This window comes from Pseudoalteromonas sp. P1-11, from assembly GCF_001399995.1.
Taxonomy (GTDB): domain Bacteria; phylum Pseudomonadota; class Gammaproteobacteria; order Enterobacterales; family Alteromonadaceae; genus Pseudoalteromonas; species Pseudoalteromonas atlantica.
The window spans coordinates 1-57,671 of the sequence record NZ_LJSP01000007.1; the positions used below are offsets into that span (position 1 = coordinate 1).

At 40.8% G+C, this 57,671-nt stretch carries 51 protein-coding genes and 3 tRNA genes (1 of these 54 running past the window's edge); 34 read left to right on the forward strand and 20 right to left on the reverse strand.

Translation table 11 applies throughout. The features are described 5' to 3' along the window. Positions 1–184 precede the first annotated feature (184 nt). The 3 genes from AN390_RS13120 to AN390_RS13130 form a co-directional block, all read right to left on the reverse strand. Positions 185–260: transfer RNA gene (locus AN390_RS13120), tRNA-Thr, on the reverse strand. An 11-nt stretch (positions 261–271) separates the two neighbouring features. Then, a tRNA-Gly gene (locus AN390_RS13125) sits at positions 272–346 on the reverse strand. Positions 347–391: 45 nt separating this feature from the next. Continuing rightward, positions 392–476 (reverse strand) — tRNA-Tyr (locus tag AN390_RS13130). A 112-nt stretch (positions 477–588) separates the two neighbouring features. On the opposite strand from AN390_RS13130, the gene AN390_RS13135 reads away from it, so the two are divergent. Both AN390_RS13135 and AN390_RS13140 read left to right on the forward strand, forming a co-directional pair. Beyond that, the gene (locus AN390_RS13135) at positions 589–1,116 is read left to right on the forward strand and encodes a VC2046/SO_2500 family protein (RefSeq protein ID WP_055254978.1); all 528 of its coding nucleotides are present in this window, start codon (positions 589–591) and stop codon (positions 1,114–1,116) included. A 190-nt stretch (positions 1,117–1,306) separates the two neighbouring features. Continuing rightward, a complete protein-coding gene (locus AN390_RS13140; protein ID WP_004589192.1) occupies positions 1,307–1,609 on the forward strand; it encodes a DUF6172 family protein in 303 nt (100 codons plus the stop codon). Between the two features lie 130 nt (positions 1,610–1,739). On the opposite strand, the gene AN390_RS13145 is transcribed toward AN390_RS13140, so the two are convergent. The 3 genes from AN390_RS13145 to AN390_RS13155 form a co-directional block, all read right to left on the reverse strand. Further along, entirely contained in the window at positions 1,740–2,219 is a 480-nt protein-coding gene (locus AN390_RS13145; protein ID WP_055254980.1) for a YchJ family protein, read from the reverse strand. 42 nt (positions 2,220–2,261) lie between these two features. Then, the gene (locus AN390_RS13150; protein WP_024032354.1) at positions 2,262–2,696 is read right to left on the reverse strand and encodes a SulA-like leucine-rich domain-containing protein; all 435 of its coding nucleotides are present in this window, start codon (positions 2,694–2,696) and stop codon (positions 2,262–2,264) included. 283 nt (positions 2,697–2,979) lie between these two features. After that, positions 2,980–3,435 (reverse strand): tetratricopeptide repeat protein, encoded by a 456-nt coding sequence (locus AN390_RS13155; protein WP_055254982.1) that lies wholly within the window; start codon positions 3,433–3,435, stop codon positions 2,980–2,982. A 117-nt stretch (positions 3,436–3,552) separates the two neighbouring features. Here AN390_RS13155 and AN390_RS13160 point away from each other — a divergent pair, with 117 nt between their 5' ends. Further along, the gene (locus AN390_RS13160) at positions 3,553–4,845 is read left to right on the forward strand and encodes an NCS2 family permease (protein WP_004589400.1); all 1,293 of its coding nucleotides are present in this window, start codon (positions 3,553–3,555) and stop codon (positions 4,843–4,845) included. Positions 4,846–5,098: 253 nt separating this feature from the next. Here the strand turns inward: AN390_RS13160 and AN390_RS13165 are convergent, their stop codons facing one another. After that, positions 5,099–5,857, reverse strand: coding sequence for a hypothetical protein (locus AN390_RS13165; protein ID WP_024032356.1), 759 nt, complete (start codon positions 5,855–5,857; stop codon positions 5,099–5,101). A 293-nt stretch (positions 5,858–6,150) separates the two neighbouring features. Between AN390_RS13165 and cysB the strand changes: the two genes are divergently transcribed. Next, the gene (cysB, locus tag AN390_RS13170) at positions 6,151–7,128 is read left to right on the forward strand and encodes an HTH-type transcriptional regulator CysB (protein WP_004589402.1); all 978 of its coding nucleotides are present in this window, start codon (positions 6,151–6,153) and stop codon (positions 7,126–7,128) included. Between the two features lie 71 nt (positions 7,129–7,199). Here cysB and AN390_RS13175 read toward each other — a convergent pair whose 3' ends face one another. The 3 genes from AN390_RS13175 to pabB all read right to left on the reverse strand — a co-directional run bounded on the left by AN390_RS13175 (position 7,200) and on the right by pabB (position 10,607). Then, complete coding sequence (locus AN390_RS13175) at positions 7,200–8,576, reverse strand: L-serine ammonia-lyase (RefSeq protein ID WP_004589403.1); 1,377 nt, start codon at positions 8,574–8,576, stop codon at positions 7,200–7,202. A gap of 102 nt (positions 8,577–8,678) precedes the next feature. Beyond that, complete coding sequence (locus AN390_RS13180) at positions 8,679–9,254, reverse strand: CoA pyrophosphatase (protein WP_055254984.1); 576 nt, start codon at positions 9,252–9,254, stop codon at positions 8,679–8,681. Between the two features lie 6 nt (positions 9,255–9,260). Continuing rightward, positions 9,261–10,607, reverse strand: coding sequence for an aminodeoxychorismate synthase component I (gene pabB / locus AN390_RS13185; protein ID WP_055254986.1), 1,347 nt, complete (start codon positions 10,605–10,607; stop codon positions 9,261–9,263). Positions 10,608–10,776: 169 nt separating this feature from the next. Here pabB and AN390_RS13190 point away from each other — a divergent pair, with 169 nt between their 5' ends. From AN390_RS13190 to AN390_RS13215, 6 genes are all read left to right on the forward strand, one after another. Further along, positions 10,777–12,303, forward strand: a complete 1,527-nt coding sequence (locus AN390_RS13190; RefSeq protein WP_004589406.1) for a fumarate hydratase — start codon at positions 10,777–10,779, stop codon at positions 12,301–12,303. 451 nt (positions 12,304–12,754) lie between these two features. Continuing rightward, the gene (locus AN390_RS13195) at positions 12,755–13,795 is read left to right on the forward strand and encodes a Glu/Leu/Phe/Val dehydrogenase (protein WP_024033350.1); all 1,041 of its coding nucleotides are present in this window, start codon (positions 12,755–12,757) and stop codon (positions 13,793–13,795) included. A 154-nt stretch (positions 13,796–13,949) separates the two neighbouring features. Continuing rightward, entirely contained in the window at positions 13,950–14,588 is a 639-nt protein-coding gene (locus AN390_RS13200; protein ID WP_095206778.1) for a chloramphenicol acetyltransferase, read from the forward strand. 355 nt (positions 14,589–14,943) lie between these two features. Next, entirely contained in the window at positions 14,944–17,832 is a 2,889-nt protein-coding gene (locus AN390_RS13205; RefSeq protein WP_330218732.1) for a ligand-binding sensor domain-containing diguanylate cyclase, read from the forward strand. Positions 17,833–17,890: 58 nt separating this feature from the next. Then, positions 17,891–18,715, forward strand: a complete 825-nt coding sequence (locus AN390_RS13210) for a M90 family metallopeptidase (protein WP_055254990.1) — start codon at positions 17,891–17,893, stop codon at positions 18,713–18,715. A 97-nt stretch (positions 18,716–18,812) separates the two neighbouring features. Then, on the forward strand, positions 18,813–21,989 hold the full coding sequence (locus AN390_RS13215) for an amidohydrolase family protein (RefSeq protein WP_055254993.1): 3,177 nt from the start codon (positions 18,813–18,815) through the stop codon (positions 21,987–21,989). A 140-nt stretch (positions 21,990–22,129) separates the two neighbouring features. Here AN390_RS13215 and AN390_RS13220 read toward each other — a convergent pair whose 3' ends face one another. Beyond that, positions 22,130–22,498, reverse strand: a complete 369-nt coding sequence (locus AN390_RS13220) for a hypothetical protein (RefSeq protein WP_004588144.1) — start codon at positions 22,496–22,498, stop codon at positions 22,130–22,132. 150 nt (positions 22,499–22,648) lie between these two features. Here AN390_RS13220 and AN390_RS13225 point away from each other — a divergent pair, with 150 nt between their 5' ends. Then, the gene (locus AN390_RS13225; RefSeq protein WP_055254995.1) at positions 22,649–23,401 is read left to right on the forward strand and encodes a Nif3-like dinuclear metal center hexameric protein; all 753 of its coding nucleotides are present in this window, start codon (positions 22,649–22,651) and stop codon (positions 23,399–23,401) included. Between the two features lie 11 nt (positions 23,402–23,412). Here AN390_RS13225 and AN390_RS13230 read toward each other — a convergent pair whose 3' ends face one another. From AN390_RS13230 to AN390_RS13240, 3 genes are all read right to left on the reverse strand, one after another. Further along, entirely contained in the window at positions 23,413–24,177 is a 765-nt protein-coding gene (locus AN390_RS13230; protein ID WP_236695100.1) for a YdcF family protein, read from the reverse strand. A gap of 51 nt (positions 24,178–24,228) precedes the next feature. Then, on the reverse strand, positions 24,229–25,116 hold the full coding sequence (locus AN390_RS13235) for a LysR substrate-binding domain-containing protein (protein WP_004588141.1): 888 nt from the start codon (positions 25,114–25,116) through the stop codon (positions 24,229–24,231). 455 nt (positions 25,117–25,571) lie between these two features. Further along, the gene (locus AN390_RS13240; protein WP_054983093.1) at positions 25,572–27,941 is read right to left on the reverse strand and encodes a GGDEF domain-containing protein; all 2,370 of its coding nucleotides are present in this window, start codon (positions 27,939–27,941) and stop codon (positions 25,572–25,574) included. A 214-nt stretch (positions 27,942–28,155) separates the two neighbouring features. Here AN390_RS13240 and pyrC point away from each other — a divergent pair, with 214 nt between their 5' ends. From pyrC to AN390_RS13285, 9 genes are all read left to right on the forward strand, one after another. Further along, a complete protein-coding gene (gene pyrC, locus AN390_RS13245; RefSeq protein ID WP_055254999.1) occupies positions 28,156–29,205 on the forward strand; it encodes a dihydroorotase in 1,050 nt (349 codons plus the stop codon). A gap of 464 nt (positions 29,206–29,669) precedes the next feature. Next, the gene (locus tag AN390_RS13250) at positions 29,670–29,873 is read left to right on the forward strand and encodes a cold-shock protein (protein ID WP_004588138.1); all 204 of its coding nucleotides are present in this window, start codon (positions 29,670–29,672) and stop codon (positions 29,871–29,873) included. An 889-nt stretch (positions 29,874–30,762) separates the two neighbouring features. Then, positions 30,763–31,533 carry a DUF3450 domain-containing protein gene (locus AN390_RS13255; RefSeq protein WP_004588137.1) on the forward strand — a complete coding sequence of 257 codons (771 nt, stop codon included), beginning with the start codon at positions 30,763–30,765 and terminating at the stop codon, positions 31,531–31,533. A gap of 7 nt (positions 31,534–31,540) precedes the next feature. Continuing rightward, the gene (locus tag AN390_RS13260; protein ID WP_004588136.1) at positions 31,541–32,905 is read left to right on the forward strand and encodes a MotA/TolQ/ExbB proton channel family protein; all 1,365 of its coding nucleotides are present in this window, start codon (positions 31,541–31,543) and stop codon (positions 32,903–32,905) included. Beyond that, positions 32,905–33,429 carry a MotA/TolQ/ExbB proton channel family protein gene (locus tag AN390_RS13265; protein WP_004588135.1) on the forward strand — a complete coding sequence of 175 codons (525 nt, stop codon included), beginning with the start codon at positions 32,905–32,907 and terminating at the stop codon, positions 33,427–33,429. Before AN390_RS13260 ends, AN390_RS13265 begins: the two co-directional genes overlap by 1 nt. Before the next feature lie 14 nt (positions 33,430–33,443). Next, on the forward strand, positions 33,444–33,848 hold the full coding sequence (locus tag AN390_RS13270; protein WP_004588134.1) for a biopolymer transporter ExbD: 405 nt from the start codon (positions 33,444–33,446) through the stop codon (positions 33,846–33,848). After that, a complete protein-coding gene (locus AN390_RS13275) occupies positions 33,848–34,462 on the forward strand; it encodes an energy transducer TonB (RefSeq protein ID WP_004588133.1) in 615 nt (204 codons plus the stop codon). The genes AN390_RS13270 and AN390_RS13275 overlap by 1 nt, the downstream gene beginning before the upstream one ends. Positions 34,463–34,473: 11 nt before the next feature. After that, positions 34,474–35,733, forward strand: a complete 1,260-nt coding sequence (locus tag AN390_RS13280) for a hypothetical protein (protein ID WP_004588132.1) — start codon at positions 34,474–34,476, stop codon at positions 35,731–35,733. A 63-nt stretch (positions 35,734–35,796) separates the two neighbouring features. After that, entirely contained in the window at positions 35,797–36,840 is a 1,044-nt protein-coding gene (locus AN390_RS13285) for a hypothetical protein (RefSeq protein ID WP_055255001.1), read from the forward strand. 4 nt (positions 36,841–36,844) lie between these two features. On the opposite strand, the gene AN390_RS13290 is transcribed toward AN390_RS13285, so the two are convergent. Both AN390_RS13290 and AN390_RS13295 read right to left on the reverse strand, forming a co-directional pair. Next, entirely contained in the window at positions 36,845–37,177 is a 333-nt protein-coding gene (locus AN390_RS13290; protein ID WP_004588130.1) for a TraR/DksA C4-type zinc finger protein, read from the reverse strand. A gap of 57 nt (positions 37,178–37,234) precedes the next feature. Further along, positions 37,235–38,215 carry a tRNA-dihydrouridine synthase gene (locus AN390_RS13295; protein ID WP_055255003.1) on the reverse strand — a complete coding sequence of 327 codons (981 nt, stop codon included), beginning with the start codon at positions 38,213–38,215 and terminating at the stop codon, positions 37,235–37,237. 227 nt (positions 38,216–38,442) lie between these two features. On the opposite strand from AN390_RS13295, the gene AN390_RS13300 reads away from it, so the two are divergent. From AN390_RS13300 to adk, 12 genes are all read left to right on the forward strand, one after another. Further along, positions 38,443–38,709, forward strand: a complete 267-nt coding sequence (locus AN390_RS13300; protein WP_408003175.1) for a hypothetical protein — start codon at positions 38,443–38,445, stop codon at positions 38,707–38,709. 2 nt (positions 38,710–38,711) lie between these two features. Then, on the forward strand, positions 38,712–38,855 hold the full coding sequence (locus AN390_RS19995; RefSeq protein WP_408003176.1) for a hypothetical protein: 144 nt from the start codon (positions 38,712–38,714) through the stop codon (positions 38,853–38,855). Positions 38,856–38,955: 100 nt separating this feature from the next. Further along, a complete protein-coding gene (locus AN390_RS13305; protein ID WP_095206655.1) occupies positions 38,956–39,783 on the forward strand; it encodes a DUF692 domain-containing protein in 828 nt (275 codons plus the stop codon). Between the two features lie 10 nt (positions 39,784–39,793). Beyond that, complete coding sequence (locus AN390_RS13310) at positions 39,794–40,546, forward strand: DUF2063 domain-containing protein (RefSeq protein ID WP_055255005.1); 753 nt, start codon at positions 39,794–39,796, stop codon at positions 40,544–40,546. A gap of 72 nt (positions 40,547–40,618) precedes the next feature. Then, positions 40,619–40,741, forward strand: a complete 123-nt coding sequence (locus AN390_RS19950) for a hypothetical protein (RefSeq protein ID WP_004588125.1) — start codon at positions 40,619–40,621, stop codon at positions 40,739–40,741. A gap of 172 nt (positions 40,742–40,913) precedes the next feature. Next, positions 40,914–41,459, forward strand: a complete 546-nt coding sequence (gene apt, locus AN390_RS13315; RefSeq protein ID WP_004588124.1) for an adenine phosphoribosyltransferase — start codon at positions 40,914–40,916, stop codon at positions 41,457–41,459. A 3-nt stretch (positions 41,460–41,462) separates the two neighbouring features. Continuing rightward, complete coding sequence (dnaX, locus tag AN390_RS13320; protein ID WP_055255007.1) at positions 41,463–43,931, forward strand: DNA polymerase III subunit gamma/tau; 2,469 nt, start codon at positions 41,463–41,465, stop codon at positions 43,929–43,931. A gap of 59 nt (positions 43,932–43,990) precedes the next feature. Beyond that, positions 43,991–44,317: a YbaB/EbfC family nucleoid-associated protein gene (locus AN390_RS13325; RefSeq protein ID WP_004588122.1), complete on the forward strand. Its 327-nt coding sequence runs from the start codon at positions 43,991–43,993 to the stop codon at positions 44,315–44,317. Between the two features lie 6 nt (positions 44,318–44,323). Further along, complete coding sequence (gene recR / locus AN390_RS13330; protein ID WP_004588121.1) at positions 44,324–44,932, forward strand: recombination mediator RecR; 609 nt, start codon at positions 44,324–44,326, stop codon at positions 44,930–44,932. 266 nt (positions 44,933–45,198) lie between these two features. After that, entirely contained in the window at positions 45,199–47,103 is a 1,905-nt protein-coding gene (locus tag AN390_RS13335) for an MFS transporter (protein ID WP_055255009.1), read from the forward strand. Between the two features lie 145 nt (positions 47,104–47,248). Beyond that, on the forward strand, positions 47,249–49,162 hold the full coding sequence (gene htpG / locus AN390_RS13340) for a molecular chaperone HtpG (RefSeq protein ID WP_004588119.1): 1,914 nt from the start codon (positions 47,249–47,251) through the stop codon (positions 49,160–49,162). 182 nt (positions 49,163–49,344) lie between these two features. Then, on the forward strand, positions 49,345–49,989 hold the full coding sequence (adk, locus tag AN390_RS13345; protein ID WP_004588118.1) for an adenylate kinase: 645 nt from the start codon (positions 49,345–49,347) through the stop codon (positions 49,987–49,989). A gap of 113 nt (positions 49,990–50,102) precedes the next feature. On the opposite strand, the gene tpx is transcribed toward adk, so the two are convergent. Further along, positions 50,103–50,690, reverse strand: coding sequence for a thiol peroxidase (tpx, locus tag AN390_RS13350; RefSeq protein WP_004588117.1), 588 nt, complete (start codon positions 50,688–50,690; stop codon positions 50,103–50,105). Between the two features lie 216 nt (positions 50,691–50,906). Between tpx and AN390_RS13355 the strand changes: the two genes are divergently transcribed. Further along, positions 50,907–51,911: a response regulator gene (locus AN390_RS13355; RefSeq protein WP_004588116.1), complete on the forward strand. Its 1,005-nt coding sequence runs from the start codon at positions 50,907–50,909 to the stop codon at positions 51,909–51,911. Positions 51,912–51,914: 3 nt separating this feature from the next. Then, on the forward strand, positions 51,915–52,889 hold the full coding sequence (locus tag AN390_RS13360; RefSeq protein ID WP_055255011.1) for a diguanylate cyclase: 975 nt from the start codon (positions 51,915–51,917) through the stop codon (positions 52,887–52,889). Positions 52,890–53,000: 111 nt separating this feature from the next. Here the strand turns inward: AN390_RS13360 and AN390_RS13365 are convergent, their stop codons facing one another. The 3 genes in view from AN390_RS13365 to AN390_RS13375 are tightly spaced (at most 26 nt apart) and all read right to left on the reverse strand, a layout consistent with a single transcriptional unit that may run on beyond the window. Beyond that, positions 53,001–54,515 carry a SpoVR family protein gene (locus tag AN390_RS13365; RefSeq protein WP_004588114.1) on the reverse strand — a complete coding sequence of 505 codons (1,515 nt, stop codon included), beginning with the start codon at positions 54,513–54,515 and terminating at the stop codon, positions 53,001–53,003. Positions 54,516–54,532: 17 nt separating this feature from the next. Beyond that, on the reverse strand, positions 54,533–55,816 hold the full coding sequence (locus tag AN390_RS13370) for a YeaH/YhbH family protein (protein ID WP_055255013.1): 1,284 nt from the start codon (positions 55,814–55,816) through the stop codon (positions 54,533–54,535). 26 nt (positions 55,817–55,842) lie between these two features. After that, a protein-coding gene (locus tag AN390_RS13375; RefSeq protein ID WP_055255015.1) for a PrkA family serine protein kinase crosses the window boundary here: on the reverse strand, positions 55,843–57,671 show its 3' portion. 94 nt of this gene lie beyond the right edge of the window; the window shows 1,829 of its 1,923 coding nt (coding positions 95–1,923); its start codon lies beyond the right edge, outside the window; its stop codon occupies positions 55,843–55,845.

The window sequence follows — 57,671 nt, forward strand, 5'->3', positions numbered from 1 at the left end:
TACCAACGTTTACGTGCGGTTTTACGCGTTCAAACTTTTCTTTTGCCATGACGGAACCTATCAGTTTTGTGTATCTAGATTACATATGAAAATAATCCACCAGAGGTAGATTAATTTAATTTTTTCAAATTTCAAATAGTTTTTTCTGACAGATAAAGGAAGTATTCAAGGAGATTCATATGACTGGTGCTGATAGGCAGATTTGAACTGCCGACCTCACCCTTACCAAGGGTGCGCTCTACCAACTGAGCTATATCAGCAACACCATAATTGGAGCGGGCAGCGGGAATCGAACCCGCATCATCAGCTTGGAAGGCTGAGGTAATAGCCATTATACGATGCCCGCTTTAGGAACCTGTTCTTAAACTACCTCTAACCGTCAAGAATAAAGTGGTGGAGGGAGCTGGATTCGAACCAGCGAAGGCTGAGCCGTCAGATTTACAGTCTGATCCCTTTGGCCGCTCGGGAACCCCTCCAATGCAACGGCGCTGATAATAGCAAACTGCGTATTTAAGTAAAGAAAAAAGCTAAAGAAATTTGAAATAAAGCCGATAAATATCTACCAGTTATCATAATCGGCTAAAGACTATGCAAATCGATGGTTTGTTAATCACAGAGAGTCAACTAAAGACTAGGCTAAATAAAAGTGTGCATGAAAATCGCAGAGGCGAATTTTCACTTTTATTAGCGATGCTATCGCACGATGCGCTGGATTTTAGTCAATTTCACTTGCCAAAAAGTGAAACGCATAGTGCTTATGTAGGCGAAGAACAGTTAAGGGAGCGCTTTGGTGCTGGACCAAAGCAATTATTAGCTCCCGAAAAATTTGATATGACCATAGGGCAAGAGCACGCGTCGGTGATTGTTCAACAAGGCGAGCAAGCGGGCATGAAAGCAATAAAATTAAGCCACTGCTTAAACCCTGAGCCACTAGCGATTAGAGATGACAAGTTACATATTCCTTTAACAGTAATCGATAATTGTGAACTATCAGTACGCAGGCGCTTAAATGACACGCACACCGCGCTTGCAAGTCCACAAATGGACGCCGCAGCATTTTATGACGATTTAACTAATGAGGCTATACATAAGCCATTGCTTGTTGCTAACGCATAAAAATAATTTAACACTTGTGCGTTTTAAAAGCCTAAAACACCTTATATTTAATAACCGGTTATGCAATAAAATAGAACAATTCTTTTTTTGTTTAAAAAAAGCATCCACAAATTAAATGCAATTGCTATAATGGCTGCAAATGGTATGACTTGAGTGCCATTATCATTAAATCAAGGTAATTAGGAACGTAATGAAGAAAACATTCACGCTAAATCATGAGAAAATCAAATACCCTCGTATGGTTGATGCTGCAAAGCATGAAGTGAAAAAATATTTGAAAAGAGAGCGCAATAAAACGCTACCTGTTGAAGCTGATTACTGGGCGTTTGACTGTAAGTTTGGCACAAGTGCCGATGATGCCGAAGTTGTTCACGTAGCTGAAATTAACAACAAGATCAGCGAAATCGAAAAGCAGGCGCTTACTTCGTTCTATGTTGAGATTTTAGCTAGACCTGCGCAGCGTGAATCGTTCGATCTAGATGATGATGAATAAACCAATAGCAATATTGTAGAAAATGGACCTAGATGGTCCATTTTTTGTTTATGGCAGTTATTAACATGTTTAGTGGTATAGAGTAGCGCTTAAATAAAAAGCTATTTTTATGCTAAGTGTTTAGCTTATTTTATACACTGTGACACTTTTTATATTTTTTACCGCTTGCACATGGGCAGGGGTCGTTTCTGGCAACTTTTATATCGGCGACCGGATTAATAATACCCTCTAAATAACGCCATTCACCGTCCTCTTTTATAAAGTCTGATTTCTCATCCAACTCACAATATAAGTTTTGGTAAAAATAATACGCGTTAAAGGCAACATAACCTCGCTCATCACTTTGCTGCGTATCGCGCACAACTAATTTTACAAAGCGGCAGCTATTGGCAAAGTCAGCAATTTCATTTACTGGGTTTTGTGTTTGTTTTTCTTTGGCGTAAGTTTTAAATACATAAGATGCATTTTTTAATGCATAAGCACTAAAGCGCGAACGCATTAGTTGCTCAGGTGTTGCTGGGGTTTTTATATCAAGATGATAAGGCTGGCAACAGTCACCATAATTAAGCTGACTGTTGCATAAGCAAGCGCTAGTACTGGTTACACTCATAAAATACTAATTAACATAAATTAAAAATGTATTTTACCAAGCTTATTGAGTAAGTGATATTGCTGTAGTGCTGGTTTTTTTAGTAAAGCAAAATAGCTTAGCGCTTCTTTTGTTTAAATTAAGCGATAAATTAACAAGCTGCTGCTCACTTACTATATCGGTCCACGTAATAATGGCTGCAAAGTTACCATTATGAAGTGCTGAATTAAGCACATACTCTAAATTTACTAAATGCTTTTGTCTTATTACAAGCAGTTTGCTGGTATCTATAGAGCAGCTATCTAGCAAGGCTTTACTAGGCACATGGTCGGGCGCAATCAGTAAGGTCCATGCGTTAGAGCTATTGTATTGGTGCAACACTTTTAGCATCTCAAACGTAGCAGAAATTTCATCTTCTACTTTTATTAAGTTTACCGACTCACTTTCATCATGTTGTTGGTAGCTTTTAACGGTTCTTACGGTAATTGGCTGTAGCATAGGTCTCACTCACTGGGTTTATATACAGTACATGTATACAGTAGTTTATACAGTTGTTGTGTGCAAGCGTTTTTTGTTATTTTTTATACAGTTAATGGTTTTAAAAAATAAAGAATAAAAATAACACTTTAAAAACAGTGGGTTATAATTTAAGCCGTGTAAGTGAAAGCTGAGGGTGTTTGCAGTACTGTATAAAGTGTAGCAGCGTTATACAGTACTTAAGGGATGGCTATACAGTTATTTTAGTGTGTTTTACAGTGCTTAGCTGTTAGCTATACAGTAGTTAGTCATTTTTTGGGATTAAGTGGGCAAACTGAATTTGGTGGATTTGCTCATACAAACTGGCTGCATAGCACTGAGCGTCTTTAAGACGTTTGGTGTCGATATATTTTCTTAAATCATCTAAAGCAGCGGTTGCCGGTTCATAGCCTTGGCTGCTGGCTAAACTCAGCCATGCTGCTGCGTGAAATACGCTTTTTGGTACGCCTTGGCCTTTGACAAAAAATAACCCTAAATAAAACTGGGCGCGATGATTTCCGGCCATTGCGGCAAGGCGCATCCACTTAGCTGCCAACGGTGCCTGGTTATGCTTTAAATAATACAGTGCTTTGTTAAGTGTTGTTTGCTCACTTACATCACTATTGTTTTCAGCGCTGTGGTTTGTAGGCTGTGTTACAAAATCTAAAATATTGTTTAATTGCTGCTCTAAGTCTTGTCCGCTAGGCTGAGTCTTATTCATATATTTTCTTTTTTATAGTTTCTACGTCAACAGTTTAGTATATCGCAAGGTAAAATGTCCTGTTTATACTTAATTTTATGGTAAAATCACGTCACTTTTTACTATCACAAGTCTATTATGCTCGAAGCTCTATTTAAACTCCGCGAAAATAACTCCAATGTGCGACGCGAAAGCATTGCTGGAATCACTACTTTCATTACTATGGTTTACATTGTATTTGTAAACCCTGCAATGCTTGCGGAAGCAGGCATGGATCAAGGTGCTGCGTTTGTTGCTACCTGTATTGCGGCTGCTATTGGCTGTTTTATTATGGGATTGTGGGCTAATTACCCTTTAGCACTTGCGCCGGGCATGGGTTTAAACGCATTTTTTACTTACGGTGTTGTACTGGGCATGGGTTATAGCTGGCAAGCTGCATTAGGTGCGGTATTTATGTCTGGTTGTATATTTTTAATATTAAGTTTGTTTAAGGTCAGAGAGTGGATAATTAATGCTATCCCTCTGGTTTTAAAGCAGGCTATTGCCACTGGTATTGGTGCGTTTTTAGCGTTAATTGCGCTTAAAAATGCAGGCATTATTGTTTCAAGCCCAGCTACATTAGTACAGCTTGGCGATATTACTTCGGCAGGTCCTTTATTAGCTATTTTAAGCTTTTTTGTCATTGCTGCTTTGCTTTATCGTGATATAAAAAGCGGCGTACTTATTAGCATTTTGCTAGTAACGGGCATTGCGTTAAGCCTCGACTTAGTTGAGTACCACGGCGTAATGTCAATGCCACCGTCTATTTTACCTACCTTCATGCAACTTGATTTTGCAGCAGCCTTTGAGCTTTCTATGCTGAGTGTAATCTTTGCGTTTTTGTTTGTTGATTTATTTGATACATCAGGCACGTTAGTTGCTGTAACTCAAAAAGCAGGCTTAGCCGATGAAAAAGGCAATATGCCACGTTTAGGGCGTGCTTTAAGTGCCGATAGTACAGCTACTATTGCGGGTGCAATGTTAGGTACTTCTACCACTACTTCTTATATTGAGTCTGTGGCCGGTGTATCGGTTGGTGGGCGTACTGGCTTAACAGCTGTTGTTGTGGGTATATGCTTTTTACTAATGATGTTTTTTGCGCCGCTTGCGCAAATGGTGCCGGCTTATGCAACAGCGGGTGCTATTTTATACGTTGCGGTATTAATGCTGCAAAACCTTAAGTTTGTAAACTGGGATGACATGAGCGATGCAATTCCGGTAAGTGTGGTACTACTTATGACGCCGCTTACATTCTCTATTGCGCACGGTATTGCTCTTGGTTTTATATCGTACACTGCGGTTAAAGTACTGTGTGGTAAACGCGATCAGGTTAGTATTAGCGTGTGGATTTTAACAGCGTTATTTATTATCAAGTTTGCATTTTTATCGTAATAGCTAATACCCATTCTTTTAGCTAAGAGGCTTAGTTTGAGGGTGGGTAAACATTTATTATTTAGTGGCTATCGCTTATGCCACTGCATTGTTATACCTTGCGTATCTATGTTGTGGTAAATGAGCGTTTATAACGTAGTTAGCGCTAGGTAGTGCCTCAAAATACGTTAGTATTTACCCATTGGTAAAAACAGCTTAACAGATACAAAAAAGCCCATACATTATGTATGGGCTTTCTTTTGGGTATTTAAAATTACCATTTCTTTTTAGGTGCAAATAATACGTCTAAGTCATCTTGCTCTGCTTCTGCTTTTTTCTTTAAGGCAGTGGCATTTGATGCTTTTAGTTCGGTGCTTATTTCTTCTAAATAGGCTTCAACTTCTTGGCGTTTTGCGTTTACGTATTCATCAGAATAGGTAACGGCACTAAGTGTGGCATAGGCTTTTTCAAAATATTGCCTAGCAGAGCCCACCATGCTCGCTGAGCGAGCAGATAAACCGCGTTTAATTTGACTTTCTATGTTAATTCTAAGTTGTAACTTTTCAAGGCGTTTATCTTCTGCTGCAAATACTTGGCTATCAACACGGCCTTTACTGTGCTCAGAGCGCATAATAACTCTAAGCTTTTTTATACCCTGAATTAACGAGACTAACTGCTTATCGTTACTTGGTAACGATAAATTGTCGCTGCTATTACCTTGTACTGCACCACTTAGCTTTTCTTTAGCTTCGTTCATTCTGCTTTTTAATGCTTTAGAATTAGGTGAATGGTTCACCATAGCGTTTAGTGCTTCGTAACATCTACGTTGTAAAACGCGTATAATGTTTTCAGAAAGCGGTATATTAGCGCTATTCATAAGTGCTTCTTCGGTTTCTTCAATTATCGCTTTTTGTTTTGTTAATTCTTTGCGACGTTCAATTTCTTGCTTTTCTTTGTGCTGCTGTACAGCGCTTACCCACAGTGCAATCACTATCAGTGCCACTATAAGCACAATTATAATCGAAACGATCATGGCTTAATTCTCGGATTCATAATCTATTTTTTTATATTACATCAAATATATGCTTTGAGGGTAGCTTTGCGCTGATTAACTTAAAAATATGTTAAAAATTAGATATAAGAATAATGTATTATAAGTTGAACCTGAATAAACATCGCTATCTGCAGCGGGTTTATTATGCTAGCCTTAATGCTTAAATAATGAAAATATACGTGCTTACTTTGCCAAGTTTTAACTAAATTAAGCTTGGTTTTGCTTAGTATTACCATCATATAAGCTTAATAATAACGTTAAAAACTGCAACCATGAAATTACAACAACTTAGATACATCGTAGAAGTTCAAAACCATAAGCTAAACGTATCAGCAACTGCTGAGAGTTTATTTACCTCACAGCCTGGTATATCTAAACAAGTGCGCATGCTTGAAGATGAGCTAGGTGTACAAATTTTTGGCCGCAGTGGTAAGCATTTAACGCATGTTACAGGTGCCGGCGAAGAAATAATCAACATTTCTCGCGAAATTTTATCTAAAGTCGAAGGTATAAAAGCGGTTGCTAATGAGCACACGCTGCCTGATCAGGGTAAACTAAATATAGCCACTACACACACGCAAGCACGTTATGCTTTGCCTAGTGTTATTCAGGGCTTTATGAAAAAATACCCAGCTGTTTCGCTGCATATGCATCAAGGTACACCACAACAGATTTCTGATGCGGCAGCGCGCGGTGACGCAGACTTTGCCATTGCAACTGAAGCACTTCATTTATACTCAGATTTAGTTATGCTGCCTTGCTATCATTGGAACCGCAGCATTGTGGTGGCAAAAGATCATCCTCTAGCACAAAAGGCCGACAATTTAACCGTTGCCGATATAGCGCAGTATCCGCTTATTACGTATGTATTTGGGTTTACTGGGCGCTCTGAGCTTGATAAAGCATTTAACGCGCACGGCCTTGAGCCGCACATTGTGTTTACTGCAACCGATGCCGATGTAATTAAAACTTATGTAAGGTTAGGGCTAGGTGTGGGTGTAGTTGCCTCAATGGCTGTTGATCAATTAAGTGACACAGATTTAGTGTGTATTGATGCCAGCCATTTATTTGAAGCTAGCACAACTAAAATTGGCTTTAGAAAGGGCAGTTTTTTACGTACTTATATGTATGACTTTATTGAGCGTTTTGCCCCGCATTTAACTAAAGAGCGAGTAGAGCGAGCCAGCTTATTACGTAATCAAGATGATGTTGATGCGTTATTTGCCGACATAGAACTGCCGGTAAAATAGTAAGACTTTTTAAGTATAAATACTAAAAAACCGCGTATTGCTAAAATACGCGGTTTTTTGTTTTTATACGCTTAACATTCAATAATGTTTACCGCTAATCCACCGCGAGCGGTTTCTTTATATTTGGTTTTCATGTCGTTACCGGTATCGAGCATGGTTTTAATCACTTTATCAAGCGACACCTTTTGCTCGCCACTGCCACGTATTGCTAGGCGAGAGGCATTAATTGCTTTAATGGCGCCCATGGCATTGCGCTCAATACACGGTACTTGTACCAATCCGCCTACAGGGTCGCAGGTTAGGCCTAAATTATGTTCCATGCCTATTTCGGCGGCGTTTTCAACATGTACTACATTACCACCAACAATTTCGGTGAGTGCGCCGGCAGCCATTGAACAGGCAACACCTACTTCACCTTGGCAGCCTACTTCTGCGCCCGAAATAGAGGCATTTTTTTTGTATAAAATACCAATAGCCGCTGCGGTTAATAAATAGCGTGTGGCTATGTCGCGGTCCACTTCTTTAATAAATGTGTGGTAGTACATTAAAACGGCCGGCAATATACCCGCAGCACCATTTGTTGGCGCCGTGACTACGCGCCCACCCGCGGCATTTTCTTCATTTACAGCTAAGGCAAATAAATCCACCCAATCCATTGCTCTGAGTGGGTCATTACTCACTTCTACATTTAGCTTTAAATACAAACTAGGTGCACGGCGTTTAACTTTTAAACCACCTGGTAAAATTCCCTCGGTGCGCATGCCACGTTCAATACAGGCTTTCATTACTTGCCAAATATTAAACAACTCGTCTTTAATATCGTCTTCTTTGCGCAGCGTTTTTTCGTTATGCATCATTAAAGTAGATACACTAAAGCCTGATTCTTTACACAGCTCTAGTAAATCTTTTGCACTTTCGAACGGGTAAGGAGCCGGGTTTTGTTCGCGTATATCAAGGGCTGCTTGTTTTTCGTTTTCAAATTCTTCATCGGTAACAATAAAGCCGCCGCCAATAGAGTAGTACACTTTGCTATATACTTTTTCGCCATTATTTGAGGCAATAATTTCCATGGCATTAGAGTGCTTAGGTAAGGTTTTACGGCGATGAAAAACAATAGCCCCTTGCTTAGGAAAATTCGCTTTATGGGTTTGGTTGAGGTATATCACTTGTTCTTTTTCAATGGTGGCAAGGATATCGTCAACTAAATCGGCATCTATTGTTTCTGGGTCGTAGCCGGCAAGCCCTAATATAACGGCTTTACCAGAGCCATGGCCTACGCCGGTTTGACCCAGTGAGCCATAAAGCTCTACCTTTATATCGGTAACAGAGGTTAAAAGTTGTTGCTCTTGTAGGTCATTAACAAATAAGCGCGAGGCACGCATTGGGCCAACGGTATGTGACGACGATGGGCCAATACCAATGCTAAACATATCAAATGCACTGATCATACTATGGGTCTCTACTTTATTTACTCAGCCCGAAAGCTGTTCTTTGAACGGTCGAGTATCATAACGTTAATTCTATATTATGTAACTATTTGGCCGTAAGTTTTACACTGGTAGGGCAAGCTGTTTTGTAAAGTTTTTTATAATGCTAGCCGTTGCTCCCCACAATAATCCGTGCGGTGTACTAAACCCTTGCAAGGTGATGGTTTTGCCAAAACGTTGAAAAGGAATAGGCTGCCAATTGGCCTCGTTTGAAAGCTGGGTAAGCGACAGTAAAAAGCTAGCTTGCACTTCATTAAAATCGTTCTCCCATACTGTGTGTTCATCAAGTAAACCCACAAATGGGCTAATGCTAAAGCCTGTTAGGGTCGAGTATTGTGGCAGCTGCCCGAGCACTTTAACATTACTTGGCGCTATATTAAGCTCTTCGTGTAGTTCTCGAAGCGCTGTGGTGCGCAGGTGTTTATCGCTTTGCTCAAATTTACCGCCGGGTAAACAAATTTCCCCAGGGTGATGATGTAAATAAGTAGGGCGTTTGCACAATAAAATATGCGCGTGGTTATCAACATCAATAATAGGCAGCATAACCGCACTGGCACGCTTTTTACGGGTATCTTTTATTTGATTTGGCGCGGCAGTAGGGCTTAGCTGAAACCGCGCCATAATATGTTCACTATTCAAAGCGTTCTACTGTTTTAATAAAGGAAGTATTTTATTCACTTTATCGTATGTTTCTTGGTATTCCAATTCGACTTTAGAATCAGCGACAATACCACCACCGGCCCAGCAATAAATGTGTTCGTTATGACAAACCAATGTGCGGATTGTAATACTGGTGTCCATATTACCGCAGGCGCTTAAATACCCTATAGAGCCACAGTAAATACTACGCCTATGAGGCTCTAGCTCTTCAATTATCTCCATAGCTCTAATTTTAGGCGCGCCGGTGATTGACCCTCCGGGAAATGCTGCTTCAAGTTGATCAACACACGTTTTGCTCTCATCCAGTTCTGCCGTTACGGTACTCACTAAGTGATGCACTGCCGGAAAGCTCTCAATAGCAAAAAGTGAGGGCACCTTTACAGAGCCAGGTTTTGCAACCTTACCTAAATCGTTACGCAGTAAATCAACAATCATTACATTTTCTGCGCGGTCTTTGGTTGAGTTTTCAAGGGCTCTGGCTTGCTGTTGGTCGGCGATTGCATCTGCCATGCGTGGCAAAGTGCCTTTGATGGGTTTTGTTTCAACTATATTGTCGTGAACTGCAATAAAGCGCTCTGGCGATATTGATAAAATGGCGCCACGTGGGTGGTTAATAAAGCTAGAAAATGGCGCTTTATTAGCCTCACGTAATACTTTGTAGGCTTGGAAAGGGTCGCCTTTAAAACCGGCACTAAAGCGCTGTGCTAGGTTGATTTGATAGCAATCACCACTTTTTAAATAATCTTGTATTTGCGCAAATTTGTCAGCGTATTCATGCTCACTCATATTTGAGTGCCAATCGCTGGTGAGCGAAAACTGTGCTGGTACTATATCGTTTGCTAAATATTGCTGGTAAAGCGCTAAACGATTCACTTCAGGTTGAGAAACGTAAAACCAGCTTTGCTGGTGTTTATCAAATATCAGCGCATCTAAATAAAGGCCAATGGCCATTTGTGGCAACGTTATATCGTGTTTTGCCGTGCGTGGCATGTACTCAATAATACGCCCTAAATCGTAACCAAAATAACCAAGCCAGCCGCCATTAAAAGGCAGGTTATTAGCGGCTTTTTGCCCGCTAAGTTTACTTAGTTCTTCGTTCATTATTGTAAAGGGGCTACGCGAGTCAAGCTGCTGATTAAATACGCTTTGATTATTGTTTACTTCTAAAATAGCGTGAGGCTTTATCGCAATAATATCAAAGCGACTATTTATGTGCTCGCTATTGGCTGAGTCTAGTAATACGGCATAGGGTAAATGCGCAAAATGCGCGAAAACATCAATGCAGTTTTGTGTTATGGCTAATTTTACACAATTTTTTTCATTGTTTAGCATTTACTGCCCCTTTAAGAACTGGCTCGAAACGGGCTGGGAGGGTATCATAAGTCAAATTTTTTTGGCAGCGTTTAGTATCAAATCTACGTTGTAATTAAAACAGTGCAAACCACCGTCACCGGTTTGGTATAGATTACGCTTAAGCGTAACGCTAACTTAAGGAACCACTATGAGTACAATCCGTCAGCAAGACTTTATTGATAGCATTGAAGATGCGTTGCAATATATCTCTTTTTATCACCCCCTTGATTTTGTTCAAGCGCTAGAAAAAGCCTACAACAAAGAACAAAGCAAGGCTGCAAAAGATGCAATCGCGCAAATTTTAATTAACTCGCGTATGTCGGCTGAAGGCAAGCGTCCATTGTGTCAAGACACGGGTATTATTACCTGTTTTGTAAAAGTAGGGATGGATGTTAAGTGGGATAAAACAGATTTAACCGTACAACAAATGGTTGATGAAGGCACACGTCGCGCATATTTAAATCCAGATAACCCACTACGAGCGTCTATTGTAGCTGACCCTGCTGGCACACGTAAAAACACTAAAGATAATACCCCTTCAGTTGTACACATTGATTTAGTGGCGGGTGGCGAAGTAGAAGTAATGGTTGCAGCGAAAGGCGGCGGCTCAGAGAACAAAAGTAAAATGGTTATGCTAAACCCATCTGACGATGTAGCTGCATGGGTAGAAAAAACGCTACCGACAATGGGCGCTGGTTGGTGCCCGCCAGGCATGCTAGGTATAGGTATTGGCGGAACCGCCGAAAAAGCAGCGGTAATGGCAAAAGAGTCGTTAATGGACCCGGTTGATATTCATGAGCTTATGGAGCGCGGTGCAGAAACAACTGAAGAAAAACTGCGTTTAGAAATTTTTGAACGTGCTAACAAGCTAGGTATTGGCGCGCAAGGTTTAGGTGGTTTAACCACGGTTGTTGATATTAAAGTAAAAACAGCGCCTACGCATGCGGCATCAAAACCTGTTGTGATGATCCCTAACTGTGCAGCTACGCGCCACGTACACTTTACACTAGACGGCTCAGGCCCTGCAGATTTAAAAGCACCTAAGCTAGAAGACTGGCCAGAAGTGACGTTTGAAGTAGGTGAAGGAACTCGCCGTGTTAATTTAGATACGTTAACTAAAGAAGACACCCGCGAGTGGAAAATGGGAGAAACTGTTTTACTCTCAGGCACTATTTTAACAGGCCGTGACGCTGCCCATAAACGCTTACAAGATATGATCAATTCAGGTGAAGGTTTACCTGAGGGCGTTGATTTCGATAATAAGTTTATTTATTACGTTGGCCCAGTTGATGCTGTGGGTGATGAAGCTGTAGGCCCTGCAGGCCCTACAACTGCAACACGTATGGATAAATTTACCGATATGATGCTAGAAAAAACCGGCATTGTAGGCATGATAGGTAAAGCTGAGCGTGGTCCTGCTACAGTTGAGTCGATTAAAGAGCATAAATCGGTTTATTTAATGGCTGTAGGTGGTGCGGCATACTTAGTATCTAAAGCAATTAAAAAAGCACGCGTGGTTGCCTTTGAAGATTTAGGTATGGAAGCAATCTACGAATTTGAAGTAGAAGATATGCCAGTTACGGTTGCCGTAGACAGCGAAGGTGCTAACGCACATACGCAAGGCCCTGCAATTTGGAAAGCTAAAATTGAAGAGCTAGACGGCAAGCTTAAATAAAGGTTTACGTAATCTAATAACAAAGCGAGCTTAGGCTCGCTTTTTTTGTATTTGTTTTATGAAATATTAAAAAAGCGCAAATTGCCCCTTCAAATAAACACCTCAGACCAGTTGTAGTAAATCTGCTTTTTTCTTCATAAACCTATACACTGTGCGCCTTTGCTGGGAGGAGAGCTGTGTAATACAAGGTTTACACTTAGCATTACCTTTACGTTCACGTAAGTGTGGGGGCGCTTTTTAACGGTGTTGTTAGCTTTAAATTTAATTTTATATGCTTTTTGTTGAATTTTATATCCATATTTTGTTGCTATTTAGATTTATTAATTCACAAGGCTCGCTTTTTACGGGTTTAACTTCTCATTATGTGGCACCCTTAAAAATGAAGTGGTAAAGTTTCGTCAATTTCCAGCGCTCATCCCTCTCACGGGTAAACTATTTTGGAGTAATTACAGTGGCTGTGTTTAATCAAGCTGAATTTGATAACCACGAACAAGTGGTTTTTTGTTCTGACGAAGCGTCAGGTTTAAAAGCAATTATTGCCGTACATAATACTAACCTTGGCCCTGCTGTTGGTGGTTGTAGAATGTGGGACTATGCCAACGATGAAGATGCCGTTTACGATGTTTTACGTCTCTCAAAAGGGATGACCTATAAAAATGCGGTTGCTCGCCTACCGTTTGGTGGTGGTAAATCGGTTATTATTGGCAATGCAAAAGAGATTAAATCAGAGCAGTTATTTCGAGCTTTTGGTCGTCAATTAGAGCGATTAAATGGCCGTTACTATTCTGCCGAAGATGTAAACATTACATGTGATGACGTTGCATTAATGAATAAAGAAACGAATTATGTATTGGGCTTGGAAGGGAAAAGCGGTAACCCGTCACCTTTTACAGCTTACGGTACGTTTTTAGGAATTAAAGCGGCATTACAGCACCAACGCGGACATCAAGATTTTGCGGGCATTAAAGTGGCTGTACAAGGTTTAGGTGCAGTCGCCTATGGTTTATGTAAGCATTTAGCCCAAGCTGGTGCAAAGTTATTTGTAACAGATATCAATCAAGATGCTGTAGAGCGCGTAGTAAATGACTTTGGTGCTACGGCGGTGGGTATTGATGAAATTTACGACCTTGATGTTGATGTATACGCACCTTGTGCATTAGGTGCCACCATTAATGATGAAACCATTGCACGTATTAAGGCAACCATTATTGCTGGGTGTGCTAATAATCAGCTAGCGCAGTCTCGTCACGGTGAAGTACTTCGTGAAAAAGGTATTTTGTATGCACCCGATTACGTTATTAACGCTGGTGGCATTATTAATGTGTATTACGAAACTGCACCACAAGGCTACAGTGAGGCGGCGTCTAATAAACATGTCGAAGGTATTTTTGATACCTTAACCGAAATATTCACCCGTAGTGAAAAAGAGCAAAAATCAACGCATTTGATTGCCGATGAGTTAGCGCAAGAGATAATTCAAAACGGCCTGTAAATTTACCCGTTTATTTAAACTAAGGCGTACAGTGGTACGCCTTTTTTGTTTATACTCTATGGCGTGGTAATTTTTGTGGCCAAGACCCTCAAGGCAATGCGGCCTAATCGTTAACGACAAGCTTATGGATATTATGACGGATACAAATGCCTTAATGGAGCCCATCGACCTTGATACATGGCCTCGCCAACAACACTTCGAATTATTTAAAAACTTTACCCAGCCATATTTTAATGTGTGCGTAACACTTAACGCCAAGCCTTTATTTGAATATTGTAAACATAATAAACTGTCTTTTTTTCAAGCATATGTGCATGCCACATTAAAAGCTTGCCACGCTTATAACCCGATTATGCTAAGAATTATTAATGACCGTCCATGGCGATTAAAGCAAGTAAGAGCCAGTGTGGTAGAGCTTGCTAGTGATGATTCGTTTATATTTAGTTACTTTAATTATTCGCCTTGCCTTGAAGAATTTGCTCAGCACGCCACAGCTATAAGCGCCAATGCTAAATCTCAACCGTTATTTTCTCAGGCGTTTAATCAAACCGAAGGGCAGGCCGATTTGATACATATATCGGTTTTACCTTGGCTGAACTTTAGTAGTTTTTCGCATGCCTTTAGTGAAGGGAAAAGCTTAGGTATTCCTAAATTTGTGTTTGGTCAATACGATAAAACCACGGGCCTAATGCCGTTTTCGATTGATGTGCATCATTCGCTAATGGACGGTTTACACGTCGCAGCGTTTATAAACGTATTACAAAACAATATTGACGACTTTTGTAAAGATTAATTGAATTTAGTTAATGCAATGTATTTATTTGCTATGGTAGTATTTTTAGTTAGATAGGCGATATAAGTTAATTTGTAACGATTAGCTGATACGTTTACGACATTAAGTTTTAGCGACTTATTTAAGGTGCTTTTTAGCACGTATTATTAGTTGTTTACGCTATTGTTTAGTTTTAACTAATGCGCTTTTAGCGCTTAAACAAACCCTAGTGTATTCACCCAATGCGTATAGGGATTTTAACGCTTTGTTGGAGCGCACGATTTTAGTGTGCTCAGTGCCAAGTAAATTCTTTCCTACTCCTTTTAAATAACGATAAAACGCTTACACACAAGTAAAAGAATAACTAAGGCAGTTGATGATGAGACAATTAAGCATTATATGTTCTTTTTTCGTCATGTTTTTATGTGAAGCCCAAGAGCAAACCCGTTTACCGTTAAGTGATTATTTTTCTGAAACATGGAATACCCGCTCTGGATTGCCCCACAACAGTATTAATAGCGTTACGCAAACCCAAGATGGCTACTTATGGGTTGCTACATGGGAAGGTTTGGCACGTTTTAATGGCCAAGAGTTTACAATATTAACCCGTGCTCATATTAATAACTTACCCGACTCGGGTTTAAGAGCACTCACTCCCACAAATAGTGGTGGGTTATACATAGCGGGGTCGCGCGGAGGAGTTAGCTTATATCAACATAGGCAGTGGGATACCAAGCGATCAGCATCAACCATGGTTAATCATTTAATTGAAAGTGCTGATCAAAGCCTATGGTTAGCCCTTGAAAACGACGGCGTGTTTTATCGTGAACATAACAGCGATACCGACCTTGCAATTATTAAAAATGTAAGTGCTTATCGCGTTATAGAAGATCACGATGGGGTTATTTGGGCAGCAACCAGTGCAGGCCTTTATAAAATACACAACAAAATACCGACCTTAATGACACCACACTTTGGTTTACCAAATGCACCTGTCTATAACTTATTAATTACCCGTGGTGGCTCGCTTATTGTGGGAAGCGAAAAAGGCGCGTGGATCAAAACCAAGGCGCAGTTTCAGCCAATACATGAAAAGCTTAGCAATGAATCTATTTCCAGCTTATTAGAGGATAACCATGGAGACTTATGGTTTGGCACAATTAATAAAGGGGTATTTAGGTTATCGCCCGATGGCGTGGAGCAGTTAGATGCCAATAACGGATTACCCGCCAACCGTATTTTATCTTTGTTACAAGATAGAGAAAACAGTATTTGGATTGGCACAAACGCCGGATTGTTTCGCCTGCGTGAGTCGCCGTTTTCATCGTGGACCCAAAAAAGAGGTTTAGCGGGGGATTATACCCGCACAGTGCTTTCTCACTCCGATGGCAGTTTATGGGTGGGGGGAAGCTCTGGCTTAAATATAATAAAAAACAACCGCGCTACCTTGGTTTCAGGCTCTAAACAAAGCAGTCCTTATTCTGTACTCAGTTTACACGAAGCACCCGACGGTAGCGTGTGGGCAGGTACGTATACCTCAGGTGTTTTAAAAATAGTTAATAATACCTTTACGCCGTTTATTAATCGTAGCACTGGCCTTGGGAGTAACGAAGTAAGGGCTTTATTATTTGATTCTAAAAACCGTTTGTGGATAGGCTCTGCTATGGGGCTTACGCGCATTAATGAAGATGGCAGCTTAAATCAATTTACAAATAAAAAAGACTTACCAAGTGGGTTTGTACTTGCACTTAGTGAAGATAACGCGGGCAATATTTGGGTAGGTACCGGCAATGGGGTGGTGGTATTTGATATTGTTAGTGAGCAATTTACAACGGTTGAATTCCCTCGTGAGTTTTCTGCTCAATATGCGTTTGGGTTTTATATTGATGATACCTATACCTGGATGGCCACAGATAGAGGCTTAGTGCGCTATGAGCTAACAAGCGGAAAAATGGCCATGCTTGGCTTAGAGCAAGGTTTACCTATCGATAAACTATTTCAAGTGGTGCCGCACAATGGCTCATTTTGGCTCTCGAGCAACCGCGGGATTATTCAAATCGATAAAAATCATATACAACAAATCCTCGACGCTCCCGCGAGCGCTAAAGCACCCGTGCTCAACTATCAACTGTATGATGAAGGCGATGGGATGTTAAGTGCGCAGGCCAACGGAGGTTCAACCCCTTCGGCTGTAACGCATAACGATGGGAGTATTTGGTTTGCAACCGCAAAGGGGGTGAGTACCGTAAAACCAGCGCGCTTACAAGCATCAACGCAAATTGCGCTGCCGACCATTATTGAAAATATTTTTGTAGATGGTAAGCCTATTGCGCTTCCGCTTGAAGGGGAGTCGGTATTTTTGCCTCCGGGGGTTTCTCGTTTATCGTTTCATTATGCAGGGCTGAGCTTTATTATGCCGCAGCGATTAAATTTTCAAACCCAATTAAAGGGCTTTAACGATAAATGGGTTAATCGCCAACATATGACCGGTGCTGAGTACACTAACTTACCGCCTGGGGAATATACCTTTATTGTACGAGCAAGTTACCCTAACGCACAGTGGCAAGATAATCAGCAAGCTGTAAATATTGTAATTCAGTCATTTTTTTGGCAAAAACCGCAATTTAAGTTTGCAGTATTTGTATTATTTTTAATGGTTATTTTTTCTATATACAAATACCGTTTATACCACTACAAAAAAATAGAAATAGAGCTGACTAATCGCGTAGAAAAACAAACCCAAGACCTACAAACGCAAGCCAATGCGTTTGCATACCAAGCAACGCACGACCAACTTACCGACATGCCTAACAGGCGTGCTTTTGATAGCTGGCTTGCCCATAACTTTGCCACTTACAAACAGCAAAACCGGCCGTTAGCCATAGCTATACTGGATATTGATCACTTTAAGCGGATTAACGATAACTGGTCGCATATTATTGGCGACAAAGTGATTTGTACTATTGCAGAGCTGCTTAAAAATGGCTGCCAAGAAAACCAGCATATAGCACGTTGGGGCGGTGAAGAGTTTACAATTGTTTTTGCAGATAAAACCGCCGGCGAAGCAAAAATCATATGCGAAGCACTGCGTGAGAGCATTGCACAGCATGACTTTTCGGCCATGGGTGAGGGGTTAAGTGTAACAGCCAGTTTTGGCTTGTCTGACTCAACCAACGTCGGTGATTACGACCGCCTTTTATCGCGGGCAGATCAAGCATTATACAAAGCTAAAAATAGCGGACGAAATTGCACAGAAATTATCTGATTGAAAATGAGTGCATGCGCACATATTAATAAGAGACTAACTTATTTTGGATGTCCCCATGATAAACTGGCTACTCATTTTTGCTTTGGCTATTTTTGTTGTAATTTATTGGCGCTGGCAGGCACTACAAAACTGGCTTTGGAATAAAAAATATAAAAACGCGGTTTTAAACTCTCAACAAAAAGAAATACTCCTTCGTTGCATGCCTATCTATAAAAAGATGACGGATAACGACAGAGCCAAGCTTGAGCGCCACATAATATGGTTTTTAAATGAAAAGCGCTTTTTAGGCCGAGACGGACTAAAGCTAACCCCCGCCATGAAGCTGATAGTTGCTGCCGATGCCTGTGTGTTAGTGCTTAATAAACCTTGGCCACTTTATAAAAACGTGAAAGAAATTTTACTCTACCCCAGTGCGTATTATGCGCCGCAATCTACACGAGATAGTGCTGGGCTGGTTAGTTACCACAACGCGGTACGCTTAGGTGAGTCGTGGCCTGGTGGCACGTTAGTTCTAAGTTGGCATGATGTACTTGAAGGCAACCGTTTACCAAGCGATGGCCATAATTTAGTGTTTCATGAATTTGCCCACCAGTTAGACCAAGAAACCGGAAAAACCACTGGCACTCCATTATTAAAAACCCCCAATGCTTATAAAGAGTGGGCCCGAGTGTTTAGCCGTGCCTTTGTGCAGTTAAAAAGTCATGTTGCTTATAACATGCCTCACGTTATTCATAGTTATGGGGCCACCAACGAGGCTGAGTTTTTTGCAGTACTCACAGAGACCTTTTTAGAAAAGCCGGCGCAGCTTAGGCAACACGACCCTGAAATTTATAGAATGCTGGTGGATTACTACCAATTTGACCCCATAGTTTGGCATTAATTTTTGGTACTTGGTCTGATAACGCTGGCAAGTTAGCGCTGTTTTTGTTGCAATCGTGTTAGAGAGTTTAACTGCAATAATAACAAGCGAGAAATGCATGAAAAAAATGCTTCACACTGCACTGGCTTTATCAGTCGCCCTTGCAATAGGTCAGCCGCACGCAAACGAAGAGCAAGAAAAGTGGCAGGTAGACTCACCAAAAGGCGAGTTTGTAGATGCCACCATTAGCACAGAGCAAGGCACATGGATGAACATTGATGTTAGTCCTGATGGCAACACGCTAGTGTTTGACTTACTTGGCGACATTTACACTATGCCTATAAGCGGAGGTGAAGCAACTAAACTCACCTCAGATATTGCTTGGCAAATGCAGCCTCGCTTTAGCCCTGATGGTAAACACATTGCGTTTACCTCAGATCAAGGCGGTGGTGATAATATTTGGGTTATGGACGTTGATGGTAGCAATCAACACGCTGTGACTGACGAAACCTTTAGACTTTTAAACAGCCCCGCATGGAGCCCTGATGGCGATTACCTTGTCGCACGCAAACACTTTACCGCTAGTCGCTCACTAGGGGCTGGAGAAGTGTGGCTTTATCACAAAGCGGGTGGTAAAGGTGTTCAGCTTACTAAACGTGAGAACGACCAAAAAGACTTAGGTGAGCCAATGTTCTCACCAGATGGGCGCTATGTTTATTTTTCTCATGACGCGACGCCAGGTAAAACCTTTCACTACTCTAAAGATTCTGTTGCGGGTATTTATAAAATTAAGCGCTACGATAGAGAAACAGGCGAAATAGAAACCATAATACAAGGCATGGGCGGTGCAATAAGACCCACACCTTCACCTGATGGTAAAAAGCTTGCCTATATAAGACGTGATGACTTTCAAACAAGCTTGTACTTATACGACCTAACCAGTGGTGAGCACACCAAGCTTTATGACAAGCTTGAACGCGATATGCAAGAAACTTGGGCTATTCATGGTGTGTATCCGACCATTGCGTGGACCCCAGATAACGAAGAGCTGGTGTTTTGGGCTTCCGGTTCGATACATAAAATTGCTGTTGATGATAAAGCTGTTGCGCGTGTTCCCTTTAAAGTAAACACCAGTAAAAAAATACAAACCGCGGTACGCTTTACTCAAAATTTAGATACCGATGAGTTTGATGTAAAAATGTTGCGCAACGTGCAGGTTAGCCCCGATGGTGAAACTGCGATTTTTGAAGCATTAGGTTATATTTATAAACGCGATTTAGACTCTGGTAAAATTAAGCGCTTAACCAAACAAACTGATCATTATGAGTTGTTCCCGCAGTACTCCCGCGATGGGAAAAAGATTGTTTACACCACCTGGAGTGATACTAAGCAAGGTACTGTTCGCGTTGTCTCTGCTCGTAGCGGGCGCGGCGAGGCGATAACCCGTGAGCCGGGTAAATACGTTGAGCCTACTTTTAGTCCTGACGGCAAAACAATCGTTTATCGTAAAGCCACCGGCGGAAGTATTTTAAATCCTAAGTGGTCACTTAACCCAGGTATTTATAAAGTAAGCGCAAAAGGGGGAGAGAGCGAGCTTATTTCTAAAAGTGGTTATCAACCTCAGTTTGGTAGCGCCAATGACCGTGTATTTATCATGAGCCCTTGGCCTAAGCCTACCTTAAGTGTTGTGGAGCTTGAAACTAAAAACGTTCGTAAACTTTACGAATCAGAGCATGCGACTGAATTTCGAGTCTCACCAGATGGTAAATACTTAGCGTTTGCTGAGCGCTTTAAAGTATTTGTTACCCCGCTGGTAGAAAGCGGCTCACCTATCACAATAAGCCCTAAAGATAACCAGTTTCCTATTGAGCAGTTATCTGTGCGTGCGGGTGAAAATATAAGTTGGAGTGCTCAAAGTAACACTCTCTACTGGAGCTTAGGGCCCGAGCTATACCATGCAAGCCTTGATGGTATGTTTGCTATTGATAAAGCCGATGATGCCGACTTTAAAGTAAAAAGCGGTGAGAATATTAGCTTTAGTAAAAAAATGGCTGCACCAAAGGGCATGATTGCGCTAAAGGGGGCCAACATTATTACCATGAAGGGTGAGCAAGTCATTGAAAATGGTGTCATCATCACAGACGGTAAACGCATAAAAGCAATAGGTACTGCTGATGAGGTAACGATCCCCAAAGGGGCTGAAATTATCGATGTAGCAGGTAAAACAATTATGCCTGGGATTGTTGATGCGCATGCCCATGGCTCACAAGCCAGCGATGAAATTATTCCTCAGCAAAACTGGAAAAACTATGCCGGTTTAGCGTTAGGTGTCACAACAATTCATGATCCATCAAACGATACCTCTGAAATATTTACCGCCAGTGAAATGCAAAAAGCCGGCATGATTGTCGGGCCACGTATTTTTTCTACCGGCACCATTTTATATGGAGCAAATATGCCTGGTTACACCTCGCATATTGATTCGCTAGATGATGCTAAATTTCATTTAGAGCGTCTTAAAAAGGTTGGCGCGTTTAGTGTTAAATCGTACAACCAGCCACGCCGTGAGCAGCGCCAACAAGTTATTGAAGCAGGGCGTGAGCTTGAGATGATGGTTGTGCCAGAGGGCGGCTCACTGCTACAACATAACTTAAGTATGGTTGTTGATGGGCATACGGGAATTGAACACTCAATTCCGGTTGAGCATATTTACGATGATATAAAACAATTATGGTCGCAAAGTGATGTTGGTTATACCCCAACGCTTGTTGTCGCCTATGGCGGAATTTGGGGAGAAAATTACTGGTACGATAAAACGGACGTGTGGAATCACCCGCGTTTAAGTAAGTTTGTGCCTAAAAATCAGCTGTTGCCACGTGCTATGCGCCGAGTAAAAGCGCCCGATCATCACTATAACCACTTTAATAACGCCCGCGTTGCTAAAGAGCTGCAAGATTTAGGTGTACTGGTAAATTTAGGTGCTCACGGACAACGCGAGGGCTTAGGTGCACATTGGGAAATGTGGATGTTTGCTCAAGGCGGTATGAGTTCACTTGAAGCAATTAGAGCCTCTACGCTTGACCCTGCTAAATACTTGGGGCTTGATAAAAATATAGGCTCGCTAGAAGTAGGTAAGCTTGCCGATTTAATTGTTATTGATGGCGATCCGCTAAAAAATATTCGCGATTCAGATAAGGTCGATTACACCATGATCAATGGGCGCTTATTTGATGCAAGCACAATGAACGAAGTAGGTAAAAAGCAGCGAAAACCACTTTATTTTGAAAAGCTATAATTGTAATACACGTTTAAAAAGCGGCTATTAGCCGCTTTTTTTAGCTCAAAATAAACTATTTAATAAAGCGAATTGATAGAAGGTGATAAACAGGCATAAAAAAACCGCTTAACGCGGCTTTTTTATTAATCACATGTTGTTTAAACAACTCCGCGCGGTAAGCGACAGTCGTGATCTTTACTTGCAAGCTCAACAATCCAAAGCTCTTCAGCTGTGTAGCCGTCTTCGCTTTGTGTTACAACAGTAAACGGCGCTGTTTTTTGTGCTTTAACAGGCGCAGCAGCTTTAGTTTTAGTTTTTTTCGCAGGCGCTTTTTGCTCAGCTTGTGCAGGCGATTTGCCAGAGCTTAATTCTTTCGTTAGCTCTGCTACATCAGCTAGGCGTAAGTTTTTGCCACCATCGATGCTGTACCAGCCAGGTTTTGTAGTAATTTCAGGTTTTTTACCATTGGCAGCTTCATATGCAGCTTCAAAGGCAGATAAAACTTCTGTTTTGTCTAGTTTGCTCATCAGAGACCCTATACGTTGTGAACACAGATAAAGAAGCCGTATTTATACCTATTTTCCAACTGTTTTTCAATTTTTTGCGATTTTCCTTCCATTTTAGCCCCATAAACGCCAAAATTTGCACAAAATTCAGTGCTGAGTAAGGTAATAAGTATGCAACGTAGAGAATTTAACCAACTGTTAAACGACATTTTAAAGCCTCACACAATTAAAGATTTTTGTCCTAACGGGCTGCAAGTCGAAGGTAAAAATGAAATCAGAACGATTGTTACGGGGGTGACTGCAAGCCAAGCACTCATTGATGCAGCGATAGAAAAAAAAGCTGATGCTGTTTTGGTTCACCATGGTTATTTTTGGAAAGGTGAATCGCAACCTATTACGGGCATGAAAAAACGCCGTATAGGGGCTTTGTTAGCGCACGATATTAATTTATTTGCCTATCATTTACCGCTTGATATTCACCCTGTTATAGGTAACAACGCCCAGCTTGCTAATTTGCTCGATATTGAAATAGAGACAGGGCTTGAACCCGTTACTAATAGCGTTGCTATGAAAGGACGGTTAAAAACTCCGCTTACAGGTAGCGAGTTTGCAAATAAAATAGCCAAAGTTTTAAACCGCGAACCTTTAAGTAGTGTTGTACGCGATGAAAAAATTAACACCATTGCCTTGTGTACAGGAGGCGGGCAAGGTTATATCGATTTAGCAGCAGAGCAGGGGATTGATGCATACCTAACGGGTGAAGCCTCAGAGCAAACTATTCACAGCTCGCGAGAGCAAAATATAGACTTTTTTGCAGCAGGGCATCATGCAACCGAGCGTTACGGAATTAAAGCCCTTGGTGAGCTACTTGCCAAAGAACATGGTTTTGATGTGAGCTTTATAGATATAGATAACCCAGTATAAATTTATATACTCTACAGCGCCTCTGGGTTTATCCAGCGGCGCATACTTATCCACGCATTCCCAATCACTTCATGGGCATATTGCGTTACTACACGTAATGCCTCAGCATTTGGTATAAATTGTTTATACAAAGGTAAAGCCGCAAAATTGTGATAATCCGTAGCGGCAGGAATTACCTCAATGCCTTGGGCATTAAACAGGTTTATTGAGCGCGGCATATGTAGCACAGACGTAACCAGTGCAACCTTAAAATCAACGAGCTTAGGCGCGAGTAGTTTGGCTTCTGCGGCTGTATCCATTGCCTGTGGGTTTTGTTTTATACGGTTGTTATTCACCCCTAAATTTATTGCTGTTTGGCTCATTAACGCGCTATTGGTTACTTTGCCATAGCCACCGCCAGATACGATAAGCGTTGCATTAGGGTATTTTTTTGCAAGCTTAACCCCTTCTACCAAGCGAGTAAGCGCACAATTTCCTAGCTGATTATTAGCGCTTAAAGCGGGGTTAGGGTTTATGTCGCAACCCAGTACAACAATTTTATCAAGGGTTGGGTGTTTTAGTGCATTAAAAGCCAATGACGCGGGCTCATTGTTTTTAATCAGTTGATGCGCAGCAAACGGCGTACTTAATACTAAAAGCGCCAATAGACTTAAGCTTGCGATTACTAAAGCAGACTTACGTGCACGAAACGCCAAAACTAGCATTACAAACGCAAGTAAACCAAATAGTGGTAGCGGCATAATTAAGCCACCTAATAATTTTTTTAATTCAAACATAACAAGCAACATAAAACACAATAGGCCTTATGTTACTTATTCGTTTGTGATTTATCGACCGTTATTTTGCTTACAGGTATTTAAAAAATGGCGATAAACGGGGTTGTCTTTCATGTCTTTTTTCATTGCTAGGTACATAGGGCGGGTTAGCCCTAGTGCACCAAGCGGGATAGATTTAATTAAACCTTGGCTTTCGTAAGGTGTTACCAACCAATCAGGCAGCGCTGCTACACCCATTCCTGCACTCACTAGCTGAAAAATTAATAAGCCTTGATCTACATTTTTTAAGGTGCCGTCAAAGCGGGCATTTTGAATAAAGTGTTTAAATATATCTTGTCGCTCGCGCGGAATAGGATACGAAATAATGGTTTCGTTTTTTAAATCAAGCGCCGTTACATATGCTTTTTTAGCTAGGTCGTGATCAGGGGCGACGATAAGCTTTAATTTAAAATCAAATAAGTGAGCGTATTCAAGTTTATCAGGATCGCGTATATCTGAGGTCAATACTAAGTCGAGCTCATCATTGAGTAAATCTGGTATAGCGTCGTAGCTAAAGCCGCGTTCGTAGTCAATTTTAATGTCTGGCCAAAAATTATTAAATTCTTTAATAGTAGGAAGCAGCCAATGAAAACACGCATGGCATTCAACACTTAAGCGCAGTTGGGAAATAGGTTGATTAAGGCTTTCTTTTAAACGGCACTTAGTGGCTTCTACTTTAGGTAAAACTTCGTTGGCAAGTTCGAGTAATAGCATTCCTTGTGGCGTAAAGCGCACAGGCTGCGTTTTTCTTTCAAATAATTGGCAATCTAATTTGTTTTCTAAGTCTTTAATTTGATGAGATAAAGCTGATTGCGTTAAAAATAATTCGCGGGCTGTATTAACTAACGATCCGGTGTCTTTTAATGTCGCAATAGTTTTAAGGTGTTTTATATCAATCATCTTTAATAATTCTCAAGGGAAAAGTGAGTTTGGCTCAGATTGACTACATACTACGCCTTTACAAAAAACGTTTCAACGTCTAGATGGCTAAAAAAATCTATTAATTACTAAAATAATCCCTTAAAGTTAAATTAACTAATGTGGGTGCTTTAGTTACTACTGGTTTGATGAGTTTGGCATGAGTTTAGCTCAAGTTGTTTTGTTGGGTTATACAGCGGCTGTTTAAAGCAGCGTTATGGGCAGGGCAGCTTAATAAAAGGCACTGGTTTTTAAGAGGGATAAGGAATTATCACAACGCGTAATAACAGGTCTGTTTTTAATGGGCTAAAGCTTAAACAGTAATAATATGTTTTTATTGCTTTAAAACTGAGCGCTTAAATAAACGAATGGGTATTACGGGGCTTACTTTTTACACCTTTTTGGTTGTGAAAAAGTAAGCCTTTGGATAACAGCTACTACAGGGGTTTGTGGATAAGCTTAATGGCGTGTTGTGCTGTAACCGGTTTTGACTTTAAAAAGCCTTGACCGTAATTACATTGAGTGGCTTGTAAAATATTTAGTTGCTCTTGGGTTTCGATTCCCTCAGCCACAACTTCAAAGTTTAGTGACTGCGCTAATGAGAGAATGGCCTCTACTAACGGGTTATTGGTTTTGTTGAGGTGATCGATAAAGCTTTTATCTATTTTTAAAATATGAATAGGTAATTGGTGTAAGTAACCAAGTGCTGAGTATCCAGTACCAAAGTCATCTAAGCATAACTTCACTTTAAGTGGGGCAAGCCCTTCTATTATTTGGGTTGCTAAATCAAGGTTAGCAATAAGCCCTGATTCAGTGATTTCTAAACACAATGACCCTAAAGGCAGTTGGTATTTGTTATACAATGCGTGAACTTGGGCAACAAAGTCGAGGCTGGCAAAATGACGCGATGACACATTGACCGTTACTTTTAAAAAGCGATGCCCTAATGTGTGCCAGTGCGCAATATGTTGTGCAGCGAGGTCAAGCAAGTGCAAATCGAGGTTAATAATTTGCCCGGTGGTTTCGGCTATCGGAATAAACTCATTTGGTGGCACAAACCCTTTTTTAGGATGGTGCCATCTTACTAGTGCCTCAAAGCCGACAACTTCGCTTGTCGCTATAGTAAAAATAGGCTGAAAATAAAGCTCAAATTCGTTGTGTTCAATGCCGTGTTGTAAGTCGTTTTCTATATCGGCATGTGTTTTGAGCTTTTTACGCATGGTGTTATTAAAAAACTTAACTTGGCCACGCCCGCTTGATTTAGCTTCGTACATAGCGGCATCGGCTTGCTGTAATAGCAAATAGGCTTTATCGTCGCTGCTTTCACTAAAGGCGATGCCAATGCTGGTTGATGCTTGCAATAAATGACTATCCACATTAAGTGGCTTAGCAAGGGCTGTGTTTATTCGTTTTAGCGCTTCGCTAACCTGGTTTCGGTGCGTGATGTTTTCCATAAAAATAGCAAATTCGTCGCCACCCAGGCGTGCAAACGTATCGGTGTTTCTGACGGTGCCTTTTATGAGCTCACAAATTTTAATTAAAAAATGATCGCCAACCTCATGCCCAAGCGAATCATTTATACTTTTAAATCGATCAAAATCTAAATATAGCAAGGCATGGCTCGTGCCTTTTTTAACACGCGATAAACGCAAAATTGCATGTTTAATACGCTCAATGAGTAACGAGCGATTAGCGAGGCCTGTTAGCTCATCATGCAATGCTTTGTGTTCAAGCTCTTGCCTTGCAAGCTGCCTATCTATGGCCATACTAATTTGCCTACTTACGTAGGTTAAAAGGGCGCTGTCGTGTTCGTTGTAATGCAGCTTTTTATCGTAACTTTGAACAACAATTACACCGCTTATTCTATCATTTGCTTTAAAAGGCACACCTAGCCAGGATTCAGAAAGACGGCCAACAAGTTTAAAGTCGCCGTTATTTATATGTTGCTGATAATCGTTTTGATTTAATAGCAGTACACGGTCTGATTTCAGTAGGTAATACGAAGCTGTGTCTTTTAATTGCTCTTTTGATATTTTTTTGTGTGCGTGCGTTTGAATGCCTTCTTCAACGATGTAAACCAAATCGAGTATGTCTACTTGCTTATCGTAAAGGGCAATAAAAAAGTTATCTGCAGGAAGTAAGCTATTTATTATGCTGTGAAGAGCTTCAAAAAAGGTATCTAGGTTACTGGCTTTATACGTTAAATTAGCGATTTGCAGTAAGCTGTTTTCAAGCTTTTGGGCATCATTTAACTGTTTTACTGTGTGCGTTAAGCTATTGACCGTGTTTACTTGGTTTAGCTTAGCACTTAATAAATGCGCAACCGTGGTTAATATTTCTAGATGGGCGTTTGTGAAGTAGTTTTTTATTGGATGTTCACAATCAATAACACCTAAAACATGATCCTTGTATATAAGTGGCACACATAACTCTGATTGAGCAGGGCGCTCATCAGCAATGTAGCGAGGGTCTTGCGTAACATCGCCAATAATAATAGCTGTGCCTGTACGGGCGACATAACCGGTTATACCTTCGTTAAAGCCAATAATTTTACGCTCTGCTTGGTATTCGTCTCTGGCGTGGGTTATGCCCATAGAAGCGACTTGATTTAGCTGTAAACGTGTTTCATCAGCCAGGTAAATAACACAATCAACAAACCCAAGGCGGTTTACTACTTGAGTGGTTACATACTCAAATAACTCTTCTAGGGTATCGAGTTGTAATAAGCTTGAGGAAAACTGATTTATTATGCTCAGTTGTTCAGTTTTAACTTCGAGCGCTTTATAGGTATCGATATGATTCGACATAGGGTAATTTTATTCTTTTTATTTATGTTAGCACTGTTAAGTTAACCCAAATTTAAAGCATGTTCAAAATAAAACGCTTAAACGGGTGTAATCGTCGTTAAACTTAAACCCAATAGTATTTTGCAGCACTCATAGAGGTCAATAGTTTAGATAACACTTTACTAGGTCTTTCCATATGCCTATGATCGGATAAATTCAGCCGTGGAAAAAAGTAATGAGCATTAATACCGATTCAAAAAACACATTAACCATAACTCGTCCTGATGATTGGCATGTCCATTTACGTGATGGTGAGCAACTTAAAGATACAGTACGTGATATTAGCCGCTACATGGGCCGCGCCATCATAATGCCAAACCTTGTACCGCCAGCAACGAGCACTGATTTAGCGCTAGCTTATCGAGAGCGAATTATGGCAGCGGGGCCGCAGGGCAACTTTGAACCCTTAATGGTGCTTTACCTAACAGATAAAACCACACCTGAAGAAATTAAAAAAGCCAAAGCAACGGGTAAAATTGTTGCTGCCAAGTTGTACCCAGCAGGGGCAACCACTAACTCAGATTCAGGGGTTACATCAGTAAAGAATATTTACCCTGTATTAGAAGCGATGCAAGACGTGGGCATGCTGTTATTAGTACATGGTGAGGTGACTGATTCATCAATAGATATTTTTGACCGTGAAAAAGTATTTTTAGAGACGATTTTAGGCGATGTTGTCGCTGATTTTCCAAATCTGAAAATAGTGCTAGAACACATTACGACAAAAGACGCCGTTGATTTTGTAACAGCCGCGCCGCAAAATGTGGCGGCAACCATTACCGCGCATCACTTATTGTACAACCGTAATCACATGTTAGCTGGTGGCATACGTCCGCATTATTACTGTTTACCTATTTTAAAGCGCAATATTCACCAACAAGCGTTAATGGCGGCAGCTATAAGTGGAAATAAAAAGTTCTTTTTAGGGACTGACTCAGCACCACATTATAAAGATAAAAAGGAAGCGGCATGTGGTTGTGCCGGCGCCTATACAGCACATGCTGCGATTGAACTTTACGCCGAAGCCTTTGAAGAGGCAGGCGCACTGGATAAACTTGAGGGCTTTGCAAGCCATTTTGGGCCTGACTTTTACGGCCTTGCCCGTAACACCGATACAATTACCCTAGAGAAAAGGCCTTGGCAAGTCCCCGCAAATTACACGCTTGGTGACTCACAAGTTGTGCCTATTAAAGCAGAAGCTACGATTGACTGGCAGGTTAAGTAAACTGCTTTAAATTAGCATTGTATTAAAGCCGTATAGCTTGCTGTACGGCTTTTTATTTGCTTGAAATTCAATCTTTACGCGAGTTTTAACGCTCTTTACGAGGTACTTTATTTGTTAAGCTAAGCTGTTATACATGAATTGTTACAATTACGAGTAAAAAAGCTGTCGTTTTTTGTTCAATTTTAGCTTTAAAAATAAACACTTACATATAATGCTTTATTTATTTTTGTTCTGAGTAAATAAATCTTAATTAATAGAGCCAAAAAAAAAATAATGTGTTAACCTTAACTTGCTTTGAGTTTTTGCGTATTGAATTTACGGATATTGTGCTGCGTTTAAGGTTACCGGTTAGGTTAAAACTTGTTCCTGTACTATACCTCCAGAATTTTGGGCACTGACTCAGGGAGGATATAGCCATAATAATATGGCTGAATTTTAATTATTGACTTACAGGAAAATTTAGTATGTCGGTTACTGGTAAAGTAAAATTTTTCAACGAAGCTAAAGGCTTTGGTTTCATTGAACAAGAAAATGGTCCTGACGTGTTTGTACATTTCAGCGCAATCACTGGTTCTGGTTTTCGCACTCTTAGCGAAGGTCAAGCAGTGACTTTCAGCATCAAACAAGGTCAAAAAGGCCCTGAAGCTGAGAACGTAGAAGTAGCATAATTTTAATTATGTGAACCTTAGTTCATCTTGGTGAAGCAGTTTTCTGTTTCACCATAATTCCTCAAAATCTTCCCCCATTGTTTACACATTCCCTAATATTGTTTTTACACACCCTAATACCGTTTCTACACTCCTTAATACAGTCAAACGTTTAAATTTTACTTCTTGCTATAGCTTCAAACACGTTTAACATATTTGCCATTTAAATAGTTAATAAACCCTATTTAATAGCAACGCCGCTTCAATACACTAACAGCTCATAATCTGTATACTTTCACTAAGCTTAAGCAATATATTTACCACACGCATAGTGTGTATTAAAAAACCGTGTAATTAACTGAGTGTTTTACAGGCTTTAATAAGGCTTAACTTGGGCTTAGCAAAGTGAAAGCCATTAACTTAAATGCAGTAATATTTATACATCATCTCAAAACCACTTTCGAATTGTTGTATTTTTATACGATGAAGCGCAGGATTTGCAAGTTAAGATGTGTTTTTAACCTAATTTAACCAAATCTAGTTCATCAAATTGTCACATTTTTATTATTTTTGTTTTTTTTTAAGGTGCAATTCAGTTTTGTTTAGATGTTGCATTTTTGTTTCATGTAAGTGTCTAATTTTTAACTAGTGTTTAATTTTAAAGGGGCTATATAATGCTAAAACGGCTTAATGCTAGTTGCATTTATGTTAACAGTATTTTTTTTAATACTTTAGTTTTAGCTTTTTCAAGGTATTTATTTACTTAGAATAGCTAACATCAAGTTGACAGGGCGTATTGCATTTAGCATTATTGGAGGGTTGATATCTATTAAAAGATATCAGGGTTGTCATCCTTAATAAGGTTGATAATTAAATTATAAAAGTAACATTACTTAATTGGTTGGGAACTATGTCTGTTAAAATCAGAAAGAGTCTTGTAGCATCTGCGTTGGTTGGCGCTTTTGCATTTGCAAGCAGCAATGTGATTGCAGATCCTTTGAATGACGTGCAAAAAGCAGGTCAGCAAATTCAAAAGGCTGCTGTTAAGTCTCAAACTAAAATTGACAACGTATACGGTCAAACTCAAGAGCTAATCGCTGAGTACCGTAGTATTGTTGATGAGACTGAACTTATGAAAGTGTACAACGATCACGTAGCACGTTTGGTCGCTGACCAAAATGCGTCAATCGAATCGTTTGACCGTCAAATCGCTACTATCGACAACACTAAACAAAACGTTGTGCCTTTGATGTATCGCATGATCGATACGCTTGAGCAATTCATCAAAGCGGACGTTCCGTTCAATCTTGATTCTCGTCTTGCTCGTGTAGAAAGACTTCGTGAAATCATGGCTTCTGCGTCTGTAACGACGTCTGAGAAATTCCGCCAAGTTCTTGAAGCATACACAGTTGAAACTGCTTACAGCTCGGCTGTAACTGCTTCTCAAGGTACTTTAGAAGTTGATGGTAAAAACATTAACGTTGATATCGGTCGTTTAGGTCGTATCACTTACGTAGCACAATCTTTTGACTTAAAACACGCTTGGGTGTGGGACAACAACACTAAAGAGTGGAAAGAATTAGGTGAAGAATACCTAAAACCAGTTAAAGAAGTGATTCGTATGGCGCGTAAGCAAGCGACACTAGAACTTGTTAAACTACCAATCTTTGGCGCGGAGTAATCGAATAATGAAGAAACTATTTAAAGGTTTTGCTGTTGCAGCAGTACTATCTGTTTCTGCAGGTACCGCGCTTAATGCACATGCAAATACTGATGCTTTAGATAAAATTCTTGAGCAAGTAAAGCAAGAACGTATCTCTGAAGGTAAAATCAATAAGCAACGTGAGCAAGAGTTCTTATCAGAACGTGCTGACAAGCAAGCATTACTTAACAAAGCAAAAAGCCAATTAGCGTCTGAAAAAGCACGCGGTGACAGCTTAGCTAAGCAATATGCACAAAACGAAAATACATTAGCTGAAAAAGAGCAAGCGCTTCAAAACGCACAAGGTACTCTTGGTGAAATGTTTGGTGTTGTACGTCGTGCAGCGCAAGACGCTATCGGTTCTATCGAAGCTTCACTAGTAAGTGCTGAAAAGCCAGGCCGTGCAGAAGTACTTCGTTCATTAGCAGCTGCTAAAGAGCTTCCAACAGTTCGTGAACTTGAAGAACTTTGGATTGCACTTCAAACAGAAATGACTGAGTCAGCAAAAGTTTCTACTTTTGAAACTGAAGTATCAGGTCTTGACGGCAACTCTACAGTTAAGCAAGTAACACGTATTGGTAACTTTAACTTAGTTACTGACGAAGGTTACTTAATCTACTCGCCAGAGACAAAATCTATTCAGCCTTTAGGTAAACAACCTGATAGCTACATTTTAGATGGTATCTCTGCTCTTGAAGGTACTTCTTCTGACAATTACGCTGGCGTATACATTGACCCGACTCGTGGTGCAATCTTACGTATCAACACGCAGAAGAAAACGCTTATGGAATACTACGAGCAAGGTGCTGAAGTTGGTTACATCATCACAGTTTTATTAGCTGTTGGTCTACTAATCTTCTTAGTACGTTTCGTTGACTTAGCGCTTACTACTTCTAAGATCAAGTCTCAGCTTAAAAACTTGTCTACACCGAATACAAACAACCCACTGGGTCGTATTCTTAAAGTGTACCATGACAACAAGAGCCAAGACGTTGAAAACCTTGAGCTTAAACTTGATGAAGCTATCTTACGTGAAACGCCACGTGTTGAAGCTGGTATTAACATCATCAAGATTCTTGCTGCAATCGCACCGTTACTTGGTCTACTAGGTACAGTAATCGGTATGATCTTAACGTTCCAAACAATCACATTGTTCGGTACGGGCGATCCGAAGATCATGGCTGGTAACATCTCTCTAGCTCTTGTAACTACAGCGCTAGGTCTAATTGCTGCACTACCACTTATCCTACTTCATTCAATTGTTGCAGGTCGTAGTAAGTCAGTATTACATATCCTTGATGAGCAAAGCGCGGGTATCGTTGCTACTCACGCGGAGAAGGAGAAAGCCTAATGCTAGTCCTGATGGAGATATGGGAATCTATCAGGGATTTTGTTGGCACAGGCGGCCAGGTATTATACGTGGTCGCGATAGCACTCTTTCTTATGTGGGTTTTAATGATTGAGCGCTATTGGTTCCTACTTGCTGAATTTCCTCGTTTAACGAAGGATATTGTAGCAAAGTGGGATGCCCGCCAAGACACTACGTCTTGGTACGCACACAGAATCCGTGAAGCATGGATTTCTGAAGCGTCTGAAAAATTAGATCAGCGTATGTTGTTGATTAAAACATTAGTAGCTGTTTGTCCTTTAATAGGCTTACTTGGAACTGTAACGGGTATGATCGCGGTTTTCGAAACCATGGCAACCCAAGGTACTGGTAATGCACGTTTAATGGCATCAGGTATTTCAATGGCAACAATCCCAACAATGGCTGGAATGGTTGCGGCACTATCTGGAGTTTTCTTTAGCTCACGCCTTGAGGCAAGAGCGAGAATGGTGAAAGCCAAACTTGTAGATAGCATGCCTCATCACTAGAGAGAGAATTAAATATGGCACGTAAACAACGTTTTCGTGAAGAAGAAGAAGCAGCGGTAGATATGACGCCAATGCTTGACATCGTATTTATCATGCTTATTTTCTTTATCGTAACTACATCGTTCGTTAAAGAGGCTGGTATCGAGGTCAATAAACCTAAAGCGGCCCAAGCTACGAAGCAAAAAAATGCTAACATTTTTGTTGCTATTCGCAGTGATGGTGCTATCTGGATTGATAAACAGCAAGTTGATGTTGAACGTGTTTCAGCAAAAATCGAAAGTTTATTAGCAGAACAACCTACTGATGTTGTGATTTTGCAAGCTGATAAAGAAGCAAAGCACGGCGTAGTGGTTAAAGTTATGGACCAGATCAAAGCGACAGGTGACAACCTGAGAATTTCAATAGCTGGAGATCAGTAATGATTCGTTTTCTGTTTTCACTGATTGCAGGTGGGGCAGTTACTTTCGGCTTGTTCTACTTCATGGCTTACCTCATCTCTGGTGGGGCTGACCGTAATACTGAACAAAAAGAGCAGATCATAGTCGAAATAATGACGAATCCGCCTGAATCTAAGGTGCAGGAGAGGAAGCGTGTTCCGCCTCCGCCTCCGCCACCGCCAAAGCAGCCGCCTAAACCGCAGCCGCCACAGCCGGAGAATAACAATCCTAACCCTGGTGCTATGTCATTTAACATGGGTAGCATTGATGTAGGAAGTTCGGCTGGTGGACTAAGTGGTCCAGGTGCATTTGGACGAGATGGTGATGCGACACCTATCGTTCGTATTGAACCAAAATATCCAACGCAAGCAGCGCGTGATGGTAAAGAAGGTTGGGTACAACTTTCGTTCACAATTGATGAGTTAGGTGGTGTGACTGACGTTCAAGTTATTGACGCAGAACCAAAACGTATCTTTGACCGTGAAGCTAAACGTGCATTACGCAAGTGGAAATACCGTCCTAAAATTATTGACGGTAAACCACAGAAACAAGTTGGTTTACAAGTTCAACTAGACTTTAAACTTAACCAAGGCTAAGGAGGCGAGTAATGAGAAATTTATCTAAAGTAACTGCTCTTGCAATTCTTATGTCTGTGTCAGGTGCAGCTATAACTGCACCTGTATTAGCAGCGCCGGATTACGCTAAAATTGAAGAGCGTAAAAAAGCCAAGACTAAAATCATGGGCGAGCGTACTGGTAAAAAGGTAATTAAAGCGTTTGACTTGTACAATGAAGACAAAATTGATGAAGCAATTGCCTTGTTAAAAGAGATTGACGCATCTAACGACTTCGATAAAGCGACTGTAAATCGTTACTTAGGTAGCATGTACGCGCAAAAAGAGAAGTACGATGAAGCGATTAAATACTCTAGACAAGCTGTTGCCCCTGATATTTTAAACTTCGCAGATCACGAGCAAACTTTAAAGCTATTAGGTGATTTATACGCAGGTACTGAAAAGTTCCAAGAAGCCAAAAAAGCTTATACAGCTTGGATGGACTTCACCGGCGAAGAAGACCCTAAAGTGTATACTCGTATCGCGCAAGCTAACTATCAGTTAGGTCAGTTTCGTGATGTTTTTAAACCTGCCGACAAGGCAATCTCTTTACAAAAGGAGCCTAACAAGGCCCCTTACCAATTAAAATTAGGTTCTTACTTTGAACTTAAAGACTACGCCAACATGGTGAAAATTGGTGAAGAGATTGTACGAGTTTGGCCAGATGACAAAAAAGCCTGGGTTAGTTTAGGTAAATACTACCTACAAACCGAAGACTACTCTAAAGGTCTAGCGACCATGGAAGTAGCATTCAAAAATGGCTATTTTGAAGCGGAAGTAGATTACAAAGTACTTTCTAACTTTTACTCTTTAAACGAAATTCCATTTAAAGCGGCTAAAACCCTTGAAAATGCGATTAAAGAAGACAAAGTTAAGCGTACTAAGCAAAATGTTAACGCAATTGCTAGTAACTACCACCGTTCTAAAGACATCGAAAAAGCTGCTAAGTACTACGAAGAAGCTGCTAAATTTGACGACGATGCAGAGCTTTACCGCAAAGCAGGATCGTTACTTTTACAATCTGAGAACTTTAGTGCTGCTGTTGTTCGTTTGAACAAAGCGTTAGAGCTTGGCTCTGACAAAAAAGGCACCATTTATTCAGATTTAGCTGAAGCGTACTACTACCAAGCTAAATACAAGCAAGCTTATGCTGCTATTACTAAAGCAATGGACGACCCACGCACACGTAAGTTTGCTAAAGGTTGGTCTACATTTATTAAAGATAAAGCCGCTCGCAACGGTGTTAAAATTTAACTTTAATTTGTTTTAGCAATTATATAAAAAGCCCCTTTGGGGCTTTTTTTATTGGAATTTATAATGAATAAAACGCATCTTTTGTCTGTCCTATTTAGTCTGTTTTTGGTTGCTTGTTCAAAACAACCACTGCCTTTTGAATCTTATGATGCTGCGCAGCAGAGTATTAAAAGTTTAAACACGGCGCTTAAGCCTGCGGACACTGCAAGTGTATCCACTGAACAAGTACTGCCTTTTTCCTCAGCGTATTTATCGCTTCGTCATCAGATGTATCAGCGCCTACAAACAATGACTCTTTCAAATGCGCAAACACAGCAGCTAAATTACTTAATTATTGCTGAGCGCTTTCCTGAGCGCTTTTTCAGCTGGCCTGCACAGGTCAATGTGTTAGAGAACCTATTATCAGCGCAAATGCAAAATACTAAGGCTAACGAGGTAATTGAGTGGCTTAAGTTCACTCAAGATCAATTAGATAGTGCGCTGCAAAGCAATTTGAGATTAAACAAGGTTGAATTAAACCTCCTGCAGGGCTACTTACAAACGCCACTATTAAAACAATCTAGCGCAAACGATTTAAAAGCCCAGATTGCAGAGTTTAATGATTACTTGGCCCAATACAAACCAAGGGGAAGCATTGGCTTACGTGGACTTGCTAATGGCAGTGAATGGTATCAAAGTAAACTAAATTACTTCAGTGGGGCAGTTAAGTCGCCTTTGCAATGGGTTGATACTATTAATCAGCATCTTCAAATGAACTCGCACACTGCACCTAATTTGAGCTATAACGAGCATCATAGTACTTCGTTTATTAGCCAATATTTAAGCCAGGCGCCAAAAGTAAAAGGGATTGATTGGCAAACTGATTACATGCTGTTGCCAGCTATGGCTAAAAACAGCCAGCTGAGCCCAGAAGATAAAAGGCTAATGCTTGCGCTAATGGAAACTGATGTAGGTATACACTACCATGCATGGACTTTATCTCAGGCAAAAGTGAACTTAGTAAAACGATTAGCTATTTCACAGCGCGATGCGCAGTATTTAGTTGAAGATAGTGTGCTTTACCCAGGCCACGCTTTTAGTTTTGCCGAGCAACTATTAACACTTTAAACGCTTATGTGCGCTTAGCGCACATTTCACAGCGCTGTGTTGCAGGGTCTTTTTTAAGTAACCGCTCAGAAATTGCTTCTTCACAATCGCAGCAATAGCCGTATTGACCAATATCAATTTGGCTTATTGCCGCTTCTAATTCTGTCAGCCTATTAACTAAAGTTTGATATTCAGGACCTAAGTGGTAGGTGGCAGTGTCAAGCCATTCGTTATGCTGGCTAGTTAATATAACGTCACGTAGCTTAAGATGGGCAGGGTGTGCTGATTGGCTCAGCATCGCTAATATTACTGATTTAACGTGTGCTATTTCACTGTGCAGTTGTTGCTGATAAAGCATATTGGTATAACCTTCATTTAGCGTTTCGTTATACCAGTATTATCTGAGCTGCGCTGCTTATACGCTATGATTTGAATCAAGTTGCGGAGACTTAGCGTATTTTTTTAAAACTTGGGCTACATCACCTTTTACTTTAAGACGTCTTATTTCATCAAATAGTGCATTAGCTTGTGGGTATTGGCGTTTTAGATAACCCAGCCACTGTTTAGTACGAGAGGCAAAATATTTTTCATCTTGTGTGGGGTCTTGATGAATAGCAGAGTGAATCAAATGATAAATTATATGTTCCCACTCTAGGCCATTATATTGTTCATTATTAACATGAGCTTTAATTTTTTTCGCTAAATCAGGGTGAGAAAGCGCACCGCGCCCTAGCATTAAATCGCTACACTGGCTTCGGGATTGGCAAAGTAGGGCATCTTCCACTTGCCAAATTTCACCGTTGGCAACCACGGCTATGTTTTTACCTTTTATTAGCGGGGGGATTTTTTCCCAGTATGCAGGTGGGTTATAACCATCACGCTTAGTACGGGCATGTATTGCAATACTATCTGCACCTGCGCTTACAACGGCATCTACAATTTCTTGGCTATTGCTATCATCATCAAAGCCCAAGCGTATTTTAGCGCTTACTTGATGTTTAGTATCTACCGCATCCCTTACTGCTTTGATTATGTCATACATATGATCAGGGTCTTTTAGCAGTACAGCGCCCCCGCGGCTTTTATTTACCGTTTTTGCAGGGCAGCCAAAATTAAGATCTATACCGTGGGAGCCTAATTCGATAGCTCTAACCGCATTTTCTGCTAATACGTCGGCCACTTGCCCTAATAACTGTACGCGCACAGGAGTACCGGCTTTGGTTAAACCGTTATTATTGAGCTCAGGGCAATAGCGATGAAACACTTTAGCCGGTAAACATTTATCAATTACTCTAACAAATTCTGTTACGCATAGGTCAAAGCCACCAATATTGGTAAGAAGTTGGCGCATTTTAAAATCAACAACACCTTCCATAGGCGCTAAAACAAGTTTCATAGAGTATTTTTATTGAAAAAACGGGTGCGTAGTGTACCTGCAAAGTATGGTTTGATAAAACTTAAATTACTGCCCATATTTGTTTGTATAAATTTAAAAGTAAAAAAAATGAAAATAAATGAAAGTTTTTATTTGATAGCGGGTCTATTTAATTATACAAGCAACGCATAATTGACAATAATTAGTTTGCGTTATCTTAATACACACTTATATAAGAGAGTCATACAATGAATACAGTAAAGAAAAACTCAATCGCGTTAACCTTAGGTGCAGTAGTTGTTGGCTCTGCAAGTTTTGCCTCTGCAGATGCACAAGCAAACCCATTTGAATTTCAACAGCTAGTAAGCGGATACCAGCTTGATGCGGCAGAAGGTAAGTGCGGTGAAGGCAAATGTGGCGGCGACGCAAAAGGTAAAAAAGAAGGTAAGTGCGGCGAAGGGCAAGTGCGGCGAAGGCAAATGTGGCGGCGACGCAAAAGGCAAAAAAGAAGGTAAATGTGGCGAAGGTAAATGTGGTGGCGACGCAAAAGGCAAAAAAGAAGGTAAGTGCGGCGAAGGTAAATGTGGTGGCGACGCAAAAGGTAAAAAAGAAGGTAAATGCGGCGAAGGCAAATGTGGCGGCCAATAACAGGCTGATTTAAGTACCTGATTTACTCAGATATACGTTATGCTAAAAGGGCCAAAAGGCCCTTTTTGTTTTAGGAGATAATGATGAGAGCAACACAAAACTCAGCATTTGGGATGGTGGGCTTAGGTCTTCGTCGAGAGATGCTTGATGAACTACTAGCGCATACACCAAAGCAAATTGATTTTATGGAAGTAGCGCCTGAAAACTGGCTTAAGCTGGGAGGGCGCTTTAAAAAACAATTTAAAACCTTAACTGACGCCAATAATTTTGTTTGCCATGGTTTATCGCTTTCTATCGGCTCGCCTGAACCTCTTGATATTGAATTTGTTAAATCGCTAAAAACGTTTTTTGATCAGCACAACATTAAACTATTCAGTGAGCACCTAAGCTACTGCTCTGGCAAAGGGCATATGTACGATTTAATGCCAATCCCTTTTACTGAAGATGCCATTGCACACGTTGTACCTCGCATCAAACAAGTGCAAGATATTTTAGAGCGCCAAATAGCCATCGAAAATGTCTCTTATTATGCGGCGCCTGGCCAGCAGTTATCTGAGCTTGAATTTACAAACACGATTTTAGAGCAAGCTGATTGTAAGCTACTGCTTGATGTAAATAATATTTATGTTAATTCAATTAATCATGGTTACAACGCCGAAGCGTTTTTATTAGGGTTACCTTCAAAACGCATTGCATATGGGCACGTAGCTGGGCACTACAATGAAGCCGATGATTTAATTGTTGATACCCACGGCGCGGATGTTATTGACCCCGTATGGGACTTGCTTGATAAAGCGTACCAAGCGCATGGGGTGTTTCCTACCTTATTAGAGCGTGATTTTAATATTCCAAGTATAAATACACTAACAAAAGAGCTTGATATTATTCACGATTTACAAAATAAGCAGTTATGCGCATCGCCTACTCAGCAATTAGCATAAAGGAATAAATATGAGCTTTATTGACAGCCAAAATGAGTTTATGGCGCACATACGTGAGCCTGAGCATAACCCAAAGCCTAACGATATTGAAGATAGACGCATGGCGATTTACCGTGACTTATTTTTTAATAATATTGCAGGGTTCATCTCATCTGGTTTTCCGGTGCTTAAAACTTTATATACACAGCAGCAATGGCAAAAATTAATAAGGGCTTTTTTTAGTGAGCATGACTGTAAGTCGCCTTACTTTTTAGACATAGCAGGGGAGTTTATTAATTACTTATCGAGCAGCTATACCCTGCAAGAGTACGATTATGCATTTATGCTGGAGCTGGCACATTATGAGTGGATAGAGCTTGATGTTTCCGTGGCTAATGAAGATACCAACGAGCAACGCTTAAAAAGCACTGAACTAACCAGTTCTGCACTTTACTTATCGAGTGTAGCGCGTAATTTAAGCTACCAATATGCGGTGCAAAATATCAGCACAGAATATAAACCCAGCACGCCATCTGAGCAGCCTAATTACTTTGTTGTATACAGAGATGATAACGACGACGTACAGTTTTTAGCCACAAATGCAATGACCGCCTTGCTACTTTCAATAATAGAATCCAATGCGGGCATTGAGTTTGAAAGTGTATGCCAGCAGGTTTTAGTCCACGCGCCTAATTTTAGCGAACAACAAATTGCGCATGGTGCGTTAAGTACGCTTAATGCAATGTGCGAGCGCGGTATTATCGTGACAAAAAATCAACATTAAGGTCTTTATAGATGTTTTTACTTCGTCTATCATGGCAGCCTTATTTGTCGTGCTTAAAAAAAGGTTATACCAATGTCAGATGATAAAGACTTTAAAGATCCGTTTAACGCTACTTACTTTATTGCTTTTTTAGCAGTTTTTGTGGGTATTGGCTGTTTAAATGCGATTTTGGGCTGGATCACAAGCCTAACTTAAAGCTCCTTGCTCTATAAAGGCTGTTGTTTATATCAGCCTTAAGCTTCTTTTCTTCCTCCACCCTTATAATTTTCAAACCACCTCGGTATTAATAACAGCAAACTCGCATTTTAACGTCAGTTAAGGTTATAATCAGCTGCTTTGAAATATAAACTATTGAGCAATTAAACTTATGACTCAAGTAACACCCGCTATTATTAAAAACAGTATCGCAACCATTGCCGACTATCCTAAACCAGGCATTATGTTTCGTGATGTAACAACACTAATGGCAAATCCAGAAGCCTTTAAAGCAACAATCGATGCTTTTATAAACGAATATAAAAACCAAGGCTTTACAAAAATTATTGGTACAGAATCTCGCGGCTTTATTTTTGGTGCACCGCTATCTTACGCGTTAGGGATCCCTTTTATTCCTGTTCGTAAGCCAGGCAAGCTACCACGCGAAGTGATTCGCCAAGATTACCTACTTGAATACGGTGAAGACACATTAGAGCTTCATGTTGATGCTATTGTCCCAGGCGACAAAGTATTATTAGTTGACGATTTATTAGCTACCGGTGGCACAATTGAAGCCACAGCAAAGCTAGTTGCAAAATTAGGCGGCACAGCCACTGATGCAGCGTTTGTTGTTTCATTACCAGAGCTTGGTGGTGAGCAGCGTATAGAAAAAATGGGTATTAAAATCTTAAAACTGGTTGAGTTTGAAGGCGAGTAATTGATGAGTTATCAGGTTCTAGCGAGAAAATGGCGTCCGCAAACCTTTCATGAATTGGTTGGCCAGTCTCATGTAAAGCAAGCGCTTGTTAATGCGCTAACGCAAAATAGACTGCATCACGCTTATTTATTCACTGGAACCCGTGGTGTGGGTAAAACGACCATTGCGCGTATTTTTGCTAAAAGCTTAAATTGTGATGAGGGTATATCGGCATCTCCATGTGGGCAATGTAGCAGTTGTACTGATATAGAAGCAGGGCGATACATTGACTTACTTGAAATCGATGCCGCTTCTCGCACCAAAGTAGAAGATACTCGTGAAATTCTTGATAACGTTCAATATGCACCCACGCGTGGACGTTACAAAGTATACCTAATAGATGAAGTACACATGCTCTCTAAGCATAGCTTTAACGCGTTATTAAAAACGTTAGAAGAGCCGCCAGAGCATGTGAAATTTTTACTAGCAACCACTGATCCGCAAAAGTTACCTGTTACCATTTTATCGCGCTGTTTACAGTTTAACTTAAATGCACTTTCGCAAAGCGAAATTAAAACTCAGCTTGAGCATGTCCTTACTCAAGAGGAATTAAATTTTGATAAAGATGCGCTAAGTATTATTGCAAAAGCCGCCGATGGCAGTATGCGTGACGCGTTGAGCTTAACAGATCAAGCTATTGCGCAAACCAACGGCGACATAAACAATCAAGCCGTACAAGCTATGCTTGGTTTAATGGACACCCATTACAGCCAAAGTTTGCTTGCTGCTTTGTTAGCACAAGATGGTGGCGCACTGATGGACGAAATAGCCCAAGTAGCGAGCCGTAATCCTAACTATATTGCACTACTTGATGATTTAATTGCATTAACTCACCTTATTCAATTAACTCAGCTTGTCCCGCAAGCAGCGCAACTTGATGATAAAAACGCCGATTATGTTAGTCATGTTGCACAGCACACCCAGGCTCAACAAATACAGGTTTATTACCAGTTACTATTAAACGGTAAAAAAGACTTACAATGGGCGCCAGAGCCTCGTTTAGGCTTTGAAATGATAATGCTGCGTTTATTAGCATTTGAATCTGCAGGTACAACGCTTGCTCAATCGCTTCCTGAGCCTAGTGTCACACCAAGTGCAGCCACGTCTGCGCCTACCAGTAGTAAAGGCCGTGCCGATGCGCTGCGTGATATATTAAATAAAAATAAAACACCATCGCAAGACGAAATCCCTGCTCCGCAAGCAATGGTTGAGAAAAGCCAAAACCAAAGCACTGCGCAAAGCCAAACAATTGATGAACCAGTAGAGCAACCGCCCACAGAGCAGCTAACACGCTCGCCAAGTGAGCAACACAGCAACAGCGTATCACCTGCGGCTCAAAGCCCGCAAAACGATATACCGAGCCCTGTGCAGCAAAGTGAGCACTTTACTAAGAGTGACGATGCTGCTGAGCGCCAAAGTGAAGACGATGCTTATCTGCAACACAGTAATATGGAGCAAAGCTTAGCTGCACAATTTGATGATGTTATGAGCAGTGCGGTGGATCAAGGTTATAACCCTGCACCTGTAGCGCAACACACACAACCCGCGCCTGAAAACGCCGATGCTAAAGATAGCAGTGTGCGTGAACAAGAAGCTCAAGCACAATCAGCAATTGCGCGAATTTTGCGGGATAGAAATATATCGGGGGCAGGCAGGCTTTCAGGGGGGAGTGTAAATACCCCTGAGCAAGCGCAAACACCAAAAACACCTGCCCAAGCTACGCCTAACAGCAAAGCAAAGCCACATAATACAAGCCCGCAAGCGAGTGAGTCACAAAACGATTCACCGCCATGGCATGACCATGCGCAAGGCGATAGCGAAAAAAAGCCAACGCTCCCAGTAACAGGGAGCCAAACGCCAGCTGAGCCAGTAACGCAAAGCCAGCCAGCGCGTAAGGTTGATTTTAAAGAAAAGCATCAAACAATTACTGAAAACTTAGCGCCTGAGCTGCTTGAGCAAATTAACCCGCAAAAAAAGCCTGAGGTAATAGAGCAAGAGCCCGCTATACCGGTCCCAGATGATTTTCAAAGCCCAATTAGCGAGATTAAATTTGCGCATCAGCAAGATGAGTGGGCTTATTTAATTAAGCGTATGGGGCTTGGTGGGCGAATGCGCCAATTTGCATTACACTCGATTTTTACCAAGCAAGGCGACAGTTTACATATTGACGTGGATGAATCGCAAAAACACTTAGATACGCCCATGCTTAGGCAAAAGCTCGATGCGGCGTTATCAAGCATTTACGGGCATAACGTATCGCTGAGTATTAACTTTGCAAAAGGGGTGATTGACTCGCCTTATTTAATTCAGCAAAAAATAGATGCAGGGCGACACCAGCAAGCAATAGATGTGATCACATCTGATGAAAACATAGTACAATTTCAGCAGCTATTTAGCGCCGAAATAGACGAAAACAGTATTCAGGCATTGTAATTAAATACAATCGCCCTTATCTTCATGACAACTAGAGTTTAAAAGAAAGAGAGAAAATTATGTTTAAAGGTGGAATGGGTAACATGATGAAGCAAGCGCAGCAAATGCAAGAGCGCATGCAAAAAGCCCAAGACGAAATCGCGACAATGGAAGTTGTTGGCGAAGCCGGCGCAGGCCTTGTAAAAGTAACCATGCTTGGTAATCATAACGTGCGTCGTGTTGAGCTTGATGAAAGCCTTATGGAAGACGACAAAGACATGATTGAAGATTTACTTGCTGCAGCATGTAACGATGCTGTTCGCCGCGTTGCTGACGAAACGCAAGAGCGTATGGGCAAAGTAACTGGCGGTATGCAATTACCACCAGGTATGAAAATGCCGTTTTAAGCAAATATGCAACTTTCAGATAGTTTAACGCAGCTTATAGAAGCGCTACGTTGCCAACCGGGTATTGGTCCTAAATCGGCTCAGCGCATTGCGTTTCATTTATTAGAGCGCGATCGTAAAGGCGGTACTCAACTTGGTAACGCATTGACCAAAGCCATGGGCGCGGTTGGGCATTGTCAGTCGTGCCGCACTTTTACTGAGCAAGCGCAGTGTGATATTTGCTTAAGTACAAAACGCCAAGACAGTGGTGTGCTGTGTGTTGTTGAATCGCCTACCGATGTGTTGGCAATAGAGCAAACAGGCCAATACCTTGGTTTATATTTTGTACTTATGGGGCATTTATCGCCAATTGACGGTATTGGCCCTAAAGAAATAGGCCTTGATATACTTGAACAAAAGCTCTCGCACGGCGGTATTAACGAAGTGATTTTAGCTACCAACCCCACGGTTGAGGGCGAAACCACTGCACATTATATTGCCCAGCTTTGCCATAAATATAAAGTAGGGGCCTCGCGTATAGCGCATGGTATACCTGTTGGTGGCGAGCTTGATTTAGTAGATGGCACAACGTTAATGCATGCATTTAGTGGCCGCCGAGCGGTTATGCAGGACTAACACAACTATCTGAAATCGTTTTAAAAGCCTACATAGTAAAATATGTGGGCTTTTTTGTGTTTGCTATTTAATTACCGTATAACGTGTGTGGGTTTGCCGGTAATCATATTAAATTAATAAATGAGTTAAACTTGGCGACGTTGTGTTATAAATTATTGACTAACAACAACTAGATAACGTGATAGTTGCACGGCTCACGCGCCTTAAAAATATCGCTCAAGTTGCTATAAAAACATCAGGAATTTATCTGATTAGTAAGGAGTACTATGCAAAATAATAAACACGACAATAAAGGCGGTTTACTCAGCAGTAAGCGCTTTTTACCGCTATTTGTAACGCAGTTTTTGTCGGCTATGAATGATAATGTGTATAAGCAATCCGTGCTTATATTGTTAGTGTTTCAAGCTGCAACCCTTGGCGATGGTGCGCTGTATTCAAACCTTGCAGCGGGCTTATTTATATTACCGTTTTTTTTATTCTCAGGAATGGCGGGGCAATTAGCCGAAAAAACAGAAAAATCAAAGCTGATCCGGCTTGTTAAATTTTGCGAAATACCGATTATGGTTATTGGCGCAGCCTCTATTTTTACGCAATATGTGTGGCTAATGCTGACCACCGTGTTTTTTATGGGCTTGCAAAGTACTTTTTTTGGCCCGCTTAAGTATTCAATATTACCGCAGCATGTGGCACCTAACGAATTAACAAAAGCCAATGGTTTGGTTGAGTCTGCCACTTTTGTAGCTATTTTAATTGGTACTATTTTTGGCACCTATTACATTACTCAAACAACAGGTCCAACAATTATTAGTATTGCCGTGCTGATACTTGCGGTACTTGGCTTTTTCAGTAGCCGCTTTATTCCTATAAGCCAAGCCAATAATCCTAATTTGCACTTTACCTATAATATTTTTTCATCCACTAAAAATGTATTTAAAGCGCTTAATGCTCAAACAGAATCGGTTGGTAAATCGGTGTTGGGTATAAGCTGGTTTTGGCTAATAGGCGCGGTTATTTTAACGGCATTACCTAATTACGTTAAGCATGTAATGGGTGGCGATGAACTCGTGGTAACCAGTGCGCTGGTGGTGTTTTCGCTAAGCATTGCCGTGGGGTCTTTGTTGTGCGAAAAGCTCTCGCGCTCACGTATTGAGCTGGGCATTGTACCTTTTGGCGCTATTTTAATTACGCTATTTTTGTATTTATTAAGCCAAGAGCCGGCTATTAGTGAATATATCGTGCCCACTGAAAATTTATTAACGCTTAAACAAGTACTCAATACAGGCGACATGGTATGGCATTTTGTTTGGATGGTAGGTATTGGTATTGCATCCGGTTTTTATACTGTGCCGCTGTATGCGCTTATTCAACAGCGTACCGAGGAGGCAAGTCGTTCACGGGTGATTGCTGCTAATAATGTGCTTAATGCGCTCTTTATGGTTGGCAGTGCCATATTAAGTATTGTAACGCTCTCTGTTTTAGAGTGGCATATTTCGTCGTTACTATTGCTTTTGGCGGGGCTTAATTTGCTTATTTCTATTTATATTTACACTAAGGTACCGGAATTTTTCTTGCGCTTTGTTATCTATATTTTAGCCATATGCATGTATCGCGTGCACACAAAAGGGCATGAAAATATTCCAAGCGAAGGCGCAGCCGTTATTGTAGCTAACCATGTAAGCTTTGTAGATTGGATGTTTATTTTAGCCACTTCGCCTAGGCCTATACGCTTTATGGTGTTTGCTCCCATTTATTACTCAAAAGCGCTGCATTGGCTATTTAAAATGGCAAAAGCTATTCCAATTGATAGCGAAAAAGCCAACCCAAAGGCGTTTGCAAAAGCATTTGATGAGGTTGCCGCAGCGCTTGAACGCGGTGAGTTAGTTGGTATTTTTCCTGAAGGAAAACTAACAAGTAATGGTGAAATGGACATGTTTAGGCGGGGCATTGAGCGCATTATAGCGCGCACACCTGTGCCTGTTGTGCCCGTTCACTTAGGTGGCTTGTGGGGCAGTATGTTTAGCCGTAAAGCCAAGTGGCAACTACCACGCCTTAAATGGTCTTTAGTATCGGTGAGTGTGGGAGAGCCGATTGAAGCTGAGCAGGTAAGTGCTAATTATTTACACGAACAAGTCAGCGCTTTAAAAGCCCAGCACGCTAAAAATACACCGTAGTTTAACCCTAAAAGCCACATTTTTATGTGGCTTTTTATTTATGTCAGCGCAAAAGCTGCTTTTTTAAATTTTTCCCTTGAAGTTATTCCACCTCACCCCATATTAAGTGCATAACGCAGACACTTTGCTAATTGGAGATACATAAATGACTGCAGCACAAAAAGAAACATTAGGCTTTCAAACAGAAGTAAAACAACTATTAAACTTAATGATTCATTCGTTATATTCGAATAAAGAAATATTTTTACGTGAGCTTGTATCAAATGCATCAGATGCCGCCGATAAGCTACGCTTTTTAGCGCTTTCTGATGGCGACCTTTACCAAGGTGATGCCGATTTACGTGTACGTATCAGCGCAGATAAAGAAGCGAACACAATTACCATTTCTGACAATGGTATTGGTATGACGCGTGAAGAAGTGATTAGCTCTTTAGGAACTATTGCTAAGTCGGGTACTGCTGAGTTTTTCAAAAACTTAACCGGTGACCAAAGTAAAGACTCGCAATTAATTGGTCAATTTGGTGTTGGTTTTTACTCGGCATTTATTGTGGCTGATGAAGTGACAGTGCGCACGCGTAAAGCGGGTGAAACACAAGCGTACGAGTGGCAATCACAAGGTGAAGGTGAGTACACGTTACAAGAAATTGAAAAAGAAGGCCGTGGTACGGATATCATTTTACACCTGCGTGAAGAAGAAAAAGAATACGCGGATGAATACCGTTTACGTAGCATCGTTACTAAATACTCAGATCATATTTCTACGCCTGTACAAATGTATAAAGCAGAAGTGCCTGAGTCTGAAGGCGAAGACGGCGAAAAAATCCCAGCAGTTCCAGGTGAATGGGAAAGCATTAACCGTGCAACCGCTTTATGGACACGTGATAAGTCAGAGGTTTCTGATGAAGAATACAAAGAGTTTTACAAGCATGTAAGCCATGATTGGGAAGAGCCGCTAAACTGGGCGCACAATAAAGTAGAAGGTAAAACTGAGTACACAAGCTTATTGTATATCCCTAAAAAAGCGCCGTTCGATTTATGGAACCGTGAGCGCCAAAGTGGCTTAAAACTGTATGTTCAACGTGTCTTTATTATGGATGACGCTGAGCAATTTATGCCAAGCTATCTGCGCTTTGTAAAAGGCTTACTTGATTCAAACGATTTACCGCTAAATGTATCGCGCGAAATTTTACAAGATAACAAAGTAACGCAAGCGATTCGTAAAGGGTGTACGTCTCGTATCTTAAAAATGCTAGAGCGTATGGCTAAAAACAAAGCCGAAGACTACCAAACATTTTGGAACGAGTTTGGCCAAGTAATCAAAGAAGGCCCAGCAGAAGATACAGCGAATAAAGAAGCCATTGCTAAATTGTTACGCTTCTCATCTACGCATACCGACTCAGAAACACAAGATGTATCGCTGGAGCAATACATTGAGCGTATGAACGATGAGCAAGATAAAATTTACTACGTAGTTGCTGATTCGTTTACAGCGGCTAAAAACTCGCCGCACTTAGAAATCTTCCGCAAAAAAGGCATCGAAGTATTATTACTAAGTGACCGTGTTGATGAGTGGATGATGAGCCACTTAACTGAGTTTAACGAAAAATCATTCCAGTCAATTACCCGTGGCGACCTTGATTTAGGTAAGCTTGACGACGAAGAAACAAAAAAAGCGCAAGAAGAGTCTGAAAAAGAAGTAGAAGGCTTAATTGAGCGCATTAAAACAGCGCTAGGCGAAGAAGTTAAAGAAGTACGCTTTACGCATCGCTTAACAGACTCTCCTGCCTGTGTTGTTAGCGATGAGAACGACATGAGCTCGCAAATGCAAAAGCTTATGGAGTCAGTAGGGCAACCTGTACCAGAGGCTAAGCCAGTGTTTGAGCTTAACCCTGAGCATCAGTTAGTTAAGCACTTAAACGATGAGCAAGACGAAGATAAGTTTGCACAGTGGTCTCATGTATTACTAGACCAAGCTTTACTTGCTGAACGCGGTACATTAAAAGATCCTACCGGGTTCGTAACACGTTTAAACAAGTTAATGCTTGATTTAAATAAGTAAGGCTAACAGGCTATTTTAATTGCTAAAAGAGCCTAAAATATAACCATAATTATAAAGGAAGCGTATGCTTCCTTTTTTTATGCGCTCTAAAGTAGGCAATTAGTATAAGTTGCTTGAGTATCTGCAGCGCTTGTGGAAGAATTCAGGCTTTAAAATAAATATCCATACTAGGGGACAATGATATGCGCATTATTCTTTTGGGCGCGCCAGGTGCTGGTAAAGGTACTCAAGCTCAGTTTTTAATGGACAAATACGGTATTCCACAAATTTCTACCGGTGATATGCTTCGTGCAGCCATTAAAGAAGGTACACCACTTGGCTTAGAAGCGAAAAAAGTAATGGATGCAGGTCAGTTAATTTCTGACGATATCATCATTGGTTTAGTGAAAGAGCGTATTGCTAAACCAGACTGCGAACAAGGCTTTTTACTTGATGGCTTCCCACGTACTATTCCACAAGCAGATGCTATGAAAGAAAATGGCGTTGTGGTTGATCACGTTATTGAGTTTGACGTTGCTGATGAAGTAATTGTTGAGCGTATGGGTGGACGTCGCGTACATCCTGGCTCTGGCCGTGTTTATCACGTTGTTTACAACCCACCAAAAGTGGAAGGTAAAGACGATGAAACAGGCGAAGAGCTTATTATTCGTGCAGATGACACGGAAGAAACAGTTCGTAAACGTTTAGCTATTTACCATGAGCAAACTATGCCATTGGTTGATTACTACCAAGCTGAAGCGCAAGCAGGTAACACGCAGTACCATAAAATTGATGGTACGCAAGCTGTTGAAACAGTAAGCCAGCAACTAGCAGAGCTTTTAGGTTAATATAATCTAAACACAGCTTAGGTATTAAAAAACCGCCCTTGGGCGGTTTTTTTGTATTTAGTAGCTTTTAACACTTTAAAATTAAACCACCAAAGGTCAACACGCCCTGTTACCTACAACGTTTTTAGCTTTTCTATTACTGGGTCGTAGTTTGGCTCGGTAGATAAATTAGACACGAGCTGTTTGTATATCACTGTATGGCTTTTATCTAAAATAAGCACAGCGCGAGTTAGTAGCCCCATATCTTTTATAATTAAGCCATATTTTTGGCCAAAGTCTCGCCATACAGAGTCAGAAAGGGCTGTTACTTTGTCGATGTTTTCAGCATTACAGAAGCGTTTTTGAGCAAAAGGTAAATCAGCACTGATGGTCAGTATTGCGATAGCAGGAAATTGCGTCGCTACTTTTTCATTAAAATGTTTAGTTTGTAAGCTACAAATGCCTGTATCTAAACTCGGCACCACGCTGATTAATACAGCTTGCCCTTTATAATCATTAAGATTTACAGGTGCAAAACCACCATCAACCACTTTAAAATTTGGCGCATTATCACCTACACTTACACCTTTACCTAACAAAGTGACAGGCTTACCCTGAGCAGAGACCTTACCCGCATCAAGCGTGTTTTCTGGGTACTGTGATGCGTGCCCAACTGAGCTTAAAGCCAGTGTGCTTAGTGCAAAAATAAGAGAGCGTACCATAGGTTATTTCCTTTTAAATTAACGCAATAGGTTTGAGTGTATTATACTCAATATCACTGACCAAGCGATTAAATATCACTGTAAAAGTAATAATAAGTTCTGTGATATATAAATTGTAAACTGCATGAACTTTTATTAACATGTAGTTACAAAATGTATCTTTAATAAAGTCATAAGGCCTATTGACAACATTGGGTTAAATAATAGAGAGATAGTATGTCAACATCCGTATTAATATGTGACGACTCAAAATTAGCGAGGCGCCAGCTAGCCCGCTCTTTACCAGATGACTGGGATATTAAAGTAGAGTTTGCTCAAGATGGTGTTGATTGCATCAAAAAACTAAAAATAATCGAGCCTGAAATCCTTTTTCTTGATTTAAACATGCCTGAAATGGACGGTTACGAAGTCCTTATGGCCATGAAAGAGCAAGGCCTTAATATTCTAACCGTGGTTGTATCTGGCGATATTCAGCCAAATGCGCACCAACGCGTACTTGAATTAGGCGCCATTGATTTTATCCAAAAACCTTGCTCACCTGAAAAACTTGCCGATATTATCGAGCATCATGGCATTAAAGATAAAGCCATGCGCGAGCGTCTTGCTCATTCTTTAGGTGAACAAGTAGACCCAGATGTGCGCGATATATACCAAGAGCTTACAAATGTCGCTATGGGTCAAGCAGGCGATTTGCTTGCACGGCTTTTGAATGTGTTTGTAGAGCTGCCAATTCCGAATGTGAATGTGCTTGAAGTTAATGAACTGGATATGGCGCTGCAGTCAATTGACAATAATGCTGCCACATCAGGGGTGTGCCAAGGCTTTATTGGCGGTGGCGTATCGGGCGAGGCATTACTTTTATTAAACGACTCAAGCTTTAAAGAAATTGCATCACTAATGAATTACGACGGTGAGCTGAACGACAAAGTTGAGCTTGAGCTACTTATGGATATTAGTAATATTTTAATAGGCTCAATTTTAACGGGGCTTTCTAAACAGTTAGATATGTCTTTTAGCCAAGGTCATCCCATTGTACTTGGCCAACATCGCGACGTATCTGAATTGGTTAAATCAAATAAATCTCGTTGGCAAAGAACCTTAGCGATAGAAATAAGCTACGGCATCGAAAACCACGATATTAACTGCGATCTTATGCTGTTATTTACCGAAGATTCACTTAAAACTTTGAAATACAAAGTTGCTTACCTATTAGAAGACTAAGTTATGGCCGCTGATTTAGAAATGAATGAGATCCATTGGTTAATGGATATGTTTAACACGGTTGATGTGGGCCTGGTTGTACTGGATAGAAATTATAAAGTGTGTGTGTGGAATGGCTTTATGGAAAACCATTCTGGGCTATTGCCAAGTGCTGTAAAAGACAAAGACCTATTTGATTTATTCCCATCAATTGATGAAAAATGGTTTAGAAGTAAATCAGAGTCTGTATTTGTACTTAAAAACCGCTCTTTTACTATCTGGGAGCAGCAACCTTACATTTTTCGTTTTAAAAACTACCGTCCCATTACCGGTAAAGCGGATTACATGTACCAAAATGCGACCTTTATTCCACTTACCAACACACTGGGTGAGGTAAGTCATATTTGTATCATTATTTATGATGTTACCGATGTGGCAGTCAATAAAAAAGAATTAGAAGATTTAAATAAACGTTTAGAGCAAGTAAGCCAAACCGACAGCTTAACGCAACTGTTTAACCGTGGGCATTGGGAAAGCACACTGCAGCAAGAGTTTTTACGTGTTAAGCGCAGTGGTGGCAGCAGCACATTATTGATGTTTGATATCGATCATTTTAAAAAAATTAATGATGAGCATGGCCATAGCTGTGGCGATGAAGCGCTACGCCACCTTTCAGAACTGCTACGAACGACGCTTCGCGAAACCGATATAGCAGGGCGCTATGGTGGGGAGGAGTTTGTTGTTACTTTACTCGATACCGACAAGCAAGGCGCAGCAATATTTGCCGAGCGCATAAGAGCGTTAATAGAAGCCAACCCTTTTGTTTATAAAAACACAAAAATAGAGATGACTGTGAGTGTTGGCTTTGCAGGAAATAGCCCTGACTTTGCAAAACATGAACGGTGGATTGAAGCCGCTGACAAAGCCCTGTATCACTCAAAAGAGCATGGCCGTAACAGAGTAACCGATTTTGAGGATATAAAATTAAGGCAGCGGTAATATTACTGCTAAATTAAAGTAACCAAGGATGCACCTAATTGCGCTGCAAGCTTTGGCAGTCAATACTTAACAAGGGCTTGGTTAAAGTGCCGTTTTTATCAGCCGTTTTATTTACTCTGTAGTATGGCGAGTATCATCTGCTGGGCATTGGCCAAGAGTAGACACATCGCCTGTACTGGTCTCTTGCTCTAATTGAACCTTGAATCCCCATAACCTGTAAAGGTGTTTTAGCACTTCTTTATGCGAGTCAGCAAGGGGGATATTATTGTGAGGAACATAACGCAACGTTAAAGAACGATCGCCTCTAACATCAACATTATATACTTGAATGTTAGGTTCGTGATTACTCAAATTATATTGCGCTGAAAGCGCTTCGCGTACAGCCTGATAACCGCTATCATCATGTATTGCGCCTACCTCTAGATGTGGATTACGGCTGTGATCGACAATAGTAAATAGCTTAAAATCACGAATTAACTTAGGTGATAAAAATTGGCTTATGAAGCTTTCATCTTTAAAGTTTTCCATCGCAAAATGCAGTGTGTCTAGCCAATTAGTGCCTGCATATTCAGGAAACCAGCGTCTATCCTCATCTGTTGGGTTTTCGCAAATACGGCGAATATCCACCATCATATTAAAACCCAGTGCATACGGGTTTATACCTGAATAGTAATTGCTGTTATAAGGTGGCTGATAAACCACGTTGGTATGGCTTTGCAAAAACTCCATCATAAAGGAGTCGGTTAATTTACCTTCATCATATAAGTGGTTCAAAATGGTATAGTGCCAAAAGGTGGCCCAGCCTTCGTTCATCACTTGGGTTTGTTTTTGCGGATAAAAATATTGCGATATCTTTCGCACAATACGTATTATTTCTCGCTGCCAAGACTCTAATAAAGGCGCGTTTTTCTCAATAAAGTATAAAATGTTTTCTTGCGGCTCTTGCGGAAAATGCCTCTCTTGCTTTTTAGCTTCCTGCTGTTGAGCGGGGATAGTGCGCCATAGCTCGTTTACTTGAGATTGCATGTAGTCTTCACGCTCTTTTTGGCGTTTTTGCTCTTCAAAAAGGGAAATTTGCTGCGGGCGTTTATATCTATCTACGCCGTAATTCATCAATGCGTGGCACGAATCAATTAAGCTTTCTACTTGTGTAATACCGTATTTTTCTTCGCAGCGGCTAATGTAATTTTTAGCAAACACTAAGTAATCTATGATGGAGTCGGCGTCAGTCCATGTTTTAAATAAGTAGTTTCCTTTAAAAAATGAGTTATGGCCATAACAGGCATGCGCCATAACCAGTGCCTGCATAGGGAGTGTGTTTTCTTCCATTAAATAAGCAATACAGGGGTTTGAATTAATCACAATTTCGTAAGCTAGCCCCATTTGCCCACGCTTATAATTTTGTTCGGTTTGTATAAATTTTTTACCATATGACCAATGGCTGTAGCCTATAGGCATGCCAACGCTTGAATAAGCATCCATCATTTGCTCAGCTGTTATTACCTCAATTTGGTTAGGGTAGGTGTCTAAGCGATAATGCGCTGCAACACGGGCTATTTCAGTTTGGTATTGCTCAAGCAGCTCAAAGGTCCAATCTGGGCCATCGCTAATTCGTTCAGTGCTCATAGTAAACCTCGCTTAGGCTAAGCAGCCCCTTGTTGTTGACGATTTTTTTTAAATAGCTCCCTAAACATAGGGTAAATGTCTTCAACACTTTGAATATGTTGTATTGCAAAGTTGCTATGGGTTTGGGTTATGTTTTGATATTCGCGCCACAAGCTTTGGTGCGCACGCGTGGTAATTTCTATATAGGCAAAGTAGCGTACCGCATTAAGTAGCTTATTACGTAATATTTCACCGCAGTGTGGGGTGTCGTCTGCCCAGTTATCGCCATCAGATGCTTGCGCTGCGTATATATTCCATTGCTCTGAATCATAGCGCTCTTTTATTATTTCGTTCATTAATTTAAGGGCACTGGAGACAATAGTGCCGCCAGTTTCTTGAGAATAAAAAAACTCTTGTTCGTCGACCTCTTTAGCTTGTGTGTGGTGGCGTATATACACCACCTCAATGTCTTTATAACTTCGAGTCAAAAATTGATAGAGCAAAATATAAAAACGCTTTGCCATGTCTTTTGTGGCCTGATCCATCGAGCCTGATACATCCATAATACAAAACATAACGGCTTTGCTGGTGGGGTGGGGGCGTTTTTCATAATTACGAAAACGTAAGTCGTAATTATCAATAAATGGTACGGCTTTTATTTGCTGTTTAAGTTGCTCAATTTCCTCTTGTAATAATGCAATAATGGCTTGGTCGCTGTCGGTTTGCTCACACTCCATCGCAAGTTGACCTTCAAGCTCTGCTAGGCGTCTTTTTTTACCCGCACTCATGGCGACTCTTCTGGCGAGTGAGCCCTGTAATGAGCGTACTATATCAATATTACTGGGCATACCATCGCTACAAAAACCAGCCCGATGAGTTTTCATTTGTACAAGCTTATCTAGCTGGTTTTCTTGTAAGTTGGGCAGCTCTAGGTCTTCAAAGAGTAAATCAAGGTATTCATCTTTAGAAATAGAAAACACAAAGTCATCTTGGCCTTCGCCTGAATCACTTGCATCGCCATCGCCTGCGCCACCACCTTGGCCGCCTTTAGGGCGCTCAATTTTGTCACCTGTTGAAAATTGATCGTTACCAGGGTGAATTTGTTCTCTGTCGCCCCCTTTTCCTTGGTGAAAAATGGGCTCGCTAATATCTCGTTGCGGGATAGATATACTCTCCCCTGAACTTGAGTCGGTAACGCTGCGTTTATTAACCGCATCAGACACTGCTTCTTTTATTTGCTTTTTATAGCGCCTAATAAAGCGTTGACGATTAAGCGTGCTTTTGTTTTTACCATTTAAGCGTCTATCTATAAAATGCGCCATACTGTTCCCCCTAAACTACATGAAGGTTACTGCGATTTTCTAACCCGTAAATACCACTCAGAAAGTAAACGCACTTGTTTTTGCGTGTAGCCTTTTTCAACCATGCGGTTAACAAAGTCCTCGTGTTTTTGTTGATCCTCAGCGGAGGTTTTTGTATTAAAGGAAATAACAGGGAGTAGATCTTCGGTATTTGAGAACATTTTTTTCTCAATCACAGTGCGTAGTTTTTCGTAGCTTGTCCATAACGGGTTTTTACCATTATTGTGAGCGCGTGCACGTAATACAAAGTTAACTATTTCGTTCCTAAAATCTTTGGGATTAGAAATGCCGGCGGGTTTTTCTATTTTTTCAAGTTCTGCATTTAACGAGGCGCGGTCAAATAACTGTCCTGTATCTGGGTCTCTGTATTCTTGATCTTGTATCCAAAAATCAGCATAAATCACATAGCGGTCAAAAATATTTTGGCCATATTCAGAGTATGACTCTAAATACGCGGTTTGTAGTTCTTTACCAATAAACTCAACATATTGCGGAATTAAATAGCCTTTTAAAAAACTTAAATAGCGCTCTTCCACTTCGGCGCTAAATTGTTCACGCTCTATTTGTTGCTCCAAAACATAAAATAAATGCACCGGATTAGCTGCAACCTCGGTAGTATCAAAATTAAATACGCGCGACAAAATCTTAAAAGCAAAACGAGTGGAAAGGCCGGTCATGCCTTCATCTACCCCTGCGTAATCACGATACTCCTGATAAGATTTTGCTTTAGGGTCGGTATCTTTTAGGGTTTCACCATCATAGACCCGCATTTTTGAGTAAATACTAGAGTTTTCAGGCTCCATTAATCGAGATAAGGTAGTAAATTGCGCTAACGCTTTAAGCGTACCTGGTGCACACGGTGCGCTGGCAAGTTCACTATGTTGAATAAGTTTGTCGTAAATTTTTATTTCTTCGGTCACGCGCAGGCAATAAGGGACCTTTACAATATAAACACGATCTAAAAACGCTTCATTGTTTTTATTATTTTTGAATGTTTGCCATTCTGATTCATTTGAGTGGGCTAAAATCATGCCGTTAAAGGGCAGAGCGCTAATACCTTCGGTACCGTTGTAGTTACCCTCTTGCGTTGCGGTAAGGAGTGGATGCAGCACCTTGATAGGGGCTTTAAACATTTCTACAAACTCCATTAAACCTTGGTTTGCTAAACATAAAGAGCCTGAGTAAGCGTAGGCATCGGGGTCGTTTTGAGCAAAGTGCTCAAGCTGGCGAATATCTACTTTGCCCACCAATGCAGAAATATCTTGATTATTTTCATCACCGGGTTCGGTTTTGGCTATACCTATTTGATTTAAAATAGAGGGGTAGCGTTTGACGACTCTAAATTGGCTAATATCGCCGTTAAATTCTTTTAATCGTTTACCAGCCCATGGCGACATAATCGTTTTTAAATAACGTGGTTTAATACCGTATTCTTTTTCGAGAACGCTGGCATCTTCTACTGGGTCAAACAAACTGAGAGGGTGATCGTTTACCGGAGAGCCTTTAATTGAATAGATAGGCACTTGTTGCATTAAATATTTTAGTTTTTCTGCAATTGAAGATTTACCTCCCCCAACAGGGCCGAGCAAATAAAGGACTTGTTTGCATTCTTCTAGACCTTGAGCCGCATGCTTTAGGTAGGAGACAATTTGTTCTATGGCATCTTCCATGCCGTAAAAGTCTGCAAAGGCAGGGTAGCGTGCAACCACTCTATTAGAAAATAACCGGCTTAAACGTGCATCGGTTGCAGTATCAACCATTTGCGGCTCGCCTATTGCCATAAGTAAACGCTCAGGGGCGCTGGCATAAGCTGATT

What these genes read in the sequence shown, in the direction of transcription:
- AN390_RS13280 (WP_004588132.1), top strand. Translation starts at nt 34,474, where the DNA reads ATGAGAAATTTATCTAAAGTAACTGCTCTTGCAATTCTTATGTCTGTG.
- tpx (WP_004588117.1), bottom strand. Translation starts at nt 50,690, where the DNA reads ATGGTACGCTCTCTTATTTTTGCACTAAGCACACTGGCTTTAAGCTCA.
- AN390_RS13215 (WP_055254993.1), top strand. Translation starts at nt 18,813, where the DNA reads ATGAAAAAAATGCTTCACACTGCACTGGCTTTATCAGTCGCCCTTGCA.
- AN390_RS13210 (WP_055254990.1), top strand. Translation starts at nt 17,891, where the DNA reads ATGATAAACTGGCTACTCATTTTTGCTTTGGCTATTTTTGTTGTAATT.
- AN390_RS13275 (WP_004588133.1), top strand. Translation starts at nt 33,848, where the DNA reads ATGATTCGTTTTCTGTTTTCACTGATTGCAGGTGGGGCAGTTACTTTC.
- AN390_RS13140 (WP_004589192.1), top strand. Translation starts at nt 1,307, where the DNA reads ATGAAGAAAACATTCACGCTAAATCATGAGAAAATCAAATACCCTCGT.
- recR (WP_004588121.1), top strand. Translation starts at nt 44,324, where the DNA reads ATGCAACTTTCAGATAGTTTAACGCAGCTTATAGAAGCGCTACGTTGC.
- htpG (WP_004588119.1), top strand. Translation starts at nt 47,249, where the DNA reads ATGACTGCAGCACAAAAAGAAACATTAGGCTTTCAAACAGAAGTAAAA.
- AN390_RS13295 (WP_055255003.1), bottom strand. Translation starts at nt 38,215, where the DNA reads ATGAAACTTGTTTTAGCGCCTATGGAAGGTGTTGTTGATTTTAAAATG.
- AN390_RS13265 (WP_004588135.1), top strand. Translation starts at nt 32,905, where the DNA reads ATGCTAGTCCTGATGGAGATATGGGAATCTATCAGGGATTTTGTTGGC.
- AN390_RS13155 (WP_055254982.1), bottom strand. Translation starts at nt 3,435, where the DNA reads ATGAATAAGACTCAGCCTAGCGGACAAGACTTAGAGCAGCAATTAAAC.
- AN390_RS13370 (WP_055255013.1), bottom strand. Translation starts at nt 55,816, where the DNA reads ATGGCGCATTTTATAGATAGACGCTTAAATGGTAAAAACAAAAGCACG.
- AN390_RS13240 (WP_054983093.1), bottom strand. Translation starts at nt 27,941, where the DNA reads ATGTCGAATCATATCGATACCTATAAAGCGCTCGAAGTTAAAACTGAA.
- AN390_RS13160 (WP_004589400.1), top strand. Translation starts at nt 3,553, where the DNA reads ATGCTCGAAGCTCTATTTAAACTCCGCGAAAATAACTCCAATGTGCGA.
- AN390_RS19950 (WP_004588125.1), top strand. Translation starts at nt 40,619, where the DNA reads ATGTCAGATGATAAAGACTTTAAAGATCCGTTTAACGCTACTTACTTT.
- AN390_RS13175 (WP_004589403.1), bottom strand. Translation starts at nt 8,576, where the DNA reads ATGATCAGTGCATTTGATATGTTTAGCATTGGTATTGGCCCATCGTCG.
- AN390_RS13300 (WP_408003175.1), top strand. Translation starts at nt 38,443, where the DNA reads ATGAATACAGTAAAGAAAAACTCAATCGCGTTAACCTTAGGTGCAGTA.
- AN390_RS13250 (WP_004588138.1), top strand. Translation starts at nt 29,670, where the DNA reads ATGTCGGTTACTGGTAAAGTAAAATTTTTCAACGAAGCTAAAGGCTTT.
- AN390_RS13360 (WP_055255011.1), top strand. Translation starts at nt 51,915, where the DNA reads ATGGCCGCTGATTTAGAAATGAATGAGATCCATTGGTTAATGGATATG.
- pabB (WP_055254986.1), bottom strand. Translation starts at nt 10,607, where the DNA reads ATGCTAAACAATGAAAAAAATTGTGTAAAATTAGCCATAACACAAAAC.
- AN390_RS13355 (WP_004588116.1), top strand. Translation starts at nt 50,907, where the DNA reads ATGTCAACATCCGTATTAATATGTGACGACTCAAAATTAGCGAGGCGC.
- AN390_RS13290 (WP_004588130.1), bottom strand. Translation starts at nt 37,177, where the DNA reads ATGCTTTATCAGCAACAACTGCACAGTGAAATAGCACACGTTAAATCA.
- AN390_RS13310 (WP_055255005.1), top strand. Translation starts at nt 39,794, where the DNA reads ATGAGCTTTATTGACAGCCAAAATGAGTTTATGGCGCACATACGTGAG.
- AN390_RS13150 (WP_024032354.1), bottom strand. Translation starts at nt 2,696, where the DNA reads ATGCTACAGCCAATTACCGTAAGAACCGTTAAAAGCTACCAACAACAT.
- AN390_RS13305 (WP_095206655.1), top strand. Translation starts at nt 38,956, where the DNA reads ATGGTGGGCTTAGGTCTTCGTCGAGAGATGCTTGATGAACTACTAGCG.
- AN390_RS13190 (WP_004589406.1), top strand. Translation starts at nt 10,777, where the DNA reads ATGAGTACAATCCGTCAGCAAGACTTTATTGATAGCATTGAAGATGCG.
- dnaX (WP_055255007.1), top strand. Translation starts at nt 41,463, where the DNA reads ATGAGTTATCAGGTTCTAGCGAGAAAATGGCGTCCGCAAACCTTTCAT.
- AN390_RS13220 (WP_004588144.1), bottom strand. Translation starts at nt 22,498, where the DNA reads ATGAGCAAACTAGACAAAACAGAAGTTTTATCTGCCTTTGAAGCTGCA.
- apt (WP_004588124.1), top strand. Translation starts at nt 40,914, where the DNA reads ATGACTCAAGTAACACCCGCTATTATTAAAAACAGTATCGCAACCATT.
- AN390_RS13365 (WP_004588114.1), bottom strand. Translation starts at nt 54,515, where the DNA reads ATGAGCACTGAACGAATTAGCGATGGCCCAGATTGGACCTTTGAGCTG.
- AN390_RS13165 (WP_024032356.1), bottom strand. Translation starts at nt 5,857, where the DNA reads ATGATCGTTTCGATTATAATTGTGCTTATAGTGGCACTGATAGTGATT.
- AN390_RS13335 (WP_055255009.1), top strand. Translation starts at nt 45,199, where the DNA reads ATGCAAAATAATAAACACGACAATAAAGGCGGTTTACTCAGCAGTAAG.
- AN390_RS13230 (WP_236695100.1), bottom strand. Translation starts at nt 24,177, where the DNA reads ATGTTTGAATTAAAAAAATTATTAGGTGGCTTAATTATGCCGCTACCA.
- cysB (WP_004589402.1), top strand. Translation starts at nt 6,151, where the DNA reads ATGAAATTACAACAACTTAGATACATCGTAGAAGTTCAAAACCATAAG.
- pyrC (WP_055254999.1), top strand. Translation starts at nt 28,156, where the DNA reads ATGAGCATTAATACCGATTCAAAAAACACATTAACCATAACTCGTCCT.
- AN390_RS13200 (WP_095206778.1), top strand. Translation starts at nt 13,950, where the DNA reads ATGGAGCCCATCGACCTTGATACATGGCCTCGCCAACAACACTTCGAA.
- AN390_RS13225 (WP_055254995.1), top strand. Translation starts at nt 22,649, where the DNA reads ATGCAACGTAGAGAATTTAACCAACTGTTAAACGACATTTTAAAGCCT.
- AN390_RS13235 (WP_004588141.1), bottom strand. Translation starts at nt 25,116, where the DNA reads ATGATTGATATAAAACACCTTAAAACTATTGCGACATTAAAAGACACC.
- AN390_RS13325 (WP_004588122.1), top strand. Translation starts at nt 43,991, where the DNA reads ATGTTTAAAGGTGGAATGGGTAACATGATGAAGCAAGCGCAGCAAATG.
- AN390_RS13255 (WP_004588137.1), top strand. Translation starts at nt 30,763, where the DNA reads ATGTCTGTTAAAATCAGAAAGAGTCTTGTAGCATCTGCGTTGGTTGGC.
- AN390_RS13145 (WP_055254980.1), bottom strand. Translation starts at nt 2,219, where the DNA reads ATGAGTGTAACCAGTACTAGCGCTTGCTTATGCAACAGTCAGCTTAAT.
- AN390_RS13205 (WP_330218732.1), top strand. Translation starts at nt 14,944, where the DNA reads ATGATGAGACAATTAAGCATTATATGTTCTTTTTTCGTCATGTTTTTA.
- AN390_RS13285 (WP_055255001.1), top strand. Translation starts at nt 35,797, where the DNA reads ATGAATAAAACGCATCTTTTGTCTGTCCTATTTAGTCTGTTTTTGGTT.
- AN390_RS13260 (WP_004588136.1), top strand. Translation starts at nt 31,541, where the DNA reads ATGAAGAAACTATTTAAAGGTTTTGCTGTTGCAGCAGTACTATCTGTT.
- adk (WP_004588118.1), top strand. Translation starts at nt 49,345, where the DNA reads ATGCGCATTATTCTTTTGGGCGCGCCAGGTGCTGGTAAAGGTACTCAA.
- AN390_RS13135 (WP_055254978.1), top strand. Translation starts at nt 589, where the DNA reads ATGCAAATCGATGGTTTGTTAATCACAGAGAGTCAACTAAAGACTAGG.
- AN390_RS13270 (WP_004588134.1), top strand. Translation starts at nt 33,444, where the DNA reads ATGGCACGTAAACAACGTTTTCGTGAAGAAGAAGAAGCAGCGGTAGAT.